Annotated in this window: 45 protein-coding genes and 1 tRNA gene (1 of these 46 running past the window's edge); 14 read left to right on the top strand and 32 right to left on the bottom strand. The window is 66.6% G+C overall.

Going from position 1 to position 56,837, the window contains the following annotated elements; all coding sequences use genetic code 11:
- Positions 1-303: 303 nt before the first annotated feature.
- Together CLI93_RS06080 and CLI93_RS06085 are read right to left on the bottom strand one after the other, a co-directional pair.
- Positions 304-1,200, bottom strand: a complete 897-nt coding sequence (locus tag CLI93_RS06080) for an SAM-dependent methyltransferase (RefSeq protein WP_095542069.1) — start codon at positions 1,198-1,200, stop codon at positions 304-306.
- The gene (locus CLI93_RS06085) at positions 1,197-1,820 is read right to left on the bottom strand and encodes a Maf family protein (RefSeq protein WP_095542167.1); all 624 of its coding nucleotides are present in this window, start codon (positions 1,818-1,820) and stop codon (positions 1,197-1,199) included. Before CLI93_RS06085 ends, CLI93_RS06080 begins: the two co-directional genes overlap by 4 nt.
- Before the next feature lie 174 nt (positions 1,821-1,994).
- Here CLI93_RS06085 and CLI93_RS06090 point away from each other — a divergent pair, with 174 nt between their 5' ends.
- A complete protein-coding gene (locus CLI93_RS06090; protein ID WP_095542070.1) occupies positions 1,995-3,620 on the top strand; it encodes a YifB family Mg chelatase-like AAA ATPase in 1,626 nt (541 codons plus the stop codon).
- Positions 3,621-3,802: 182 nt separating this feature from the next.
- Here the strand turns inward: CLI93_RS06090 and CLI93_RS14780 are convergent, their stop codons facing one another.
- The 6 genes from CLI93_RS14780 to CLI93_RS06115 form a co-directional block, all read right to left on the bottom strand.
- Complete coding sequence (locus tag CLI93_RS14780) at positions 3,803-4,231, bottom strand: hypothetical protein (protein ID WP_143326361.1); 429 nt, start codon at positions 4,229-4,231, stop codon at positions 3,803-3,805.
- A 5-nt stretch (positions 4,232-4,236) separates the two neighbouring features.
- Positions 4,237-4,974: an amino acid ABC transporter ATP-binding protein gene (locus CLI93_RS06095; protein WP_095539878.1), complete on the bottom strand. Its 738-nt coding sequence runs from the start codon at positions 4,972-4,974 to the stop codon at positions 4,237-4,239.
- Positions 4,975-5,013: 39 nt separating this feature from the next.
- Positions 5,014-5,679 carry an amino acid ABC transporter permease gene (locus tag CLI93_RS06100; protein WP_095542071.1) on the bottom strand — a complete coding sequence of 222 codons (666 nt, stop codon included), beginning with the start codon at positions 5,677-5,679 and terminating at the stop codon, positions 5,014-5,016.
- 1 nt (position 5,680) lies between these two features.
- Positions 5,681-6,436 carry an amino acid ABC transporter permease gene (locus CLI93_RS06105; RefSeq protein ID WP_095542072.1) on the bottom strand — a complete coding sequence of 252 codons (756 nt, stop codon included), beginning with the start codon at positions 6,434-6,436 and terminating at the stop codon, positions 5,681-5,683.
- A 349-nt stretch (positions 6,437-6,785) separates the two neighbouring features.
- The gene (locus CLI93_RS06110) at positions 6,786-7,679 is read right to left on the bottom strand and encodes an amino acid ABC transporter substrate-binding protein (RefSeq protein WP_095542168.1); all 894 of its coding nucleotides are present in this window, start codon (positions 7,677-7,679) and stop codon (positions 6,786-6,788) included.
- A 253-nt stretch (positions 7,680-7,932) separates the two neighbouring features.
- Positions 7,933-8,973, bottom strand: a complete 1,041-nt coding sequence (locus CLI93_RS06115) for a LysR family transcriptional regulator (RefSeq protein WP_095542073.1) — start codon at positions 8,971-8,973, stop codon at positions 7,933-7,935.
- Between the two features lie 193 nt (positions 8,974-9,166).
- On the opposite strand from CLI93_RS06115, the gene CLI93_RS06120 reads away from it, so the two are divergent.
- Complete coding sequence (locus CLI93_RS06120; protein ID WP_095542074.1) at positions 9,167-11,365, top strand: malate synthase G; 2,199 nt, start codon at positions 9,167-9,169, stop codon at positions 11,363-11,365.
- A gap of 120 nt (positions 11,366-11,485) precedes the next feature.
- On the opposite strand, the gene CLI93_RS06125 is transcribed toward CLI93_RS06120, so the two are convergent.
- Entirely contained in the window at positions 11,486-15,553 is a 4,068-nt protein-coding gene (locus CLI93_RS06125; protein WP_095542075.1) for a methyltransferase domain-containing protein, read from the bottom strand.
- A gap of 54 nt (positions 15,554-15,607) precedes the next feature.
- Here CLI93_RS06125 and CLI93_RS06130 point away from each other — a divergent pair, with 54 nt between their 5' ends.
- Both CLI93_RS06130 and CLI93_RS06135 read left to right on the top strand, forming a co-directional pair.
- Entirely contained in the window at positions 15,608-16,453 is an 846-nt protein-coding gene (locus CLI93_RS06130; protein WP_143326362.1) for a glycosyltransferase, read from the top strand.
- A 22-nt stretch (positions 16,454-16,475) separates the two neighbouring features.
- On the top strand, positions 16,476-17,615 hold the full coding sequence (locus CLI93_RS06135; protein ID WP_095542076.1) for a glycosyltransferase family 4 protein: 1,140 nt from the start codon (positions 16,476-16,478) through the stop codon (positions 17,613-17,615).
- 37 nt (positions 17,616-17,652) lie between these two features.
- Here CLI93_RS06135 and cgtA read toward each other — a convergent pair whose 3' ends face one another.
- The 8 genes from cgtA to gspL form a co-directional block, all read right to left on the bottom strand.
- Positions 17,653-18,717: an Obg family GTPase CgtA gene (gene cgtA / locus CLI93_RS06140; protein ID WP_095542077.1), complete on the bottom strand. Its 1,065-nt coding sequence runs from the start codon at positions 18,715-18,717 to the stop codon at positions 17,653-17,655.
- A gap of 111 nt (positions 18,718-18,828) precedes the next feature.
- Positions 18,829-19,089, bottom strand: coding sequence for a 50S ribosomal protein L27 (gene rpmA / locus CLI93_RS06145; protein WP_095542078.1), 261 nt, complete (start codon positions 19,087-19,089; stop codon positions 18,829-18,831).
- A 34-nt stretch (positions 19,090-19,123) separates the two neighbouring features.
- The gene (gene rplU / locus CLI93_RS06150; RefSeq protein WP_095540063.1) at positions 19,124-19,435 is read right to left on the bottom strand and encodes a 50S ribosomal protein L21; all 312 of its coding nucleotides are present in this window, start codon (positions 19,433-19,435) and stop codon (positions 19,124-19,126) included.
- Positions 19,436-19,656: 221 nt separating this feature from the next.
- Positions 19,657-21,045, bottom strand: coding sequence for a GspE/PulE family protein (locus CLI93_RS06155; RefSeq protein WP_095542170.1), 1,389 nt, complete (start codon positions 21,043-21,045; stop codon positions 19,657-19,659).
- Between the two features lie 60 nt (positions 21,046-21,105).
- A complete protein-coding gene (gene gspD / locus CLI93_RS06160; protein WP_238945773.1) occupies positions 21,106-23,520 on the bottom strand; it encodes a type II secretion system secretin GspD in 2,415 nt (804 codons plus the stop codon).
- Positions 23,521-23,529: 9 nt separating this feature from the next.
- Positions 23,530-24,420 (bottom strand): type II secretion system protein N, encoded by an 891-nt coding sequence (gene gspN / locus CLI93_RS06165; protein ID WP_338066618.1) that lies wholly within the window; start codon positions 24,418-24,420, stop codon positions 23,530-23,532.
- Positions 24,421-24,442: 22 nt separating this feature from the next.
- The gene (gspM, locus tag CLI93_RS06170; RefSeq protein WP_172424245.1) at positions 24,443-25,039 is read right to left on the bottom strand and encodes a type II secretion system protein GspM; all 597 of its coding nucleotides are present in this window, start codon (positions 25,037-25,039) and stop codon (positions 24,443-24,445) included.
- Complete coding sequence (gspL, locus tag CLI93_RS06180; protein WP_172424246.1) at positions 25,036-26,334, bottom strand: type II secretion system protein GspL; 1,299 nt, start codon at positions 26,332-26,334, stop codon at positions 25,036-25,038. The genes gspM and gspL overlap by 4 nt, the downstream gene beginning before the upstream one ends.
- Positions 26,335-26,665: 331 nt before the next feature.
- Between gspL and secA the strand changes: the two genes are divergently transcribed.
- Both secA and pyrF read left to right on the top strand, forming a co-directional pair.
- Positions 26,666-29,392 carry a preprotein translocase subunit SecA gene (gene secA / locus CLI93_RS06185; RefSeq protein ID WP_095542081.1) on the top strand — a complete coding sequence of 909 codons (2,727 nt, stop codon included), beginning with the start codon at positions 26,666-26,668 and terminating at the stop codon, positions 29,390-29,392.
- A gap of 171 nt (positions 29,393-29,563) precedes the next feature.
- A complete protein-coding gene (gene pyrF / locus CLI93_RS06190) occupies positions 29,564-30,391 on the top strand; it encodes an orotidine-5'-phosphate decarboxylase (protein ID WP_095542082.1) in 828 nt (275 codons plus the stop codon).
- 160 nt (positions 30,392-30,551) lie between these two features.
- Here the strand turns inward: pyrF and ssb are convergent, their stop codons facing one another.
- The 5 genes from ssb to CLI93_RS06215 form a co-directional block, all read right to left on the bottom strand.
- A complete protein-coding gene (gene ssb, locus CLI93_RS06195; protein ID WP_095542083.1) occupies positions 30,552-31,073 on the bottom strand; it encodes a single-stranded DNA-binding protein in 522 nt (173 codons plus the stop codon).
- Between the two features lie 146 nt (positions 31,074-31,219).
- Positions 31,220-32,071 (bottom strand): tetratricopeptide repeat protein, encoded by an 852-nt coding sequence (locus tag CLI93_RS06200; protein WP_095542084.1) that lies wholly within the window; start codon positions 32,069-32,071, stop codon positions 31,220-31,222.
- 150 nt (positions 32,072-32,221) lie between these two features.
- Positions 32,222-32,917, bottom strand: coding sequence for a DUF599 domain-containing protein (locus CLI93_RS06205; RefSeq protein ID WP_095540039.1), 696 nt, complete (start codon positions 32,915-32,917; stop codon positions 32,222-32,224).
- 131 nt (positions 32,918-33,048) lie between these two features.
- Positions 33,049-33,468 (bottom strand): guanyl-specific ribonuclease, encoded by a 420-nt coding sequence (locus CLI93_RS06210; RefSeq protein ID WP_420823114.1) that lies wholly within the window; start codon positions 33,466-33,468, stop codon positions 33,049-33,051.
- A 182-nt stretch (positions 33,469-33,650) separates the two neighbouring features.
- The gene (locus CLI93_RS06215) at positions 33,651-35,990 is read right to left on the bottom strand and encodes an NADP-dependent malic enzyme (RefSeq protein ID WP_095542174.1); all 2,340 of its coding nucleotides are present in this window, start codon (positions 35,988-35,990) and stop codon (positions 33,651-33,653) included.
- Between the two features lie 259 nt (positions 35,991-36,249).
- On the opposite strand from CLI93_RS06215, the gene ykgO reads away from it, so the two are divergent.
- Positions 36,250-36,399 (top strand): type B 50S ribosomal protein L36, encoded by a 150-nt coding sequence (ykgO, locus tag CLI93_RS06220; protein WP_095540037.1) that lies wholly within the window; start codon positions 36,250-36,252, stop codon positions 36,397-36,399.
- Between the two features lie 109 nt (positions 36,400-36,508).
- Here the strand turns inward: ykgO and CLI93_RS06225 are convergent, their stop codons facing one another.
- From CLI93_RS06225 to CLI93_RS15350, 6 genes are all read right to left on the bottom strand, one after another.
- Positions 36,509-39,082 (bottom strand): TonB-dependent siderophore receptor, encoded by a 2,574-nt coding sequence (locus CLI93_RS06225; RefSeq protein WP_172425529.1) that lies wholly within the window; start codon positions 39,080-39,082, stop codon positions 36,509-36,511.
- Between the two features lie 327 nt (positions 39,083-39,409).
- Positions 39,410-40,465: a FecR domain-containing protein gene (locus CLI93_RS06230; protein WP_095542086.1), complete on the bottom strand. Its 1,056-nt coding sequence runs from the start codon at positions 40,463-40,465 to the stop codon at positions 39,410-39,412.
- Positions 40,466-40,495: 30 nt separating this feature from the next.
- Entirely contained in the window at positions 40,496-41,074 is a 579-nt protein-coding gene (locus tag CLI93_RS06235) for a sigma-70 family RNA polymerase sigma factor (protein WP_095542087.1), read from the bottom strand.
- A gap of 85 nt (positions 41,075-41,159) precedes the next feature.
- Positions 41,160-44,066, bottom strand: coding sequence for an alanine--tRNA ligase (alaS, locus tag CLI93_RS06240; RefSeq protein ID WP_095542088.1), 2,907 nt, complete (start codon positions 44,064-44,066; stop codon positions 41,160-41,162).
- Positions 44,067-44,123: 57 nt separating this feature from the next.
- Positions 44,124-44,549, bottom strand: a complete 426-nt coding sequence (locus tag CLI93_RS06245; protein ID WP_095542089.1) for a TA system VapC family ribonuclease toxin — start codon at positions 44,547-44,549, stop codon at positions 44,124-44,126.
- Positions 44,536-44,847: a type II toxin-antitoxin system Phd/YefM family antitoxin gene (locus tag CLI93_RS15350; RefSeq protein ID WP_095542090.1), complete on the bottom strand. Its 312-nt coding sequence runs from the start codon at positions 44,845-44,847 to the stop codon at positions 44,536-44,538. Before CLI93_RS15350 ends, CLI93_RS06245 begins: the two co-directional genes overlap by 14 nt.
- A 295-nt stretch (positions 44,848-45,142) precedes the next feature.
- Here CLI93_RS15350 and CLI93_RS06255 point away from each other — a divergent pair.
- Positions 45,143-45,216, top strand: a tRNA-Gly gene (locus CLI93_RS06255).
- A 381-nt stretch (positions 45,217-45,597) separates the two neighbouring features.
- Here the strand turns inward: CLI93_RS06255 and CLI93_RS06260 are convergent.
- The gene (locus tag CLI93_RS06260) at positions 45,598-48,570 is read right to left on the bottom strand and encodes a DNA topoisomerase III (RefSeq protein WP_095995900.1); all 2,973 of its coding nucleotides are present in this window, start codon (positions 48,568-48,570) and stop codon (positions 45,598-45,600) included.
- A gap of 340 nt (positions 48,571-48,910) precedes the next feature.
- On the opposite strand from CLI93_RS06260, the gene CLI93_RS06265 reads away from it, so the two are divergent.
- The 3 genes from CLI93_RS06265 to CLI93_RS06275 are packed head-to-tail and all read left to right on the top strand — an operon-like array spanning position 48,911 to position 51,343.
- The gene (locus CLI93_RS06265; protein ID WP_095542092.1) at positions 48,911-49,540 is read left to right on the top strand and encodes an SET domain-containing protein; all 630 of its coding nucleotides are present in this window, start codon (positions 48,911-48,913) and stop codon (positions 49,538-49,540) included.
- Positions 49,537-50,535 (top strand): biotin--[acetyl-CoA-carboxylase] ligase, encoded by a 999-nt coding sequence (locus CLI93_RS06270; RefSeq protein WP_238945774.1) that lies wholly within the window; start codon positions 49,537-49,539, stop codon positions 50,533-50,535. Before CLI93_RS06265 ends, CLI93_RS06270 begins: the two co-directional genes overlap by 4 nt.
- 4 nt (positions 50,536-50,539) lie before the next feature.
- Complete coding sequence (locus CLI93_RS06275; protein WP_143326365.1) at positions 50,540-51,343, top strand: hypothetical protein; 804 nt, start codon at positions 50,540-50,542, stop codon at positions 51,341-51,343.
- Between the two features lie 136 nt (positions 51,344-51,479).
- On the opposite strand, the gene fur is transcribed toward CLI93_RS06275, so the two are convergent.
- Positions 51,480-51,905, bottom strand: a complete 426-nt coding sequence (gene fur, locus CLI93_RS06280) for a ferric iron uptake transcriptional regulator (protein WP_095540029.1) — start codon at positions 51,903-51,905, stop codon at positions 51,480-51,482.
- Positions 51,906-52,235: 330 nt separating this feature from the next.
- On the opposite strand from fur, the gene CLI93_RS06285 reads away from it, so the two are divergent.
- Entirely contained in the window at positions 52,236-52,832 is a 597-nt protein-coding gene (locus tag CLI93_RS06285; protein ID WP_172424248.1) for an outer membrane protein assembly factor BamE, read from the top strand.
- Between the two features lie 87 nt (positions 52,833-52,919).
- Positions 52,920-53,735, top strand: coding sequence for a 4-hydroxy-tetrahydrodipicolinate reductase (gene dapB / locus CLI93_RS06290; protein ID WP_095542094.1), 816 nt, complete (start codon positions 52,920-52,922; stop codon positions 53,733-53,735).
- 23 nt (positions 53,736-53,758) lie between these two features.
- Here the strand turns inward: dapB and CLI93_RS06295 are convergent, their stop codons facing one another.
- Together CLI93_RS06295 and CLI93_RS06300 are read right to left on the bottom strand one after the other, a co-directional pair.
- Positions 53,759-54,562, bottom strand: a complete 804-nt coding sequence (locus CLI93_RS06295) for an HAD family hydrolase (RefSeq protein WP_095542176.1) — start codon at positions 54,560-54,562, stop codon at positions 53,759-53,761.
- Between the two features lie 35 nt (positions 54,563-54,597).
- Positions 54,598-56,022 carry an FAD-binding oxidoreductase gene (locus CLI93_RS06300; RefSeq protein WP_095542095.1) on the bottom strand — a complete coding sequence of 475 codons (1,425 nt, stop codon included), beginning with the start codon at positions 56,020-56,022 and terminating at the stop codon, positions 54,598-54,600.
- 281 nt (positions 56,023-56,303) lie between these two features.
- Between CLI93_RS06300 and CLI93_RS06305 the strand changes: the two genes are divergently transcribed.
- A protein-coding gene (locus tag CLI93_RS06305; RefSeq protein WP_095542096.1) for a thiol:disulfide interchange protein DsbA/DsbL crosses the window boundary here: on the top strand, positions 56,304-56,837 show its 5' portion. It continues 135 nt past the right edge of the window; the window shows 534 of its 669 coding nt (coding positions 1-534); it begins with the start codon at positions 56,304-56,306; its stop codon lies off the right edge, out of view.

Consider the following 56,837-nt stretch of genomic DNA (forward strand, 5'->3'; position numbering starts at 1 on the left):
TCCTGCAATCAATCAGAAATAGCGAGCTGTTCACTTGATAAACATGGCACTGGGGCAAACCCTGTGGGGTATTGCCGCGTCTCTGGCCAGGCAATGGCTTTTGGCAGGTACCTTGAGGCGGTGTGAGCTTGCTGGGGGACGCAGGGCGCAAGGTCATGATGGCATTGAGCATCCATGCCAGTAGGGGCCTTGGTTTTTGATGGCGTGCAGGCCCGCGTCTGCATCTGAGGAGAAAGCGGCACTGACGGGGGGCAGGGTGAAGCGTCGTCAGCAGCGACTTGCATCACCGGCAACGCCAGGCTCTCAACAGCCCAGCGTGAACACCGCCGGGGTCTTGCCATCGACCGGGCAGGCGCCGCCCAGGCTGCGCCATTGCTGCACCGGACGGCTTTGGCTGATGGCGCCCGGCAGGCTCAGTCCAGCGCTGATGGACAGCCAGGTATCGGGCCGTAGCTGTTGCAGCAGCGCCTGCCACAGGCGCGCGTTGCGGTAGGGCGTTTCGATCAGGATTTGCGCCTGGCCGCTGCGGCGGGCCTGGGCTTCGAGCTGGCCGATGGCGGCAGCGCGGGCCGCGTCGTCTTGCGGCAGGTAGCCGACGAAGGCAAAGCTCTGGCCATTGAGGCCAGAGGCGGCCAGAGCCAGCAATAGCGACACCGGGCCAACCAAGGGCAACACGACCAGCCCAAGCTGGTGCGCGGCGCGCACGATGGAGGAACCTGGATCGGCCACCCCGGGCATGCCTGCCTCGCTGACCAGCCCGATGTCATGCCCGGCCAGTGCCGGTTGCAGCAGCGCGCGCGGCTCAAAGGCCGCAGCGCCGCTATCGCTGGCGCTGCGGGTGGCGTGGGCGCCGTGGCGTTCGGGCCACTGGCGGGCGGCCGCGCTACGGCTGGCCCTGGGCCGTGTGGCGCCGGCGTGGTCGCCTTGTTTGTGGATGTGGCGCGGCAGCTCGGCGATGTGCAGTTCTTGCAGGGGGGCCGCCAGTGGGTACAGCGCGTCGATGCGCTTGAGGTAGGCGCGCGCGCTCTTGGCGCTCTCGGCAATCCAATGGCGCAGCCGCGCCGCTTCGCGCAGCGTGTGCGCGGGCAGCACGTGCTCCAATGGCACTGGCTCGGCGCAGCCAAAGTCCAGCGGCGCGGGCACCAGCAGCAGGCGGCCGCGTGGCGCGGTGGCCACAGCGGTGGTGGTCGGCGCGCTCATGGGATGGCCAACCCGGCCTGGCGCAGCAGGCGGCAGGTGCGGATCAGCGGCAGGCCGATCAGGGCCGTGGGGTCGTCACTGGCGATTTCGTCCAGCAGTGCAATGCCCAGGCCCTCGCTCTTGGCGCTGCCGGCGCAGTCGTAGGGCTGCTCGGCAAGCAGGTAGCGTTCGATGGTGGCGGCGTCCAGCGGGCGAAAGCGCGTGCGCACTGGCGCCAGCTCCTGCAGCGCCAGGCCGCGCGCCTGGCAGACCACGGCCACGGCGGTGTGGAACACCACGGTGCGGCCGCTCATTTGTGTGAGCTGGGCCACGGCGCGTGCGTGCTGCAGTGGCTTGCCCAGCGCCTGGCCGTCGAGTTCGGCCACCTGGTCGGAGCCAATGACCAGCGCCTCGGGGTGGCGTGCGGCCACGCTGTGCGCCTTGGCCAGCGCCAGGCGCTGGGCCAGTGCCTGCGGGGCTTCGCCCGGCAGCGGGGTTTCGTCCACGTCCGGGGCGATGGCCTCGAAGGACAGGCCCAGGCGGGAGAGCAATTCCTGCCGGTAGCGTGAGGTTGAGGCCAGGATCAGCCGCAGGGCAGCGCCCTGATCGGCAGGGGATGGGGAGGGGGTTGGGCGGTTCATGGCGTGATTGTCGCCCGGCGCAGTGCGCCTGCCGCGCATGGCGTGCACACTGGTCGCGTGCTGCCAAGGGCAGGATAATTTTCTGCAGGGGCCATCCTGCATCCAGCGTTTTGGCGGGGGCAGGATGGAGGGCAGAGGGGCGAGCGGGGCAAGCCCCGGCAAGGAGGAGAACACATGGGACTGGCGCAACTGCAAAGCCGGGCGTTGCTGGGTCTGGAGGCCCCTGGCGTGACGGTGGAAGTGCACCTGGCCAATGGCCTGCCCAGCTTCACGTTGGTCGGGCTGGCGGACGTGGAAGTGCGCGAGGCGCGCGAGCGCGTGCGCTCGGCCATCCTCAACAGCGGGCTGGAATTTCCCAGCAACAAGCGCATCACCGTCAACCTGGCGCCGGCCGATCTGCCCAAGGATTCAGGCCGGTTCGACCTGCCCATTGCGCTGGGCATTCTGGCCGCCAGCGGCCTGCTCGATGCGCAGCGCCTGGCAGGCTTTGCTTTTGCCGGGGAGCTCTCGCTCTCGGGCGCGTTGCGGCCAGTGCGCGGCGCCCTGCCCATGGTGATGGCACGACCAGCGCCGGCCATGCCCAGCCCCGGTGCGGATGCGAGCGCAGCGGCCGCCGTGCCTCTGCAATGGGTGCTGCCGCCGGGCAGCGCCGAAGAAGCCGTGCTGGCCCCCGATTGCACCGTCTACCGCGCTGCGCATCTGCTTGATGCGGTGGCTTTCTTCCGCCAGGGCGGCTCGGGGCCGGACGCTGCCGCAGCCGATTCCGAGCCTGGCCACGGCCTGGTGCGCCTGCAACCCGGCGATGCCCGCCATCCGCCGCCGCGCTACCCGGACATGGCCGACGTCAAAGGCCAGCTGGCTGCGCGCCGGGCGCTGGAAATTGCCGCCGCTGGCGGTCATCACCTGCTCATGGTCGGGCCGCCTGGGGCGGGCAAATCCATGCTGGCGCAGCGCCTGGCCGGCCTGCTGCCGCCGCTGACGCCGGCCGATGCGCTGCAAAGCGCCGCCATGGCCAGCCTGACCGGGCCATTGCGCTGGGAGCAATGGGGCGTGCGCCCAGTGCGCAGCCCGCACCACACGGCCAGCGCCGTGGCGCTGGTGGGCGGCGGCTCGCCCCCCAAGCCTGGGGAAATCTCCTTGGCGCACCAAGGTGTGCTGTTCCTCGATGAACTGCCGGAATTCCCGCGCGCGGCATTGGAGGCGCTGCGCGAGCCGCTGGAGACTGGCACCATCCACATCGCCCGTGCCGGGCGCCACGCCCAATTCCCGGCGCGCTTTCAGCTCATCGCCGCGATGAACCCCTGCCCTTGTGGCCATTGGGGCTCCACGGTGCGCGCCTGCCGCTGCACGCCTGAACAGGTGGCCCGCTACCAGGGGCGGCTCAGCGGCCCCTTGCTGGACCGCATCGACCTGCACATCGAAGTGCAGGCCTTGCCCGTGCAGGAGCTGATGCAGGCCGGCGGAGGCGAGCCCAGCGCCACTATCCAACAGCGCGTGGTGCGCGCCGTGCAGTACGCCCAGGCCCGGCAAGGCCACACCAACCAGGCGTTGGAAGGCAAGGCCCTGCAGCAACACGCCCCACTGAGCGATGCCGCGCGCCAGCTGCTGCAGGCGGCCGCGCAGCAAATGCAATGGTCGGCCCGCGCCATGCACCGCGTACTGCGCGTGGCGCGCACCATCGCCGATCTGCAGCAGGCCAACCAGGCCGAACCCAACGCGCCCACGCCCAGCCCCATCGAGCCCGCCCACGTGGCCGAAGCCGTGCAATACCGCCGCGCGCTGCTGACGCAGAAGGATTGAGTTGTGCAACGCCTTGTGCAATTTTCAGGTATCACATCCCATACGACCATATGGCCGTTTTTTAAACAGATCAGGCCTTTCCAGATATCATGGTTAATAGGGCTGCAGACAAAATCAGCCTATTAATCATTATGGAGAATATATCGATTGTATTTTTCTTTTTGATGGGTTTTGGTTCTGTTTTATCTGCCGGGAATGATTGCAATCAATTCAAAATTCTTATTCAATACATAAATCGAGTGATTGCCCCATTCATATGGGGGATTGTTGAATCTGCATAAAACATAGTGGTGCCCGTCTTCTGCCATCGCATTGCACGAAACGGCTGCGGACTCATCATTCCAACCGTTTGATCTCAAGTGCATTTTCACGCGATTGATCGCATGATCTTGGGCGCGGCTTGCTGGTTCTTGCGAGTGAAGGGCGCAACCAGAGATCAAAATGGGCAAGGCAAATAAACAGTGTATTTGTCTGAGGATCTGCATCAATGCATTTTGGGCCTTGGTCATGGCTGTGGGCGGCAATCCTTCTTCACGGGGTAACGGTGGCATGGCTTTTACCGTTACCCGATTACCGCCCCAGCATGAGTTAGGCTGGCCCAGGCCAGCCATGACCGTCAGTGCGACAGGATTTTCTGCAGGAAGTCCTTGGTGCGGGGCTGGCGCGCTTCGGGGTTGCCGAAGAATTCCTGGGTGCTGCAGTCTTCGAGGATTTTGCCGCCCACGTCCATGAAGATCACGCGGCTGCCGACTTTGCGGGCAAAGCCCATTTCGTGGGTCACGACCATCATGGTCATGCCTTCGTTGGCCAGGCCGACCATGACGTCGAGCACTTCGCCGACCATTTCCGGATCCAGCGCCGAGGTCGGTTCGTCAAACAGCATGACGATGGGGTCCATGGACAGGGCGCGTGCAATGGCCACGCGCTGTTGCTGGCCGCCCGAGAGTTGGCCGGGAAACTTGTCCTTGTGCGCCATCAGGCCTACGCGGTCGAGGTATTTGAGGCCGTGGGCCTTGGCGTCGCTGGGGTTGCGCCCCAATACCTTGATTTGCGCCAGGGTCAGGTTGTCCTGCACGGACAGGTGCGGGAACAGCTCGAAGTGCTGGAACACCATGCCCACGCGGCTGCGCAGCTTGGGCAGGTCGGTCTTGGGGTCGTGCACGGGCACGCCGTCCACCCAGATTTCCCCTTTTTGGAAGGGTTCGAGCGCGTTGATGGTTTTGATGAGGGTGGATTTGCCCGAGCCCGAGGGCCCGGCCACGACGACGACTTCGCTTTTCTCGATGCGCGTGGTGCAGTTGTTGAGCACTTGCACCTCGCCATACCACTTGGAGACGTTTTTCAGTTCGATCATGGAAAACCTTTGCTGGGGCTGAGCCGCGCGGGGGCGGCCTCAACGGATGATGGCGATTTTCTGGTTCAGGTGTTTAACCAGCCTGGAGAGGGTGAAGCAGATGATGAAGTACACCGCAGCGGCGCCGATGTAGGCCTCGACCATGCGGCCAAAGTTGCGCCCGGCGGTCTCGAAGCCCTTGAGCATGTCGTAGGCGCCGATGGCGTAGACCAGCGAGGTGTCCTGAAAGAGGATGATGGTCTGCGTCAGCAGCACCGGTAGCATGTTGCGAAAGGCTTGCGGCAGGATCACCAGGCGCATGTTTTGCGCGTAGCTCATGCCCAGCGCCTGGCCGGCATAGACTTGCCCGCGCGGGATCGACTGGATGCCCGCGCGCATGATTTCGCTGAAGTACGCCGCCTCGAAGGCGATGAAAGTGATGATGGCCGAGAGCTCGGCCCCGACCGAGCGGCCGGTGATCAGCGGCACGAGCAGGAAGAACCAGAGGATGACCATCACCAGCGGGATGCTGCGCATGCCGTTGACGTAGATGGTGGCTGGCACTTGCAGCCATTTGCTACCCGACAGGCGCATCATGGCCAGCAGCGTGCCAAAGAAAATGCCGCCCAGTGTGGCAATCACCGTCAAGTACAGGCTGAAGTACAGCCCCTTGAGGATGTACTGGCTGACGATGTCCCAGTTGTAGAAGCTCCAGTCAAAGCCCATCTCAATGCCCCCCTGCGGCAGCGCCGGCGATGAAGCCAGGCACGCGCACGCGCTGTTCGATGAATGCCATGATGCGGTTGACGGCAAAGGCCGATAAGGCGTAGAGCGCCGTGACCGCCAGGTAGATTTCCACACCGCGGGCGGTTTCCTCTTGTGCCTGCATGGCGAACATGGTCAGTTCGGCAATGGATACGGCGAAGGCCACCGAGGTGTTTTTGAGGATGTTCATCGTCTCGCTGGTCAGCGGCGGGATGATGATGCGAAAGGCCATGGGCAGCAGCACGTAGCGGTAGCACTGCAGCGTGGTCAGGCCCAGCGCCATGCCGGCATAGCGCTGGCCGCGCGGCAGCGATTGGATGCCGGCGCGCACCTGCTCGGCAATGCGCGCCGAGGTGAAAAAGCCCAGCGCCAGCACCACCAGCACAAAGCCGGGCAGGGTGCGCATGGCGGGAAACAGGCTGGGCACGACGTGGTACCAGAGGAAGATCTGCACCAGCAGCGGGATATTGCGAAACAGCTCCACCCAGGCATTGCCCAGGCGCACCAGCCAGGGGCTGTTGGGCAAGGTGCGGATGGTGCCGATGACCGAGCCCACCAGCAGTGCCAGCAGCAGCGACGGCCCGGCCACGGCCAGGGTCCAACCCCAGGCCGAGAGCATCCAGTCCAGGTACGTGATGTCTCCGCCTTTGCCAAAGCAGCCTTGCACCACTTCGTTGCTGATGTTGTCCTGGCAAAAGACTTGCCAATCCCAGTTCATTGCGTCCTCCTGATGACCAAGCCAGGTCTGCGCCCAATGCAGCGCCGCGCGCATCTGCGGATTCGGGCGGCCTCTAGGGGCTGTTGAGATGCAGTGTTGCGGCGGTGTTTTCGGTCAAAACGCCGCATGTGCTGCGTTGAAAATGTTTGCAAGATGTGCAGCCTGGCGTGCATTTTCGCCTTGCATCTGCGGCCTTTGCTTCGAAAAACCGCTTCGCAAACCGAATCTCAAAAACCCTACCCCTACCGCAGCCAGATTCAAAAACGCTCCGTCGGCGGGAGCGGCGTCCTGCCAGCGGAGCGTTGAACGGGGCAGCAGGCCTGCTGCCCCGGGCTATTGATGCCAGGCCTTATTCCACCTGGTAGTCTTCCATCGGCTTGCTGTTGGGGTCGGCCCAGGCTTTTTTGGTGCTTTCCGACAGCTGCAGATTGACCACGGTGTTGGCTGGCGGCGTGGGCTGCAGGAACCACTTGTCCCACAGTTTCTCCAGCGTGCCGTCCTTCATTTGGCGCTCAATGCTCTTGTTGATCGCGGCCTTGAAGGCATCATCGTTCTTGCGCAGCATGCAGGCGATGGGCTCGACGCTGAGGACTTCGCCGACGATGCGATAGTTGTCCGGTGTGCGCGATTTGGAGATGTTGGCCGCCAGGATGGAGCCGTCCATCACGAACACATCGGCGCGGCCGGTCTCCAGCAGCAGGAAGCTGTCGGCGTGGTCTTTGCCCATGACTTCCTTGAAGCTCACGCCCTCGGCGCGGCGGTGCTTGCGCAGCGTTTGCACCGAAGTCGTGCCGGTGGTGACGGCAATGGTCTTGTTGTTCAGATCAGCCACGGACTGGATGCCCGAGTCCTTCTTGGTGGCCATGCGCACTTCTTCCACGTAGGTGGTGTGGGCAAAGTCCACTTCCTTCTGGCGAGCGCGGTTGTTGGTGGTCGAGCCGCATTCGAAATCGACGGTGCCGTTGGTCACCAGCGGGATGCGGTTTTGCGAGGTGATGGGCTGGTACTTGATCTTCAGCGGTTTGCCCAGGTCTTTTTCCAAATCCTTGATGATGTTTTCTGCCATCTCGGTGTGGAAGCCCACGTACACGCCATTGCCCAGCGTGTAGCCCAGGCCGGAGGACTCACGCACGCCCAGCGTCACCTCGCCGGAGTTTTTGATCTTCTCCAGCGTATCGGCTTGGGCCACGGTGGCCGTGGCAGCGGCGGCCAGAATGGCCAGGGCAAAAACTTGTTTTTTCATCACGTGCTCCTTTGATGGAATGAATGCAGAGCCGCCTTTGTACATCAGCGGCGTAAGAGCCAGTTCAAAGCCTCCGCACGCTAGGCAAGGGAAGCGGATGAGGGCGGTCTGCAGCGTTGCACAAAGCCTTGCCCTAGCCGGGGCTATGGCAGTGTTTTTGTGCCTTTTGCAGTCCATCCAAAACCGCTTTTTGCGCAGTCGCGCCGAAACTCTGAACGGGTTCTAAAGCGGGGCATTATCGCAAAATGCTGAATCAGGATTGATTGACAGTTTTGCTGGCCCTGTTGTTGGCGCTCATAGGGGTATAGAGCGCATCCTTGGGGCGCAGCCAGAAGTGCGGCTGGCCGTAGTGCTGGCGCAGGAAGTCGATCCACAGCCGCACGCGCAGCGGCACGTGGCGGCGCTCGGGCAGTACGGCGTAGATGCCGTTGGGCGGTGCGGCAAAGGCTTCCAGCAGTTGCACCAGGCGGCCTTGTGCCAAGTCGTCTTGCACCTCCCAGAGGCTGCGCCAGGCCACGCCGTGCCCGGCCAGGCACCAGTCGTGCAGCACCTGGCCGTCGCTGCAGTCCAGCCAGCCGCGCGGTTTGATGTAGACAATGTGCCGCGCTGGCTCGCGCGGCGCGCTTGAATGGCGCGACCGCCCCTTGCCACCAGATGGCTGGCCTTGGTCATCCGGTACGGAAAAGGCCCAGCCCCGGCTTTGCGAGGCCTCGCTGGACAGGCCCAGGCAGTTGTGTTGCGCCAGCTCGGTCGGGTGGCGCGGCTGGCCGTGCTGGGCGATGTAATTGGGCGCGGCCACGCACAGGCGGCGGTTGTCGGCCAGGCGGATGCTCACCAGGCTGGAGTCGGGCAGATCGCCCACGCGCACCGCGCAGTCATAGCCTTCGCCGGTCAGGTCCACCAGGCGGTCGCTGAGGTTCAGCGAGATGCGCAGCTGTGGGTGCTGGGCCTGGAACTGTGGCACCAGCGGCGCCACATGGCGGCGGCCGAAGCCGGCCGGTGCGGTGATGCGCAGCGAGCCGCTGGCGCGCACATTGCCGGCCGAGACGCTGGCCTCGGCATCGGCCCAGTCGGCCAGCAGGCGCTGGCAGTCTTCTAAAAAAGCTGCGCCTTCACGCGTCAGGGTGATGCGGCGCGTGGTGCGCACCAGCAGCTTGACGCCCAGGTGCGCCTCCAGCGCATCGAGCCGGCGGCCGACGATGGCCGGCACCACCTGCTCCGACCTGGCCGCAGCGCTGAGGCTGCCCTGGCTGGCCACGCGCACAAAGGTTTCGATGGCTTTGAACTTGTCCATGGGGTGAGGCTGCGCTGGGGCTTGGCCGCCTTTTCTGGGCGGCCTCTTTTGCTACTGCTTTGCCTTGCATGCTCGCCTTGCGCGGGCGCATTTTTTACTTTTCGTCAATGGCGATTGTATTTTTGCTTGTCTGATACGGACTGAAAGATTGCATACAGTACGCCCTCTCGATCATTTTTACCGGAGTGTTTTCATGAGTTCCACCCGCACCCCTGTGCACGGCCTGCAAGTGGCCCCGGCGCTGAAGTCCTTTGTGGACGAGCAGGTGCTGCCCGGCACCGGCATTGACAGCGAAGCGTTCTGGAAGGGCTTTGCCGCCATCGTGCACGAGTTCGCGCCCAAGAACGCCGCCTTGCTGGCTGAGCGCGAGCGGCTGCAGGCCGAGCTGGACAAGTGGCACCGTGCCCACCCCGGCCCGATTCAGGACATTGCCGCTTACCGCAGCTTTCTGGAAGGCATTGGCTACATCGTGCCCAACCCGGCCGACGCCCAGGCCACTACCGAGCAGGTGGACGATGAGCTGGCCAAGCTGGCCGGGCCGCAGCTGGTGGTGCCCATTCTGAACGCGCGCTATGCGCTCAACGCGGCCAATGCGCGCTGGGGCTCGCTGTACGACGCGCTGTACGGCACGGACGCCATCCCCAGCGATGGCGGCGCCGAGGCTGGCGCCGGCTACAACCCAGTGCGCGGCGCCAAGGTGATTGCCTATGTGCGCCAGTTCCTGGATGCGGCTGCGCCGCTGGCCAATGGCTCCTACCAGCAGGCCACGGGCCTGGCCATCGAGGGCGGCAAGCTGGTGGTCTCGTTGGGCAATGGCCTGAGCACCGGTCTGCAGGATGCGGCGCAGCTGGTGGGTTACCAGGGCCAGGCCGATGCGCCCTCGTCGGTGCTGTTGGTGCACAACGGCCTGCACATCGACATCCAGATCGACCGCAGCACCCCCATCGGGCAGGGCGATGCGGCCGGCATCAGCGACGTGGTGCTGGAGGCGGCGCTGTCCACCATCCTTGATCTGGAAGACTCCGTGGCTGCCGTCGATGCCGAGGACAAGATCGCCGGCTATGCCAACTGGCTGGGCATCCTCAAGGGCACGCTGACCGAGCAGGTCAGCAAGGGCGGGCGCAGCTTCACGCGGAGCCTGAACCCGGACCGCGAATACACCGGCGTCGATGGCCAGCCCCTGCGCCTGCATGGCCGCTCGCTGATGTTCGTGCGCAATGTTGGCCACTTGATGACCAACCCTGCCATCCTCTGGGGCGAGCAGGGCCAGGAAATCCCCGAGGGCATCATGGACGCGGCCATCACCACGGCCATTGCCATGCACGACCTGCAAGGCCACGGCCAGAACGGCATCCGCAACTCGCGCAAGGGCTCGGTCTACATCGTCAAGCCCAAGATGCATGGCCCGGCCGAAGTGGCCTTTGCCAATGCTTTGTTCGGCGCCGTGGAAAAGCTGCTGGGCCTGCCCGAGCACACCGTCAAGCTCGGCATCATGGATGAGGAGCGGCGCACTTCCGTCAACCTCAAGGCCTGCATCGCCGCTGCCCCGGCGCGTGTGGCTTTCATCAACACCGGCTTTCTGGACCGCACCGGCGATGAAATCCACAGCGTCATGCAGGCCGGTCCGGTGTTCCGCAAGGGCGACATGAAGACCAGTGCCTGGATCGCCGCCTACGAGAAGAACAACGTGTTGGTGGGCCTGTCCTGCGGGCTGCGCGGCCGCGCGCAGATCGGCAAGGGCATGTGGGCCATGCCCGATTTGATGGCGCAGATGCTGGAGCAGAAAATCGGCCACCCCAAGGCCGGCGCCAACACCGCCTGGGTGCCATCGCCCACGGCCGCTACCCTGCACGCGCTGCACTACCACCAGGTGGACGTGCCCGCCATCCAGGCCGAGCTGGGCCAGACCGACTACGAAAGCGTGCGCGATGGCCTGCTGGCCGATTTGCTGCACATCCCCGTGGTGCAGGCGCCCAAGTGGAGCGAGGAGGAAAAGCAGCAGGAGCTGGACAACAACATCCAGGGCATCCTCGGCTACGTGGTGCGCTGGATTGACCAGGGCGTGGGCTGCTCCAAGGTGCCCGACATCAACAACGTCGGCCTGATGGAAGACCGCGCCACGCTGCGCATCTCCAGCCAGCACATCGCCAACTGGCTGGCCCATGGCGTGATCAGCGAGCAGCAGGTGCGCGAGACCTTCGAGCGCATGGCCGCCGTCGTTGACGCACAAAACGCGGGCGACCCGCTCTACCAGAACATGGCCGGGCGCTTTGCCGACTCCTACGCCTACCGCGCCGCCACCGACCTGGTGTTCAAAGGGGTGCAGCAGCCCAGCGGCTACACCGAGCCCCTGCTGCACGCCTGGCGCCTGCGCCGCAAGGCGGCCGCCTGAGGCAGCGGTCTGCCGCTCTGCGCTGTGAAAAGCCCGCTTCCTGCAAAGGAGCGGGCTTTCAGCGTGTCCATCTGTGGCCTATTCGCGCCGAAATCGTGAACAGGCTTTGAGTCTCGGCTTTCAGCGCTGCAGCCAGCTCTTGACGCGGGTTTGCAGCCGGGGCGGGATGGCGCGGGCCACAGGGCGTAGCGCAGGCATGGCGCGCAGCCGCACAAGTTGCGTCAGGATGGTGCTGCGCAGGCCCTGTGCGCCGCCATGCAGGCCTGTTTGCTGGTGGGCTGGGGCCTGCAAGGCCCGCGCGAAGGCATGGGCGCCGGCCACAGCCTGGGCTGTGGCCTGGGAGCTGGCGGCGGGTGCGCCTTCGTTGTTGGCTGGGGGCAGGTAGTGCTGCGCGTAGTCCCAGCTTGGCGTGTGCTCGGCGGTGTTCTGGGCTTGGTACTGCGCCAGTGCCGTGGGCAGCTCGGGCGGCGTGGGCGCATTGCCGGTGAGGAAATGCCGCTCGCGCAGGGCCAGCAGATGTTCCAGCCATTGCGCGGGCGTGCAGTCCCAGGGCAGAACCCAGCTCCAGGGGCGGCCTGCAACGCGCTCGGCGAAGGCGCCCAGGTCGGGCACGAGCACGGGCAGACCTTGCTGCAGCGCCGCGCTGAGGGTGTAGCTGTAGGTCTCGGGCCACTGCGCGGGCAGCCAGACCAGATCGGGCGCCAGGCGCTGCAGGATGGCCGGCAGGTCTTGCTCGTCGTACTGGCCATGCACGTGCAACGCGCTGGCCGGGGCGGTTTGCAGGTGGCGGTAGGCAAAGCCGATGAGGTGGAACTCCAGCGCCGCGCCCTGCTGCTTGGCCAGGCGCGCCACGGCTTCGAGCACGTCGGCGCCTTTGATGACGCTGAGCGCGCCGATGACGGCAATGCGCAGCGGCCGCTGGGCCGGCAGGGGGCGCGGTGCGGGCTGGGGCAGGGCGCTGGCCTGCACATCGGTGTGCGGCGCCAAGCGCACCCGCGCCAGGGGCGCAAAGCGCTGGATGCGCACGGCCGCGTCCAGGCTGGGGGCCAGCACCTGGCGCGCGCCTTCGAGCAGCAGCCGGTTGCGCAGGCGCCAGCCGGCGATGTCCTGCTCGACGGCGGGGATGGGCGCCGGGTGCTGGCCGCCGCAGCATTCGCCCTGGGCATCGACTTCGTAGCGGCCGCTGCGCCCAGTCATGCTGATGTTGGTGCAGAAGCTGTAGAAGTCGTGCACGGTGAAGTCGTACTCCAGGCCCAGCAGCTGCGGCAGCTCCCAGATCAGGCGTTCATGGCCCAGCAGGTGGTGGTAGTGGATGTGGGCCACGGGCAGGGCCTTGAGCCATTGCAGCAGCTCATCGCGCTGCGTGCCCAGGTCGAACAGCAGCGACCATTGCTCGGAAAGCCGGGCCTGTGGCTGGGCGGCGGCGCTGATGTGGGTATAGGCATTGGCGTCGGCCTCAGCTTCTGCCTTTGCCTGTGCCGCCGGGGCGCATTCGATGAGCTGCAGCTGCACGCGCTGCGCGCCCGCCGGGCGCAGCAACAGGAACACGGCTTGCTCGGCCAGGCTTTGCGCCAGCTCCAGCACATGGCGCTCGGTGCCGCCGCCGCGCTGGTGCTGCACGGCCAGCACGATGGGCTTGCGCCCAGCTTCGGTGTGGCGCAGCCAGTCCACGGCCAGCCGCGCAGGCCGGGCCGGGTCGCGCGCCAGGAATTCATGCACCTGCAGCTCGTAGCTGGGGTGCAGCTGGCGCAGGGTGTGCATGGCGGCTTGCTCGCGCGGGCTTTTGCTCTCGCCAAAGCTCACGCCGCCGGTGTGCAGCACGTAGGTGTCCAGCGCGTGCAGGTTGCGCCAGCCCTTGGCAATGGCGCGTTGGCAGAAGTCGTTTTCCTCGCCATAGCCCTTGCCGAAGTGCTCCTCGTCGAACAGGCCCACGTCTTGCAGGCAGTCGCGGCGGATGTACATGCAAAAGCCCACGCCGGTGGGCACGTCCACATGGGCGCCGGCATTGGCCTGGGCAAAGAGTTGGTCCAGCGAAGCCGTGGTCTGCCCTGGCGGCAGAGGGTTGGCGGCGCAGAACACCGGGTAGCTGCAGATCGTTGCATTGCTGGAAAAGGGCGTGACCGTGCCAACGTTGGCAGCGGCGTAGGCCGTGCGGCGCAGCCGGTCCAGCCAGTCGTTGGCCACTTCGGTATCGCTGTTGAGCAGCAGCACGTCGTGGCTTTGCGAGGCCTGCATGCCCCGGTTGACGGTGCCCACGAAGCCCAGGTTCTGTTCGTTTTCCAGCAGCGTGATGCGCGGCTCGGCCGCGGCCTTCTGGCGCAGCCACTCGGTGACTTCAGGCTCGGGGCTGCAGTCGTTGATGACGATCAGCCGGTAGGGCACGCGCACCGGGCTGGCCAGCACCGATTCGACGCACAGCTGGGTGTCGGCCAGGCCGCGGTAGACCGGCACGACAATGTCCACGGTCTCGCCCAGCGGCGCGGGCACGGGGGGGCTGGCGGCTGGGTCTTGGACAGGGGCGCCTGCCGTGGCATTGGCCAGGCCAGCCGGTGGCGGGGGGGCTGCGGGGTTGGCAGCGGTCTGGCCTGGGCCTTGCAGCAGCTGGCGGCCCCAGTCGCGCATGCGCACCAGCGGCCGCGTGTAGCGGAAGGGGCGCGAATTGCGCATGTTCTGCAGGTGCTCGGCCATGCCGCGCAGTTGCTGGTGCAGGTCGGCCACTTCGGCCTGGGCTTGGGCGCGCTCGGTAAACAGTTGCCGCGCTTCCTGCTGGGTGTGCTGCCACTGGGCCTGCAGCGCCTCGTGCGCGGTGTGCAGCTGGGCGCGCTCGCCCTGTAGTTGGGCGTGGGCCTGGGTCAGTTGCTCATGGTCGCGCCAGATCTGCGCCAGACGCTCGCCCTGGGCCTGCAGTTGCTCGTGCAGCTGACGCTGCGCGCGCTCCAGAGGCTGCATCTGGCCCACCAGGCTGAGGTAGTCGGCCGACATGGGCCAGCCCAGCTCCACTTCCAGCGTCAGCGGGCTTGGGGATTCGTCCTGCTGCAGCCGGGCCAGATCCAGCGGCAGCTGCAGCCAGGGGTCGTCACCGGTCAGTATCAGCGGCATGGCCTGAGCTTGGCCCAGCAGGGCGCCGCCCCAGGCGATGTGTTGCGAGGGCGCGGCTTGCAGCAGCGGCTGGCCGTCGGCATCGGGCTGCCACTGCCACAACGGGCGCTGCTGCGCATCGAGCAGGCGCAGCGCGTGCAGGTAGAGGATGCCAGGCCGGTCGGCGGGGTCCAGCCGCAGGCCATGCAGCTGCGCCGCTGGCACGGGCAGCGCAAAGCGCAGGGTTTGCCGTGGTTGGCCGATGGCGCCGGGCTGCACCAGCTTGCGCTCTTCTGAAAAGCCCTGGCCCTCGTCCCAGTAGAGCTGGGCGGAGAAATGGGCTTGGCGCGCCAGTGTCTGGCCGGGCAGTGCCTCGGCCTGTGGCAGCAGCCAGGGCGTGTTGTCCGGCGCCTGGCCCTCATGCGCCGAGGCGCTGACGATGAATTGGTAGGTCAGCGCATCGGGCGCGGCCAAGAGGTAGCGCGCCGCGGCGGGCGGCAGGGCATCGAAGGCCTGCTTGAACTCCGACTCCTGCAGCGGCCGCTCGATGGCCTGCAATTGCTGCACCTGCCAGCCTTGCTCTTGCAGCAGGCGCAGCAGCGAGCGGCGCGTGAAGTGGCGCACGTGCGTGGCATCGAGCAGACCTTCTTCGCGGTAGCGGAACTCGCCCTCGACCAGCTCGGCGACCAGCCCCGCATAGCTGCTGTTGGGGATGGAGATCAGCAGCCGGCCGCTTGGGGTCAGCAGCTGGCGCAGGTTGGCCAGCACGGCCTGGGGCTGGCGCAGGTGCTCCAGGATGTCGGCGCAGACGATGGCGTCGTAGCGCTGCGCGCCAAACAGCGCGCTGGGCAGCGTCAGCTCCAGATTGGCGACGGCGACCTGACGATAATAGGGTCTGGCCAGTTCCGCCTCGGCATCGTTGAAGGTCACGCCATCGACGGTGCATTGCTTTTTCGTGTGCAGGTACTGGCCCAGCGCGCCGCTGCCGCAGCCCAGGTCCAGCACCTGGCTGCCCGGGGCGATTTCCTGTACCAGCACGGACAGGGAAGTGCGCTCGCCGTCGTCGATATTGCGCAGGTAGATGTGCAGTTCGTTCGTGGAAAGTGTCATCGTCTCTTGTCAACCATTGGCCTGGGCATTGCCGGGCCAGCTCTGCAACTGCCCATGCCTGATTCGAACGCGGTGTTTGCTGGTGCGCAGCGGTCTGCGGCATCGCCCAGCCCGGAGCGCGAGTGCGTGGCCGTATCCATCGTCAGCCACGGCCACGGCCAGTGGATCGAGGCGCTGGTGCGGCAACTGCAGCAGCAGGCAGAGCCCTGCCTGGGCCGCGTGATTGTGACACTGAATGTTCCGGAGCCAGCGCTGCAACAGGCCCTGCAGGCCCTGCAGGCCCAGGGCGCGCTGCCTTTCACACTGGAAATCGTTTGTAATAGCGCGCCCGCTGGCTTTGGCCGCAATCACAATGCCGCCATCGCCACTCTCGCCGCCTGTGCCGACATGCCTACGCACATTTGCATTCTCAACCCTGACGTTCAGCTGCTCGATGCCCAGCCGCTGGCGCAGCTGGTGGCGGCGTTGCGCGCGCCGGGCACTGGCCTGGCCTATCCGCGGCTGCTCGATGCCCAAGGTCAGGTGCAGGACAACGAGCGCGCCCTGCCCAGTCTGGGCAATCTGTGGCGTCGGCGCGTGCTGGGGCGTCAGGAGCAGGTGGTGGATTGGGTCAGCGGCGCCTGCATGGTGCTGCGGCTGCGCGATTGGCATCGCCTGGGCGGCTTTGATGAAGGCTTTCACATGTACTGCGAGGATGTGGACCTGAGCCTGCGTGTGCGGCGCGACATTGGCGCCTTGGTGCGCGCCCAGACCCGCATGCAGCATTTGGCGCAGCGCGCCAGCCGCCGCCAGCTGCGGCCGCTGCTGTGGCATGTGCACAGCCTGCTGCGGCTGTGGCGCCTGCCCAGCTTCCGCTGGGCCCGCCGCCACCCCAGCGCCCAGCGCCGCGCATTGCAGTGATTTTTTGTACAAGGTCTAAGCGATGCTGTTGTTGTGCGTCTGTGCGTTCTTTGTCACCGCCATCACTGCCGGACTGTTGGTGCGCAGTGCGCGCCGCCATGCCAGGCGCTATCCGGGCGATATGCCGCAGCGCTTCCATATGGGCGATGTGCCGCGCCTGGGCGGCGTGGCGCTGGCCGCAGGCATGGGCGTGGCCATTTGCGTGGGTGTGTTGCAAACCCTGCGGGGTGACGCCGCTGGCCTGCAGCTGGGGTGGTGGGTGCTGTGCTGGGGCCTGTGCATGGTGCCGGCGGTGCTGGGCGGCGTGCTCGAAGATCTGAGCCAGCGCATGGCCGTGCGCTGGCGCTTTGCGCTGACTTTGGCCAGCGCTTTGCTGGCCGTGGCCTGGCTGGGGGTGAGCGTGCCGCGGCTGGACATTGCCTGGCTGGATGCCATGCCCGGGCTGTGGCCCTGGCTGGGCGTGGCCATTGCGCTGCTGGCCATTGCGGGTTTGCCGCACGCCTTCAACATCATCGACGGCTACAACGGCTTGGCCGGCATGGTGGCCATCATCGTGGCTCTGGCGCTGGCGCACGTGAGCATCCAGGTGCAGGACCGCACGCTGGCCGTGGTGTTCTTGGTCACGGCCGCGGCCAGCGGCGGTTTTTTGATCTGGAACTACCCGCGCGGGCTGCTGTTTGCGGGCGACGGCGGCGCCTACCTGTGGGGCAGCGTGCTGTCCATCGGCAGCATTTTGCTGGTGCAGCGCCACCCAATAGTCTCGCCCTGGTTTCCGCTGCTGCTGCTGATTTACCCGGTGTGGGAGACGCTGTTTTCCATGTACCGCAAATGGGTGCGGGGTAGCTCGCCGGGCGTGGCCGATGCGCTGCACATCCACCAGCTGATTTACCGCCGCATCGTGCACCGCGTCTTCGATGACGACAACGAGGCGCGCGACATGCTGATGCGCAACAACCGCACCTCACCCTATTTGTGGGGCTTTACCGTGCTGACAGTGCTGCCGGCCATTCTGTTCTGGCACACCACCTGGGTGCTGCTGGCCTGTTGCGTGCTCTTTGCCGGCCTCTACACCTTTGCCTACATCACCATCGTGCGCTTCAAGGTGCCGGCCTATATGCGCTGGCGCGCCTCGCGCCCGCCAGGCGAAGACGCCGCGCCCTGATGAGCGCGGCTCTTTTTAGAGAGGTTGCACAGGCTTCTCAACGATCGAAGCGCGGGTCGAAGCGCTCGGCCTGCTCCTGCTCGGTGGGCGGCTTCTGAGCCTGCAGGTACTGGTGAATGTCGCGCACCAGGCGCTCGCAGCCCTCGCGCGCCAGCGCCGAGATCTCGTAGATCGGGCCCTGCCACTGCAGGCCTTGGCGCATCTTGTCGAGCATGGCGCTGCGCGCCGCAGCGTCGAGCATGTCCACCTTGTTGAGCACCAGCCAGCGCGGCTTGTCGTAGAGCTGCGGGTCGTACTTGCGCAGCTCCTGGGCAATGGCCTGCACCTGGGCCACGGGATCGACGCTGTCGTCAAACGGCGCCACGTCCACGATGTGCAGCAGCAAGCCGGTGCGCTGCAGGTGGCGCAGGAACTGGTGGCCCAGGCCTGCGCCTTCGGAAGCGCCCTCGATCAGACCGGGGATGTCGGCCACGACGAAGCTTTGCTCCGGCCCTACGCGCACCACGCCCAGGTTGGGGTGCAGCGTCGTGAACGGGTAGTCGGCCACCTTGGGCCGGGCGTTCGAGACCGCCGTGATGAAGGTGGACTTGCCCGCATTGGGCAGGCCCAGCAGCCCGACGTCGGCCAGCACCTTCAGCTCCAGCTTGATGCTTTTGCGCTCGCCTGGCCGGCCCAGGGTCTTCTGGCGCGGGGCGCGATTGGTCGAGCTCTTGTAGTGCAGGTTGCCAAAGCCGCCATCGCCGCCCTTGGCCAGGATGCGCTTTTCGCCTGGCACCAGCAGCTCCATCAGCACTTCGCCGCTGTCGGCATCGCTGACGATGGTACCCACCGGCACGCGCAGCGTCAGGTCGGCGCCGGCGGCGCCGAACATGTCCGAGCCCATGCCGTGCTGGCCGCGCTTGGCCTCGTGGCGGCGCGCGTAGCGGAAATCCACCAGCGTGTTGAGGTTGGTGTCGGCCACGATGTAGACATGGCCACCACGCCCGCCATCGCCGCCATCGGGCCCGCCGAACTCCTTGAACTTTTCGTGACGGAATGAGGCGCAGCCATTGCCGCCATCGCCTGCCGCCACATCGATATAGGCTTCGTCAACAAATTTCATGATGCGCCCTCTTGAACTGAAGTAATTCACCAACGACAAAAGCCCCGCAGGGCGGGGCTTTTGTCAAAACCACTGCTGCCGCCCGCAGCGTTTGCTACGGGCGCAGACCGATCAGGCCGCAGGGGCGATTTCCACGGTGTGCTTGTTCAGCGCACCCTTGTTGCGGAATACCACGTGCCCATCGACCAGTGCATACAGCGTGTGGTCCTTGCCCATGCCGACATTGGTGCCAGCGTGCATGCGAGTGCCACGCTGACGAACGATGATCGAGCCGGCGCTGACCAGCTCGCCACCATAGGCCTTGACACCCAGCATCTTGGGCTTGGAGTCGCGACCGTTGCGCGTAGAGCCGCCGCCTTTTTTCTGTGCCATGTCTTAATCCTTTCCTGCTGCGTGAGGTGCTGTGTTATGCAGCGATATCGCCAATCTGCAGCTCGGTGTAGCGCTGGCGATGGCCTTGATGCTTCTGGTAGTGCTTGCGACGGCGCAGCTTGAAGATGCGCACTTTGTCGTGCTTGCCCTGCGAGAGCACAGTCGCCTTGACGCTGGCACCGGAAACCAATGGCGTGCCGATTTTCAGATCAGCGCCGTTGCCGATGGCAAGCACTTGATCGAGCACGATTTCCTGGCCCACGTCCGCAGCGATCTGTTCTACCTTGATTTTGTCGCCGGCTGCAACGCGATACTGCTTGCCGCCGGTTTTTATGACTGCGTACATGTGATTCATCCAAAAAACGAGGTTCTTGCCCTGCCTGGCCGCTGCCGGCCAAGAAAGGAAAAAACGCAATGACGGGATTTGCACCTGCCCTACGCGCTGCTGCGTTGTGCTGCTGCGTTTGGCCAGCAGCACAATGGCAAAAAGCACCAGACAGCACCAAGCCGGGCAAATGAACCGCGCATTGTAGCGGCCTTGGGCCTTTCGTGCAAACCTTTGAAGCATCAATCGCGCGTGACGCGCAGCACTTCCTCGAAGCTGGTGATGCCCGCTTGCACCAGGCGCTGGCCGTCCTCGCGCATCAGTTGCATGCCGTGGGCCAGGGCGTGCTCACGGATGGCGGCTTCGGCCTGCTCGCCGTGGATGAGGGCGCGGATGGCGTCATCCACCACCAGCAGCTCGAACAGGCCGGTGCGGCCGTGGTAGCCGTTTTGGTTGCAGTGCCCGCAGCCTTTGCCGTGGCAGTGCGTGCAGTATTTGCGCACCAGGCGCTGAGCCAGCACGCCCAGCAGCGAGGAGGAAAGCAAGAACGGCTCCACGCCCATGTCGATCAGGCGCGTGACGGCGCTGGCGGCGTCGTTGGTGTGCAGCGTGGCCAGCACCAGGTGGCCGGTCAGCGAGGCCTGGATGGCGATTTGCGCGGTTTCGAAGTCGCGGATCTCGCCGATCATGATGACGTCCGGGTCCTGGCGCAGGATGGCGCGCAGCGCGGTGGCGAAGGTGAGATCGATCTTGCTGTTGACCTGGGTCTGGCCCACGCCGGGCAGCTCGTATTCGATGGGGTCTTCCACCGTCATGATGTTTTGCGCGCGCGCGTCCAGCCGGTGCAGCGCGGCGTAAAGCGTGGTGGTCTTGCCCGAGCCGGTGGGGCCGGTGACGAGCAGGATGCCGTGCGGCTGGTGGATGAGGCGCTCGAACTGCGCCAGGGTCTGGCCCTGCATGCCCACGGCTTCCAGGCTCAGGCGGCCTTCGCTTTTGTCCAGCAGGCGCAGCACGGCGCGCTCGCCATGCGCGCTGGGCAGGGTGGAGACGCGCACGTCAATGGCGCGCGTGCCCAGGCGCAGGGCGATGCGGCCGTCCTGCGGCAGGCGTTTTTCGGCGATGTCCAGATCGGCCATGATCTTCAGGCGCGAGATCAGTGCGCCGTGCAGCGCGCGGTTGGGCTGCACGATTTCGCGCAGGCTGCCATCGACGCGCAGCCGCACGCTGGAGTGGCGCTCATAAGGCTCGATGTGGATGTCGCTGGCGCCATCGCGCGCGGCCTGGGTCAGCAGGGCGTTGAGCATGCGGATGATGGGCGCGTCGTCGGCGGCTTCGAGCAGGTCTTCCACGGCGGGCAGCTCCTGCATCATGCGGGTCAGGTCGGCCACGCCTTCGACTTCGCTGACCACCAGCGCGGCGTCGGAGTCACCGCCGGAATAGGCGGCGCTGATGCGCTGCGCCAGGGCGGCGGCGTCCAGCGGCTGGGGCTCGAATTGCGGGTAGTTGCGCAGCACTTCGCCCAGCGCGCTGGCATTGGGGCTGGGCCCGTGCCACAGCGTCAGGCGGGTGCCATCGTCCTCCAGCAGCAGCTGGGCGCTGCGGGCAAAGGCATAGGGCAGGGGGTAGTGCAAGGCGGCCATGGGGCGACTGAATGGGCGGCGCAGCAGCAATAAGGTTGGGCGTTGGCCGCGTCAATCGGCCCAGCCGTCGGATTCGCCGCTGCGCAGCTGGCGCGCATCGACCTGGCGGCCGCCAGCGGGCGGCGCATACAGGGAGTCGCGCGTCAGGCTGGAGAGCGGCGGCGTGCGCCGCGCCTGACGGGCTTGACGCTCCTTGTCCGACTCCTGCGCCGGGGGCGGGGGCAGTTGCGGCAACTGCGGCAGTTGCGGCGCGGCGTTGATGCTGTCCAGAATCAGATGGCGGCCTGGCTGCACGATGCTTTGGTCGCCCCGGATCATGTCGTAGCGTTCCATGGCCATGGCGTCGCTGCCGGCGCTGTCGTAGATCACGGTGGGGCGCAGGAACACCATCAGGTTGACCTTGTCGCGGGTGCGGCGCTCGCTGCGAAAGGCATTGCCCAGCACGGGGATGTCGCCCAGCAGCGGCACTTTTTCCTGGCGCTGGCCGTAGCGGTCTTCCAGCAGGCCGCCGAGCACGATGATGCCGCCGTCCTCGACCAGGATGTTGGTTTCGATCAGGCGCTTGCTGGTGCTGGGGCCGCTGGCGTTGTTGATGGTGCTGGCCAGCACGTCGGAGATCTCCTGCACCACGGCCAGCTTCACGGTGCCGTTCTCGTTGATCTGCGGCTTGACGCGCAGCGACAGGCCCACGTCCTGGCGCTCGATGGTCTGGAAGGGGTTGACCGAGCCGCTGCCAATGCTGTTGTTGTTGGTGTAGCGGCCGGTGACGAAGGGCACGTTCGAGCCGATCATGATGCGCGCCTCCTCGTTGTCCAGCGTCAGGATGTTGGGCGTGGACAGCACGTTGGCATCGCCCGTGTCTTCCAGAAAGCGCGCCAGCAGGCCCAGCACGTAGGTGCCGCCGTAGTTGTGCGCCAAGCCCAGGTTGATGCCGTTGCCCAGCATGTCCGATGACAAGCTGCCCAGGCCGCCGCGGCCGCGCCGCGCCGCCTCTGCGGCCACGGCCAGGTCGATGATGTTGCCCGTTCCTCGGAAGTTGGTGCCGATGGCGCCCACGTTGGAGTCGCCCTGGCGGCCGATGCCGCCTTGCCACTGGATGCCGAACTCGGCCGCCTTGTCGGCGCGCACCTCCACCACCATGCTCTCGATCAGCACCTGGGCGCGGCGGCTGTCGAGCTTGTCGATCACGGCGCGCAGTTGGCGGTACAGCGGATCGGGCGCGGTGATGATCAACGAATTGGTAGCCGGATCGGCCTGGATGATGCCGCCGGTGGAGACGGCCTGGCTCTGGCCAAAGTGGGCGCTGCCGCCCTCGCCCAGGGCTGCGCTGCTGCTCAGGCCTGCGCCCGTGGCGCCGGCGGCGGCGCCCTCGCTGCGGCCTGTGCCGGCGCTGCTGCTGCGGCCCTCGTCGGCGCTGCCCTGGCTGCCGCCCAGCCGCCCGGCAGCCAGCGCGGCGCGCAGGGTTTGCGCCAGCTGCTTGGCCTCGGCGTTCTTCAGGAACACCACGTGGATGTTGCCGTGCTCGGCCGAGCTGCCGGGCGCGGGCGGCTGGTCCAGGTGCTGCACCAGCTTGCGGATTTGCGCCAGCCGCGCCGGGTTGGCCGCGCGCACGATGATGCTGTTGCTGCGCATGTCCGAGAGGATGGTGGCGCGAAAGCCCTGCCCGCCGCCCGGCACGGCCGCTGCCGCCTGGCCGCCGCCGTTGGCCACCACGGCCGCGCCCCCATCGCTGCCCAGCAGGCGCGTGAGCAGCGGCACCATCTCACTGGCCACTGCGTGCTTGAGGGGGATGACCTCCAGATCCGTGCCCTCGGCCACGTCCAGCGCGGCAATGATCTTGGCGATGCGCGCCAGGTTGTCGGCGTAATCGGTGATCACCAGCGCATTCGTGCCGGGGTTAACGTTGATGGTGTTGTTGGGGCTGATCAGCGGGCGCAGCGTCGGCACCAGATTGGCCGCGCTTTCATAGTTGAGGCGGAAGATCTGCGTGACGATCTGCCCGCCGCGCGGCCCGCGCGCCGGGAAGGCCCCTTGCGAGACGTGCACGCCGCCGCTTTGCAGCTTGGCATCGGCTTCGGGCACCACCTTGTACAGGCCGGCGGCCTCCACCACCGTAAAACCCTGCAGGCGCAGCGCCACCAGGAACTGGTCGAAGGCCGCCTGCGCCGACACCGGGTGCTCGGTGACCAGGTTCAGCGTGCCGCGCACGCGCGGATCGACCACCACGTTGCGGCCGGTGATGGTGGCCATGGTGCGCGCCACGGCCTCGATCTCGGCGCTCTCGAAATTCAGCGTCACCGGCTCGCCGCGGCGCACGCTGGGCTGGCCGGCCTGGGCCCAGGCCATGCCCTGGCCAGCCAGCGCCAGCGCCAGCGCCAGCGCGCCGCTGGCCAGTGCGGCCTTGGCCTTGGGGAAGGGTGCGGCGCCAGTGCGGTCAGCCGCCTGGGCGGTGTGTAGGAAATCCATGCGGACCATCTAGAAATTCAAAATGGCGCGATCGCCATCGCGGCGACCGAGCAAACTCAGCAGATTGGACAAGGCGGGCAGATGCTCCGGCGTGGCGCTGGCCTGGCCGGCAAAGCGCAGCCGCTGGCCTTGCCAGTGCCCCTGGCCGCTGAGCTGCAGCGGCCCGGCATCGGTCAACAGCTGCAGGCCCAGGGCCTCGCCGCCGTGCATGATAAGGCGATAGCTGCCCAGGGGCCGGATGGTGCTCAGCCGCGACGTGGCGTTTTTCAGCGAGGCCTCCAGCGTGCCTTGCACCAGGCTGCGGCCAGCTGCCCATTGCAGGCGCAAATCCTCTATGTGCAGGCCCAGCTGGCCGTCAAGTTGCAAGGTGTTCCACGGCGCGCCCAGGCCCTGCAGCAGGCTCGACGGCCATTGGCTCTGGTGCGTGGCTATGTGCAGCTCGGCGCGCTGCCAGCCCAGGCGCAGCCGCAGCTGGGCAGGTTCGGCGGCGCAGCAATCGGGCAGCAGCTGCAGCCGGGCGCCCAGCCAGGCCGGGCGCAGCGCCCAGGTCAGGCGGCCGGGCAGGCGCATGCGGTCTTGGCTGCCCGCGCCGCCGGTGAGCACCAGCACGGCCGAGCCATTCCAGAGTGTGCCGAGCGCCTGTTGCAGCTGCACCTGCCCCTGGCTGGCATGCTCCAGCGCCTGGGCCATCCAGCGCGCCGGTGCATACAGGGCCAGCGCCCACAGCATGCCCAGCAGCGCGCCCAGCAGCGCCCAGCGCCCCATGCGGGCCGGTGCAGGCGCTGTACGTGGGTTGCGCTGGCGCTGGCTCATCGCGGTCTGCTCCCGGCCGTGGCGCGGCGCAGCCAGGGCCAGGCCGCAGCGGGTGGCCTGGTGGCGATCATCGGCTGACTGTGGCAATGCATGACCATGGCCGTGCTGCTCAAGGCTGGGCGCCGCTGGGCAGCGCCAGGACGATGTGCCCGCTCCAGCGTGGCGTGCCATTGCCCGCGTCGCGGCTGAGCTGCACTTGCACGGGCTGGCTGCGCGTGGTCTCGCGCACTTCGCGCAGCCATTGCAGCAGCTGGGCTGCGGGCACGGCGCGCAGGCGCACGGTGGCGCGGTCGCCGGCCACGGTCAGCTGCGGCGCGGCATCGGCGCTCTGGCCGGGCGCGGCCAGCAGGCGTTTGGCGCTGGCCTCCACGGCGGCGGCCAGCGCCGCTGGCGTGCTGCTGGCCGTGGCGCTGCTGGCCAGCTGCTGCTGCAATTGCTGCGCTTGCTGGCGCATGGCCTGCATGTGTTGCAGCTGTTGCTCCAACGCCAGGCGCCGGGGCTCGTAGCTTTGCCAGGTGCGCCAAGCCGGTTGCAGCGCCAGTGCCCACAGCAGCCCGCCAGCCACCACGGCCGCGGCCAGCGCCAGCATGCTGCGCTCGCGCGCCTGCAGGTTGTGCCAGCGTTGGCGCAGCGGCGCCAGCGTCGCGCCGACGCGGCTCGACCCATGGCCGGAGGCTTTGGCGGGGGGCTGTGCGGGGCGGTTCATGGCTGGCCCCTTGTTGGGGTGGTCGGCGCCGGCTCGATCTGCAGGCGGCCTTCGTGCCACTGCGCCAGCAGGCCTTGTGCGGCCAGGCCGTCCTCCCATTGCTGCAGTAATTCGCTGCCGTGCGGCAGGCCGCCCAGACGCAACTGGGCGTTTTCATAGTGCAGCTCCTGCGGGCGCATGTCCTCGGGCAGGCCCAGGCCGGCCGCGCCGGCCAACACCTCGAAGGAGCCGGGCGTCAGCGCGCCGCTTTGCTGTTGCAGGCGCTGCAGCTCCTGGCGCATTTGCCGTGGCGCATCGACCACCACCGCCACTTTGGGGAAGGTGCTGCGAAACACCGTATCGACCTGGGCGTGCAGCTGCTGTAAATCGCGGCGCGCCTGCCAGGCCCAGAGTTGGACGCCGGCCAGCTGCACCAGCACCAGCAGGGCTGCGCCCCAGCGTGCCCAGCGCCAGGCCGGGGCGCGCAGAAAATTCTGCAGCCCTTTGTTCAGGTTTTGCCCCAGGCGGTCGCGCCCGCTGTTGGCAAACTGGAACTGCGCCAGATTCCACGGCGACTGGGCCGCCTGCAGCAGGCGCTGGGGTGGCTCCAGCAACTGCACCGGGCGGCCCAGGCGCTGCTGGGCCAGCTGGTACAGGGCCGGCTCGGCCTGCACGGCTGCGCTGGGTTGGGCCACGCAGTCCAGCGCGGCGGCGCTGGCCGTCAGCGGCAGGGCCAGTACGCCGGCCTGTGGCGTTGGCGCGCTGCCGCCCTGGCCGGCGCCTACGGCCACCAGCCAGGGATCGTCCTCGGTGCCGATGGCATACAGGCTGGCGGTCGCCGGCGCGGCGTCGCTGGCATCGGCTGCAGCGGTGGGCTCGTGCGGCGGCGGGGCAAAGGCCGGCACGATGCGTTGTACCTGCAGGCCCTGCTGGGCCAGGGCGGTCACATGGGCTTGCAGGCGCCCGGTCTGGCACACCGCCACCCAGCAAGGTGCGCCAGCGCGCGCCTGTGGCGCCAGCGCAAAGTGCAGCTGCTCGGGCTCGTCGAGCAGCTGGTCTTCCAGCAGGCCCTGCAGCACGGCGCGCAGCCGGGCGCGATCCTTGAGGGCGATCTGCGGCAGCCGCACCCAGTGCCAGGACACATCCTGCACCGGCAGCACCAGCACCACCTCCGTGCCTTTGCCTGGCACAGGCAGCAGGCCCACGGGGCTGTGCCCACTGTCGCTGATGGTCTGGCCATCGGCGCTGCGCACGAAGGCCCACGGGCTTTGCGCGGGCATCAGGTGCGAGGGGGCTTCGAGAATCAGGGCGGGCATGTCACTTCCAATCGGCGGGCTATTGTAGTGAGCCCACAGACCACCCCAAGAGCGCATCCGTGGCGGCGGCGCAACCGTTGCGGATCGCGCTGCGTGGGCAGGAGCGGGCTTGAAAAGGCCGCCGACAGCCCCAGATGCCTGCATGGCCAGCGGGCATGGCGCTGGCTGGTCGCGCGGTAGGTAGAATGCGCGGCGGTTTTCACCGCGAGTTCGGCATTGGCTGGCTTGGCTTTTTGGGCTCAGGCGCGTGGCGGACTTTTGATTTGCAATTGATATTTGAAGGCCCCTCGGCCTGGGCTGCGCCCCGGGTGTTGCGAGGTGGTGATTTTTCATGGCCACCAATTTCCTCACCAAGCTGTTTGGCAGCCGCAACGACCGCCTGCTCAAGCAATACCGCAAGACGGTCAACCGCATCAACGCGATGGAGCCCGAGCTGGAAAAGCTCAGCGATGAGGAGTTGGCAGGCAAGACTGCGCAGTTCAAGCAGCGCCTGGCTGCGGGCGAGGGCCTGGATGCGCTGCTGCCCGAGGCCTTTGCCGTGGTGCGCGAGGCCTCCAAGCGCGTGATGAAGATGCGCCACTTTGATGTGCAGCTCATCGGCGGCATGGCCTTGCACTACGGCAAGATCGCCGAGATGCGCACCGGCGAGGGCAAGACGCTGACCTCGACGCTGCCGGTGTACCTCAATGCACTGCAGGGCAAGGGCGTGCACGTGGTCACGGTCAACGACTACCTGGCGCGCCGCGATGCGGAGTGGATGGGGCGGCTGTACCGCTTCCTGGGCCTGACGGTGGGCATCAACCTGGCCATGCTGCCCAAGGAGGCCAAGCAGGCCGCCTACAACGCCGACATTACCTACGGCACGAACAACGAATACGGCTTCGACTACCTGCGCGACAACATGGTCTACGAGGCCGGCGAGCGGGTGCAGCGCAGCCTGCACTTTGCCATCGTCGATGAGGTGGACTCCATCCTGATCGACGAGGCGCGCACGCCGCTGATCATCAGCGGCCCGGCCGAGGACAACACCAAGGTCTACCAGGTGATGAACACCATCGCGCCGCAGCTGGTGCGCCAGGAGGGCGAGGCCGACCCGCGCACCGGCGAGGGCGTGATCACCCCGGGCGATTACACGGTGGACGAGAAATCGCGCCAGGTGCACCTGACCGACCAGGGCTATGAGAGCGCCGAGCGCATCCTGGCCGAGCAGGGCCTGCTGGCCGAGGGCGGCTCGCTCTACGACCCCAGCAACATCATGCTGGTGCATCACCTGTACGCGGCGCTGCGCGCACACACGCTCTTCAACCGCGACGAGCATTACGTGGTGCAGAACGACGAGGTCATCATCGTCGATGAGTTCACCGGCCGCCTGATGGCTGGGCGCCGCTGGAGCGATGGCCTGCACCAGGCCGTCGAGGCCAAGGAAGGCGTGCGCGTGCAGGCCGAAAACACCACCATGGCCTCGATCACCTTCCAGAACTACTTCCGCATGTACGAGAAGCTGGCGGGCATGACGGGCACGGCCGACACCGAGGCCTATGAGTTCCAGGAAATCTACGGGTTGGAGACGGTCATCATCCCGCCCAACCGCAAGAGCCAGCGCGAGGACCAGCTCGACCGCGTCTACAAGACCACCAAGGAAAAATACCAAGCGGCCATTGCCGACATCCGCGAGTGCCACGAGCGCGGCCAGCCGGTGCTGGTGGGCACCAGCTCGATCGAGAACTCCGAAATCATCTCCGGCCTGCTGGAGCAGGCCGGCCTGCCGCACCAGGTGCTCAACGCCAAGCAGCACGAGCGCGAGGCCGACATCATTGCCCAGGCCGGGCGCGAGGGCATGATCACCATCGCCACCAACATGGCCGGGCGCGGCACTGACATCGTGCTGGGCGGCAACATCGAAAAGCAACTGGCCGCGCTGGAGGCTGACGAGGCATTGGACGAGGCCGCGCGTCAGCAGCAAATCGAGGCCCTGCGCGAGCAATGGAAGGCCGACAACGCCAAGATCAAGGGCCTGGGCGGGCTGCGCATCATCGCCACCGAGCGCCACGAATCGCGCCGCATCGACAACCAGCTGCGCGGCCGCTCGGGCCGCCAGGGCGATCCGGGCTCCTCGCGCTTCTACCTGGGGCTGGACGACCCGTTGATGCGCATCTTCGCCGGTGACCGCGTGCGCGCCATCATGGAGCGCCTGAAGATGCCCGAGGGCGAAGCCATCGAGGCGGGCATGGTCACGCGCAGCATCGAATCGGCCCAGCGCAAGGTCGAGGCGCGCAACTTCGACATCCGCAAGCAATTGCTGGACTACGACGACGTCTCCAACGAGCAGCGCAAGGTCATCTACGCGCAGCGCAACGAAATCCTCGACGCCGAGCATGTGGGCGAGCTCATCGCCAACATGCGCCAGGACACTTTCACCGAGCTGGTGCAACGCCATGTGCCGCCCGATTCGATGGAGGAGCAGTGGGATCTGCCCGCGCTGCAGGCCGAGCTGGCCCAGGAATGGGATCTGCACCTGAACCTGGTTGAAAAGGCCCAGGCGGCCGACACCATTGCCGCCGAGGACATCCTGGAGCAAGTGCTGCAGGCGGCCGATGCGGCCTATGCCGAGAAGGTCGAGCGCGTGGGCGCGGCCCAGTTCGGGCACTTCGAGCGTGTGGTGTTGCTGCAAACTTTCGACACCGCCTGGCGCGACCACCTCAGCGCGCTGGACTACCTGCGCCAGGGCATTCACCTGCGCGGCTTTGCGCAAAAGCAGCCCAAGCAGGAATACAAGCGCGAGGCCTTCGAGCTGTTCCGCCTGATGCTGAGCAACTCCAGCGCCGAAGTCACGCGCATCATCATGCGTGTGCGCATCCAGGATCCGGAGCAGGTCGAGCAGGCCGCCGAGAACATGGAGCAGGCCGCCGAAGACATCGCCCAGCGCGCCATCGACCAGACCAACGCCCAGGCCGCTTTTGCCGAGGATGGTCAGCCGCTGCCGCGCGTGGGCCGCAACGACCCCTGCCCCTGCGGCAGCGGCAAGAAGTACAAGCACTGCCACGGCCAGCTCAGTTGACTTGAATGGCGCAGCGGCGGCGTTGATGAGTGCCGTCGCAGTGCCAGTGCTTAACGCTCAAAGCTCAAAGCTCAACGCTCAACGCTCAACGCTCAACGCTCAACGCTCAACGCTCCCCGGGCCGCTGGCGCTGGATTGGGCCCGGTAGGCGCTGTGCCACAATCTCGCGCCATGCGTTTTACCGATCAACTGACGGCTGCATCGCGCAGCCAGCACACCATGCTGTGCGTCGGGCTGGATCCCGAGCCGGCCCGCTTCCCCTCCCAGCTGCCCCAGGGCGCGGCAGGCATTTACGATTTTTGCGCGGCCATCGTCGATGCCACGGCCGACTTGGCCTGCGCCTTCAAGCCGCAGATTGCCTACTTTGCCGCGCAAGGCGCGGAGGCGCAGCTCGAGCGCCTGATCGCCCACATCCGCAAAGCCGCGCCCGGCGTGCCGGTCATCCTCGACGCCAAGCGCGGCGACATTGGCGCCACCGCCGTGCAGTACGCGCGCGAAGCCTTTGAGCGCTATGGGGCCGATGCCGTCACGGTTTCGCCCTTCATGGGGCAAGACACGGTGCAGCCCTATCTGCAATACCCGGACAAGGGCGTGTTCCTGCTGTGCCGTACATCTAACCCTGGCGGCAATGACTTTCAGGCCCAGCGCCTGGCCGACGTGCCGGGCCAGCCGCGTCTGTTCGAGCACCTGGCCGCCCAGGCCCAGGGGGGCTGGAACAGCAATGGCCAGCTGGGCCTGGTGGTGGGCGCGACCTACCCCGAGGACGTGGCGGCCGTGCGCCGCTGCGCCCCCAGCCTGCCGCTGCTGATCCCGGGCGTGGGCGCGCAGGGCGGCGATGCCGTGACCACGGTGCGCGCCGCTTATACCGGCCCAGGCAGCGTGGCCATCAACTCCTCGCGCGCCATCCTCTACGCCAGCCAGGGGGCCGATTTTGCCCAGGCCGCGCGCGCCCAGGCATTGCGCACGCGCGACGAGCTCAACGCGGCAGTGCCGGCGTAAGAGCGTTCAAAGCCTCTGCACGGCTGCTGAGAAAGTGGATTTTGGTGGCCTGCGGCGTTGTGAAGCCTCGTCATAGCACCAGCTATGGCTGCGTTTTGTGCCTTGCAGCCATCCCAAACCGCTTCTTGCCCATTCGCACAGAGATTCCGAACCAATTCTCTTAGAACGGAATGTCATCGTCCTCGAACTGGTCGAAGCTCTGTGCCGGCGGCGGCGGGGCAGCGGGGCGCTGGGCTGCGGGGGCGGCTTGGGGCGGGCGCTCGGGCTGTTGGCGGGCCGGGGCGCCGCCGCCATAACCGCCGCTGCTGTAGCCGCCACCGTCGTAGCTGCCGTCCGCACCGCCGCTGTTGCGGCCGCCAAGCATTTGCATGACGTCGGCGCGGATTTCGGTGGTGTAGCGATCCTGGCCGGATTGGTCTTGCCATTTGCGCGTGCGGATGCGCCCTTCGATGTAGACGGACGAGCCTTTGCGCAGGTACTGTGCGGCGATTTCGGCCAGGCGGTCGTTGAAGACCACGTTGTGCCATTCGGTCAGCTCGCGCCGCTCACCGGTTTGCTTGTCGCGCCATTGTTCGGTCGTGGCCACGCTGACGTTGGCCACCTGGCCGCCGCTGGGGAACATGCGCAACTCGGGGTCGCGTCCGAGGTTGCCGACGAGGATGACTTTGTTGACTGAGGCCATGGTGCGTTTTCTTTCAAGACGGGACAAATGGCTGGCAGCGGTTGTCGGCGCTGGCCCTGTCCGCGTCGTTCGTGGCGGCCCGCGCAAAGCGCGCCTGAGGGTGTGCGGATAAGGCCCGGGCAGCCGTTGGTGCCAGCAAGGGCAGGCTATTGTGCCGCAGCTTGCGCGTTGCCAGTGGCGTTGCCCATGCCGTGATCGGGCGCGCTGGCTGTGGCGCCGCCGCTGATGGTGAACCCAGCATCTGGCAGGGGGCGTTGCAGGGCCTGCTGGCGCAGCAGTTGCAACGCGGCGCGCCGGGGATCGTTTGAAGCAAGGCGCGCCAACATGCGGTCGAAATGCCCCAGGGCTTCCTGCTGGCGGCCCAGGCGCAGCAGGATGTGCGCGGCGCGGATGTCGGCTTTTTCATGATGGCGGCGATCGGCCACATATTGCAGATCGACCAGCGCGGCCTCCAGCTTGCGGCGGTCCAGGCCCACGCCCAGGGCGTCGGTGTGCAGCTGAGCGTCTTGCGGCAGCTGCTCGGGGTCTTCGCTTTGCGCGATCAGCAAGTCGGCGCGGCGCAGCCGCGCTTTGAACAGATCTGGGGACAGGGCAATGCTTTGGTCGAGCAGCTGCAGGGCTTCACGCTGGTGCTCGGGGCCGCGCTGCAGCAGCGTATCGGCCAGCCAGTACATGGCGCGGGCGCGCTCGGGCTCGAGCAGCAAAATGCGCCGCAGCAGCGGCTCGACGTCGAAGTCCTCCGCATCGTCGCGTGCGAGCTTGACGCGGATCATCAGCGCTGGCACGAAGTTGGGCCGCGCGCGCAGCACGGCCGTCAGCGCAATGCGGGCCTTGTCGCGCTGCCCCAGCCGAACCAGGCAGCGGCTGCGGTACCAATGTAAGGCCACGACGTTGGGGTGCCTGGGCAGCAGGAACTCCAGGATGGCCAACGCCGCCTGGTAATCGCCTGCGCGCATCAGTTGCTCCGCCCGCGCCAGCACTTGCCGGTACTCTTGCATGCTGTGGTTGTTGCATTTGTTGAGACAGCCCTGCCGAGGCTGCTAAGCCTGCCGGGGGATTTTCAACCGCCGGCCGTTTGAGCAGGCGGTAAGCGTGTCATTCTGCAACACATTGCAGGCCAATGTGTCGGCTTTTGCGCAGGAGCTGGGCTACTCGGCCAGGATCTTGAGCACGTCGGAGTGGAATTCGCGCGAGTACAGGATGAACACCACCAGCGCCGTGGCGGCCATCAGCGCCAGGGGCGAGAAGAACCAGGCCAGGGCGGCAAAGGAGAAGTAGTAGGCGCGCAGCCCGTCGTTGAATGCCTCGGCGGCGCGGCCCACCAGCTTGCCGGCGCGCTCGGCATAGTAATTGGGGTCAAAGCGCCCAGCCTTGAACTCATCGACGGGGGGCATGCCGCCAATGGCCAGCGCCACGAAGGTGTACTGCCGCATGGACCACGAGAAGCGGAAGAACGCGTACACAAAGATGGAGATCAGCAGCAGGATCTTCAGCTCGAACACCTCAGGCGGTGCGGGCTGTGCGAAGGGGAAGGCGCGCATCAGCTCGGCGGCCTTGTCCGTGGTGCCCAGCAGCGCAAACAGACCGCCGATGACGATGATGGTGGTCGAGCTGAAGAAGGTGGGCGTGCTGGAGAGGTTTTGCGTAATCAGACCATCGAGCATGCGCGGGTCGCGCATCGTGGCCTGCTTCATCCAGTAGCGGCGGTAGCGGTTGGTGGTGGCCAGCAGCGAGCGGTGGCGCATCCGGCTGTATTTGGTCATGCCCATGTAGCCCCACCATACGCCCAGAAAGCAGGCCAGGGCCAACCAGTCGTAGCCTGACAGCATCGAAAGAGTCTTCATGGCGCGCAATGGTAGCGGCACGCCGCCAGCCTGGCGGGCGCCTGTGCATCTGTTGGGGTTTGGGGCGGCAAGGTGTGCAATGCCTTGGCAATGCCAGGGGCCGCCTGGGGTTGCGCCAGTGTGGCCTGCAACTACGGCAACAGCATGCGACGGAAGCTGGCGTAGTGGTCGGCCGTGTAATAGCAATGCTCGGGCGCAGTGGCTTGCCGGCCGCCACAAACGATGCGTCGCGCCCCCCGGTGGCGCACGCCGGGCGTGGGCACGGTGTATTCGCGGTAATAGCCGCGCGCCTGCACGGGCAGCAGGCGCTCGCGGTTGCCGAAAACGCTGCCGTCCTTGTCGTAGGGGAAGGGGCCGCCCTGCAAGATCAGCGCATAGGTGTCGCGCGCTTTCTGCGGCAGTTGACGCCAGCCGATGGTGGCCATGCGTGGCGCATCGGCGTCGGCTTTGGCCTGGCGATCGGCGCGGGATGGTGGCTGGGCCGCTTGCGTTGGCTCGGTGGGGGTGGCGTGCGTCGGGGCCGTGTCGGCGGGCGAGAGCATCACGCCCATGGCCATGGCGCAGCCTGCCCAGGCCGTCAGCAAAGCAGCGCTGGTGGCGCGCACCACTGGCCGGGCATGGTGGCGCAGCCGCTGCATTGTGGCTGCGCCCGATGCCATGGTTGTTGCTGGGGCCGCCGCCAGGGCGCTTGGGGCCTGGCGTGTCTGCTGGTGGCCCGGGCCAGGCGCTGGCCTCATGGCTGCGCGGCCTCGCCGTGCCGGGAGTTGGCATCGACCACGGCCAGCGCCGTCATGTTGACGATGCGGCGCACCGTGGTGCTGGGCGTGAGCACGTGCACCGCTTTGGCCGCGCCCAGCAGCATGGGGCCGATGGCGATGTTGTGGCCGGCGGCGGTCTTGAGCAGGTTGTAGGCGATGTTGGCCGCGTCGATATTGGGCAGCACCAGCAGGTTGGCGTCGCCCTGCAGCGTGGTGCTGGGCATCAGCGCGCGGCGCGCCTGTTCGTCGAGCGCCACGTCGCCGTGCATTTCGCCGTCCACGTCCAGCCAGGGCGCTTGCTCGCGCAGCAGCGCCAGGGTCTGGCGCATCTTCACGGCGCTGGGCGTGTCGCTGCTGCCAAAGCTCGAATGCGACAGCAGCGCCACCCTGGGCTGGATGCCAAAGCGCTGCATCTCGGCGGCGGCGGCGATGGTGATTTCGGCCAGCTGCTCGGCGCTGGGGTCGTAGTTCACGTGCGTGTCCACCAGAAAAACCTGCCGCCCAGGCAGAATCAGCGCGTTCATGGCCGCATAGGTGCGCGCCTGGGGCTGCTTGCCGATGACCTGGTCGATGTAGTGCAGGTGGTTGTGGTAGCCGCCCCAGGTGCCGCAGATCAGCCCCTCGACGTGGCCCTTGTGCAGCAGCATGCTGCCGATCAGCGACAGGCGCCGGCGCATCTCGATCTTGGCCACGGGGGCGGTGACGCCCTTGCGCTCGGTCATGCGGTGGTAGCTGGTCCAGAAATCCTGGTAGCGCTCGTCCTGCTCGACGTTGACCACGTCGTAGTCGCGCCCCTGCTGCAGGCGCAGGCCGAACTTCTCGATGCGCTGGGCGATCACGGCCGGGCGACCGATCAGCGTCGGGCGGGCGATGCGCTCGTCCACCACGATCTGCGCTGCGCGCAGCACACGCTCTTCCTCGCCCTCGCTGTAGGCGATGCGCTTTTTCTGCGCCGCCTTGGCCGCCAGGATGATGGGCTTCATCATCGTGCCCGAGGTGTAGACGAAGTTCTGCAGCCGATGCACGTAGGCGTCCATGTCCTCGATCGGGCGCGAGGCCACGCCGCTGGCCTGGGCCGCGCGCGCCACGGCCGGCGCGATCTTGATCATCAGGCGGGGGTCGAACGGCTTGGGGATGACGTACTCTGGCCCGAACATCAGCTTTTCGCCCACATAGGCGCGCGCCACCTCCTCGCTTTGCTCGGCCTGGGCCAGCTCGGCAATGGCATGTACGGCGGCCACCTCCATCTCATCGGTGATGGCCGTGGCGCCGCAGTCCAGCGCGCCACGGAACAGGTACGGGAAGCACAGCACGTTGTTGACCTGGTTGGGGTAATCGCTGCGCCCCGTGGCAATCACTGCATCGCTGCGCACGGCCTTGACCTCATCGGGCAGGATTTCCGGCGTCGGGTTGGCCAGCGCCAGCACCAGCGGCTTGTCGGCCATGCGCGCCACCATCTCGGGCTTGAGCACGCCGCCGGCCGACAGCCCCAGGAACACGTCCGCGCCCTCGATCGCTTCGGCCAGCGTGCGCTTGTCTGTCTGCTGCGCGTACTGGGCCTTGATCTCGTCCATCAGCACCGTTCTGCCTTCATAGACCAGGCCTTCAATATCGGTGACCCAGACGTTTTCTTTCTTCAGCCCCAGCTTGAGCAATAGCCCCAGGCAAGCCAGCGCCGCCGCGCCCGCGCCCGAAGTGACCAGCTTGACCTCCTCAATGCGCTTGCCCAGCACCTTCAGCCCGCCGATCACGGCCGCGCCCACCACGATGGCCGTGCCGTGCTGGTCGTCATGGAACACCGGGATCTTCATGCGCTTGCGCAGCTCGCGCTCGACGAAGAAGCACTCGGGCGCCTTGATGTCCTCCAGATTGATGCCGCCAAAGGTCGGCTCCAGCGCGGCGATGATGTCCACCAGCTTTTGCGGGTCCTTCTCGTCGATCTCGATGTCGAACACGTCGATGCCCGAGAACTTCTTGAACAGCACCCCCTTGCCTTCCATCACCGGCTTGGAGGCCAGCGCGCCAATATCGCCCAGGCCCAGCACCGCCGTGCCATTGCTGATGACGCCCACCAAATTGGCGCGGCTGGTGTAGCGCGCAGCGGCGGCCGGGTCTTTCTGGATTTCCTCGCAGGGCGCGGCCACGCCGGGCGAATAGGCCAGCGACAGCTCGTACTGGTTCATCAGCTGCTTGGTCGGCGTGACGGAAATCTTGCCCGGCACGGGCTTCTCGTGGTATTCGAGCGCCGCCTCGCGCAGCAGCGCGCGCTTGTCGGCAGGGGCCCCAGCGGGCGGGGCAACAGGGTGGTCAGGCATCAAAGCTCCAGAAATCCAGCAATCCAACAATTGCGCCGCAGGCAAGCCGCATGGCAGCCAGCGCCTGCGGCGCAGAAACAACGGCCAAGCATTGTAGGTGCAGCCCAGATGCATTGCTGCTGGCCCCAGGCGCAGCAGGCCGCAGTCTTTTCAATAAACAAATATCATCTAGAATGATTCTCGTCTCGGTTTTGGGCGCGGTATGCAGCCCGCCTTTGCCGCTGCCCCGAGCCGCTTTTTCACACCACCAGGAAACACCATGCAAGTACTGTCATCGCTCAAGGAAGCCAAAAAGCGCAGCCGCGACTGTCAGGTCGTGCGCCGCCGTGGCCGCATCTACGTCATCTGCAAGAGCAATCCGCGCTTCAAGGCCCGCCAAGGCGGCGCCAAGAACCGCCGCAAGGGTTGAGCCCAAGCCCCGCGGGCGGCTTGAAAACCAACACAGCCCATGGCCTGCAAGGGATGCAGGCCATGGGCTGTTTTTGTGAAGGGGCCGTGGCGCGCACGGCCCTGGGGCTTTACCAGCGGTAATCCACCGTCAGCAGCACGCTGCGCGGCGCGCCGTAGGTCATGCGGTCGAAAAAGCCCACGTTGGCCCAGTACTTCTTGTCCAGCACGTTGTTCACGGCCAGGCGCGCGGCCAGTTGCGGGGTGAACTGGTAGCGCGCGCTCAGGTTCAGCAGTGCGTAGGCGTTCTGGCGCAATTGCTCGGGCGCGCCGGTGGCGGGGTTTTGCACGTCCTTGTAGATGCGGCCCTGCCAGTGCAGGCCGCCGCCGAGCGTGAGCTTGCTCCACGCGCCGTCCAGGCGGTATTGCGTGTGCAGCTTGAGCATGCGGCCGGGGCGGGTGGTGCCTACGCGCTCGCCGCTCGCGTCCTTGCTGCTGAACTGCGTCCAGCCCAGGCCCACGTCCCAGCCGGGGGCCAGGCGGCCGGCCAGCTCCAGCTCGTAGCCGCGCGTTTTCACGCCCTTGGCGGCGCGCCAGGCTTGCTCGCCGGCGCTGCCGGGCACGCGCAGGTTGCCGTCTTCCACGCCGAAGTTGTCTTGCGTGGTCTGAAACACGGCCAGGCTGCCGTTGAGCTGGCCGTCCAGCCATTCGGCCTTCAGGCCCGCTTCCAGGTTCTGGCCCTTGAGCGGGTCGAGGTAGCCGCCGTGGCGGTCGCGCTTTTTCTGCGGGTTGAAGATGCGCGTGGCGCTGGCGTAGGCCGAGTAGCTGTCATTGATGTCGTACACCGCGCCGATGTAGGGCGTCATCACCGCGCTGTGGCGCTGGTGGAAGGCGGGCTCGAAGGTGGTGTCCTCGCCCTGGCGCTCCCAGCTCGTCAGGCGAGCGCCGACGATGAGTTTGAGTGGCTCGGCCAGGTGCAGGCGCGTGGCGGCGTGGATGGCCCGCTGGCGCGTGGTTTCATCGCGCAGCGGCTCGGTGCCCTTGGTTGGATCGGGCGCGGGGTGCTGGCCATCGAAGCCCCAGATGTTGCCCAGCGGCAGGGGCTCGCCCGGCGTGGTGCGCGCGCCGGTGAGCTTTTGCCGGGCGCTGGAGATACCCGCCGTGATCTCATGCTGCCGCCCCCAGGCGTCAAAGCCGCCGTGAGCGCGCAGGCTCAGGTCGCTCTGGCGGCGCTTGGCGTCGTACTGGTTGCGCTCGGTCTCCAGCCCCAGACCGGTGGCGCGCTCGGGCAGGCCATCGGCCCACAGCAGCTTGGCGTTGGCCGTGTGGCGGCTGCCTTGCACGTCGGCCTCCAGCGTCCAGCGGCTATTGAGCTGGTGGCTGAGCTTGGCGAACACCGTGTTTTGCGAGGAATGCCACTGCGACCAGTTGGGCGCCAGACTGTAGCCGCGTGGCCAGTCGATGCGGCTGCCGTCGCTGTACCACGGGATCAGCCCGCCCCAGGAAATGCGCTGCGGGCGGTTGCGTTGCCAATCCGCGCCCACGGTCAGGCGGGTGGCGTCGGAAAGATCGGCCTCCACCGTGCCATAGAACAGGCTGCTGCTGAAATGCTCGCGGTCAATGAAGGTGTCGCGGCCGGTGGCCTGCGCCACCACGCGGGCGCGCAGGCTGCGGCTGGCATTGAGCGGGGCGGACACATCCACCATGCCGCTGCGGTGTTGCCAAGAGCCCAGCTCGCCGCGTACCTGGCCGGTGAACACGTCCGAATCGGCACGCTTGCGCACCAGGTTGATGCTGGCCGCTGGCTCGCCCGCGCCTGTCAGCAGGCCCGCCGCGCCGCGCACCACTTCCACCCGGTCGTACATGGCCAGGGCGCTGCGGGTTTCGCCCGAATCCCAGCCTTCCTCCCACGGCATGGAAATGCCGTCCAGCTGGATGTTGCGGATGACGAAACCGCGCGCGCTGAACTCCTCGCCGCGTCCGTCATACGGCGCGGTATAGACGCCTGGCGTGGCCGCCACGGCGTCGCTCAGGCTGCTCATGCCCTGCGCCTCGATGCGCTCGCGCGTGATGACGCTGACCGACTGCGGCGTCTGGCGCGGCGACAGCGCCAGGCCGGTGGCGCTGGCCATGGCGCGGGTGGTGAAGGAGCGCGTGCCCTCGGTGGTGCCGCTCAAGTCGGGCGCGGCGGTGACGGTGACGGCCGGTAGGGTTTGGGCGCTGGCGGGGGCGGCTGGCCGAGCCGGTGCTGCCGGCGCTTGGGCCTGCGCCGATGCGGGCGCAATGGCGTAGCTGCCATCGGCGCGGCGCACGGCATGCAGGCCAGTGCCACGCAACAGCTCGGCCAGGCCGCTGGCGGCATCAAAGCGGCCGTTCAGGCCAGGGCTTTGCCTACCTTGCACGAGTTGGCCGTCAGCGGCCAGGATCAGCCCGGCCTCGGCCCCGAAGCGCGCCAGCGCCGCGCCCAGCGGCCCGGCCGGTATTTGGTAGCTGCGCGCTGCACTTTGGGCCGTGCCAGGATGGGCTTGCGCCCAGCCCGTTTGCGGCCCGGCGGCCAGCAGCAGGCCGCTGGCCAGTGCAGCGGCCCAGGCCAGTGCATGCACGCGCGGCAGCACGGCGGGTAAAGCGCCAGCGGACAGGTAGCAAGGCGCCAGGGCAGTGGCCCGCGCACTGCGGGCTTGGAGGGGGCAGGGGTGTCGGTTCATAGGAAAAAGCCTCTTGTTTCGACCAATCAGAACACCGGGCATGCGCATTCGGCATCTGCCCGGACGAAGGGACGAGAGACCGGGTCCTGCCCTTGCGCCACGAGGGCGGCGGACTGGCTGGCTTGGCGGCTGGCTGGGGGAGGCGCGGAACGTGAGCGGCGCGTGTGCATCGCACCGCTGTCGTTGATCTGTCTCTCATTCGGTCAACCACGCCAGAGGGGGCAAACCGGAAGCCTGGGCCACACTTTGTTTGTAATTTTTTGCAACAAGGCGACCATGCATTGCCCAAGAGCGGTAGCGGTTGCTCAGCGCGGTGCGCGTAAATGCTCAGCGCGGCTGGATGCGAATCCACCACGGCAGCGGCTGGCTGACGCGCACGGGCAGGGCTGCCTGCAGCGCGTGCAGCGAGCGTGGCACATCACGCACATCGAAGCTGCCGAAAACGGTGCGCTGGGCCACGGCCTCATGCACGCTGATGTGGCCGCTCCAGTAGCGGCCCAGCTCATCGGCCAGGGCTTGCAAGGCCATGCCTTGCGCTTGCAGCGTGCCGCTGGCCCAGCTTTGCGCCAGCGGGTCGGCTGTGGCGATGTGCTGCACGCCCTGTGGCCCCAGGCGGGCCTGCTGCCCGGCGCGCAGGATGGGGGCGGGCGCAACGGCGGTGGCATCCGCTGGCGTTGCGCCAGGGGCCAGCAGCTGCACCGCGCCTTCGCTGACGCTGGCCAAAGTCTGAGCGTCGTCATCCAGCAAGCGGGCGGCAAAGCGCGTGCCCAGCGCGTGCAGGCGGCCGTGGGGGGTGTCGAGCACAAATGGCCGCGCGCGGGCTGAGGCCTGTGCCGGGGCGGCATCGGGCGCGGTGGCGATCAGCACTTCGCCGCGCAGCAGTTCGACGCGGCGCTCGGCCGGGCCGTAGCGCAGGTTGACGGCGCTGGCGGTGTTGAGCCACAGGCGGGAGCCATCGGGCAAGGTCAGGGCGCGGATTTGGCCGGTGGCCGTGCGTTCGTCGGCCTGCCAGGCCAGTACGGTTTGCGGCAGGCTGGTGTGGCGCCACAGCGCCCAGCCCAGGCTGCCGCTGCCAGCCATCAGGGCTAGGCCCAGCAGAGTGCGGCGGCGCGCCAGGCGGCGTTGGGCGCTCAGCAGGTGCTCGGCCAGCGTGGGCGGGTGGGCGCTGGCGCGCAGCTGGGCCAAGTCTTGCCCCACGGCCTCGGCATAGGCCCAGGCGCGGCGGTGCTCGGCGTTGGCGGCCAGCCAGTCCTGCCAGCGTTGGCGATCCGCTGCGCTGGCCTGGCCCGATTGCAACAGGGCAAACCATTGGGCGGCCTGCTCCATCGCCGCCGGGCAGGGCGGCGCGGCGGCATTGGCAGGGGGCAGGTCGCGGGCGTTCATGGGCTGTGCCAGCGGCGGCGGTGTGGGCGCTCAAACGCCCGGCCACAGCCCCTGGGCGTGGTAGCGGGCTTTGAGTTGCATGCAGGCGAGCACGCCGCGCGCGACGTGCTTGCGCACGGTGCGGGTGGACAGGCCCAGCGCCTGGGCGGCCTCCTGCTCGCTCATGCCGTGCACGCAGGCCAGGATGAAGGCGGGCGCGCCCCGGCCCGGCAGGCTGAGGATGGCGCTGCCGATTTCACGCAAGGTTTCGAGCACGATGGCCTGTTGCTCGGGTGAGGGCGCCAGCGCGGGCGGCTGGGCGGCCAGGGCGTCGAGCCAGGCCTGCTCCAGCGCGCGGCGGCGCCAGAGATTGGCGCACAGGTCGCTGGCAATCTTGCCCAGGTAGGCGCGGGCCTGGGCCGGGCCTTCGAGGGCGGGCGGCTCGCTCTTGCGCAGCAGGCGAACGAACACGTCTTGCGCCAGGTCGGCGGCGTCGCCGTCATGGCCCAGCCGCAGGCGCAGCCAGTTTTGCAGCCAGCGCTGGTGCTGCTGGTAGAGCAGGGCCACGGCCTGGCCGCCGCAGCCGGGCGGCAGGGGGCAGGCTGCGGCGGTGGCGGGCACAGCAGTCATGCGTGGGCGGGGCTGGAAGTGGGCAGTGCGAACAGCGCTGCCAAGCCATGGGGTGCACGGCTTGGCCGCTTCAAGCCGTGCAGGCTCAGGCCAACTTCTCCGCCACCCAGCCCTGCACGCTGTGCAGCGCAGCGGGCAGGGCGGTGGCGTCGGTGCCGCCGGCCATGGCCATGTCGGGCTTGCCGCCGCCTTTGCCGCCCACTTGTTGGGCGACGAAGTTGACGAGCTCGCCGGCCTTGAGCTGGCCCACGCTGTCCTTGGTCACGCCTGCAGCCAGTTGCACCTTGCCGCCGTCCACAGCGGCGAGCACGATGGCGGCGCTCTTGAGTTTGTCCTTGAGCTTGTCCAGCGTGTCGCGCAGGGTTTTGGCGTCAGCACCGTCGAGCTGGGCGGCCAGCACTTTCAAGCCGCCCACGTCGATGGCCTGGGCGGCCAGCTCGTCGCCTTGGGATGAGGCAAGCTTGCCCTTGAGGGCGGCGATTTCCTTTTCCAGCGCCTTGGCATGTTCGAGCTGCTGCTCCAGCTTGGCTTGCAGCTCGTGCACGGGGGCCTTGAGGGTGCGGGCGGCCTGGGCCACGGTGGTTTCGAGCTGCTGCACATAGGCCAGCGCCTTGGCGCCAGTGATGGCTTCCACGCGGCGCACGCCAGCGGCCACGCCGCCTTCCATGACGAGCTTGAACAGGCCGATTTCCCCGGCGCGCTGCACGTGCGTGCCGCCGCAGAGTTCGCGGCTCTCGCCAATATCGACCACGCGCACCACGTCGCCGTATTTCTCGCCAAACAGCATCATGGCGCCGCTGGCTTTGGCATCTTCAATGCCCATTTCGCGGATGACGGTGGGCGCATCGGCCACGATTTCGGCGTTGACCAATTGCTCGATGCGGTGCAATTGCTCTTGCGTGACGGGGGCGTTTTGCACGAAATCGAAGCGGGTTTTGTCCTCATCGACCAGCGAGCCTTTTTGCTGCACGTGCTCGCCCAGGGTTTCGCGCAAGGCCTTGTGCATCAGGTGCGTCACGCTGTGGTTGCGTGTGGTGGCGGCGCGCAGCTCGGCATTGACCGCGGCCTGCACCGCATCGCCCACCTTGAGGTTGCCGCTTTGCAGCACGCCGTGCTGGCCGAACACGTCGGCCTTGATTTTTTGCGTGTCCTGCACATCAAACACCGCGCCGCTGGCGGTGGTGATTTGGCCGCGATCGCCCACCTGGCCGCCGCTTTCGGCGTAGAAGGGCGTGGTGTCGAGCACGACCACGCCGTGCTGCCCGGCTTGCAGTTGCTGCACGGGCGCGCCGTCGGCATAGAGCGCGAGCACGGTGGCGCTTTCATTCATGCTGGTATAGCCGGTGAAGCGGCTGGGCACGCCGTCGTAGGCGAGCTGCTTGTCCATCTTGAACTTGCCGGCGGCGCGGGCCGTGTCTTTCTGGTGCTGCATGGCGGCGTCGAAGCCGGCCACGTCCACCGTCACGCCGCGCTCGCGGCACACGTCCTGCGTGAGGTCGAGCGGAAAGCCGTAGGCATCATGTAATTTAAAAACATCTTTACCTGGAAGGATAAGTGATTTCTGTTCGTTGAATTTAATGATTGAGATAAGCTCATGTAAAGGGAAGTTTTTATTGAAAATACCCTCTATTTTTTGGCGATGTGAGAGATATTCTAAATGATTTGCATAAATTTTTGCAATCAATGGCAAGAAACCCTCTTTAACTCCCTTTTCCGTTAGTGCAACAATAATAAATTCCTCTCCATCTACTATGATTTTTCCAATTCTCTGCTCATCAAAAAAATCTGAGGAGTTTTTTTCTTTTAGGCGTTTTTTGAACAATTCAAAGTCAATAATTTCCTCGAAGAATCGCAACCCAGTTCCCAGTGTCTCCAAGAATCGGATTTCTTCAACCTTGAGCGCTTCGGTGATGCGTGCTTCCTGCTCGGCCAGGCGCGGGTAGGCCGCGCCCATTTGCTGCACCAGGTCGCGCACCAGCTTGTGGAAGAAGGGCTTTTTCTGCCCCAGCTTGTAGCCGTGGCGGATGGCGCGGCGGATGATGCGGCGCTGCACATAGCCGCGGCCTTCGTTGCTTGGAATCACGCCGTCGCTGACCAGAAACGCGGTGGCGCGGATGTGGTCGGCAATCACCTTGAGCGAAGGGTTGTCCAGATCGGTGCAGCCGGTTTCACGCGCGGCCGCCTTGATGAGCGCCTGGAACAAATCAATCTCGTAATTGCTGTGCACGCCTTGCAGGATGGCGGCCAGGCGCTCCAGGCCCATGCCGGTATCGACGCAAGGCGCGGGCAGGCGGGTGACGCTGCCATCCTCGTGCATCTCGAACTGCATGAACACATGGTTCCAGATTTCGATGAAGCGGTCGCCGTCTTCATCGGGGCTGCCTGGAGGGCCGCCGGGGATGTGCGGGCCGTGGTCGTAAAAGATTTCCGAGCAGGGGCCGCAGGGGCCGGTATCGGCCATCATCCAGAAGTTGTCGCTCTTGTATTTGCCGCCCTTGTTGTCGCCGATGCGGATCACGCGCTCGGGCGGCAGGCCGATGACTTGCGTCCAGATGTCGTAGGCCTCGTCGTCCTCGTGATAGACGGTGGCCAAGAGCTTTTCGGGCGGCAGACCATAGACCTTGGTCAACAGCTCCCAGCCCCAGAGGATGGATTCCTTCTTGAAGTAGTCGCCAAAGCTCCAGTTGCCCAACATCTCGAAGAAGGTGTGGTGGCGCGCGGTGTAGCCCACGTTTTCCAGATCGTTGTGTTTGCCGCCGGCGCGCAGGCTGGCCTGCACGCTGGTGGCGCGCACGTAGGGGCGCTTGTCAGTGCCCAGGAACACGTCCTTGAACTGCACCATGCCGCTGTTGGTGAACATCAGCGTGGGGTCATTGGCAGGCACGAGCGAGGACGAGGGCACGATGGTGTGGCCCTTGGCGGCGAAGAAGTCCAGAAAGCTCTGGCGGATTTCGGCGACGGAGGTGGGGGTGGAGGGTTTGTCGGTGGTCATGGTGTGAAAAGCAAGCGCGGCCCCAGGGCCGGCGCGGTCGGTGTCATGCAAGCCGTTTCATGCAAGCAGTTGATAGCGCAGCCCGCTGAAGCGGGCGAAATCCTTGTCGAAAGTCAGCACCTCGGCCTGGTGCTCGATGGCCAGTGCGGCGATGTGGGCTTCGCTCGCGAGGTTGCCCGCCGTGCCGGCCGAGAGCAGCAGGCGGCCAAAGATGCCCGCGTGCAGCGGCCCAGGCTCCAGCACGCGGGTGCGCGGATGGGCCAGCCATTCATCGACCACGCCCAGCGCATCGGCCACGTCCAGCGGCGCAGGCAGGATGCCGCGCTTGGTGGACAGGCGCACAAAGCCGATCAGCACCACCCAGACCAGCGCCATGCCGCGCGTGTCCAGCATCGCGGCCTCCAGCGCCTGCTTGGCCTGTGCGTGCTGGGGGCTGTCGGCATGAACGGCGTTGAGCAGCACATTGGTGTCAGGAAGCAGCATGGCGCTCCTGGTATGCCTGCTCGATGCGGCGCATTTTTTCGATCAGCTCCTCGTCCTCCAGCTCGCCAGCGAGCTGGTTGGCCTTGGTCAGATCCACCAGCGGCACGCCGGTGTGGAAGGTGCGCTGCACGAAGGGCGGCGCCTCGGGCGCGGCAGCCTGCGCCGGGGCGTGCAGCGGCACCAGCTTGGCCACGGGCTTGTTGTGGCGGGTGATGATGACTTCCTCGCCCCGCTCGGCGCGGGCGACGTATTCGCTCAGGTGGGTCTTGGCCTCGAACAGGCCAACGGCGGCGGTCATGGCAAAGCTCCTGAAGACTGGTTGAATCGACCAGATTTTAGCCTGTGGCGCCCAGGGCATGCCTGTACGAGTCCGGTTACCCCAGGCCCACAGTGTGCGTTGCGCGGCCCCAGCAGCCAGCCCCAGCTTGTGCGCAGCGCCTGTGGGCAGGTGCAAGATTGGCCTGCTTTGCCGCGCACTCTATCTATAATGCGCGCCGTGCTGGCCGCTGCCACGGCGGCCAGATCGCTTTGGGCCCAAGCCGGGCCGTAAACCACAAAGCGCAATTCTTTGCCGCCCGCGCAGGGCGGCTCATGCGGGCGTCGTTCAATGGTAGGACCTGAGCTTCCCAAGCTCAAGACGTGGGTTCGATTCCCATCGCCCGCTCCATTTCCCCACATTTCTCATCTTCCCCCAGGACATTTAGAAGGGGGCATGGGCTTGATCGGCGCAAGGCATGCTTCCAGCAGCAGTGTTGCGCCGATCAACAGGCTGCTGGCCATGAATATCCCCAGCCCTTGAAGAAGGTGACCGCCCAGAGCCGTCAATGCCGCCACCGCCAGTGCGGCCAAATACACGGGGATCACAAGAGTTGCTGCAGTAGTTCAAAAGCCGTGCTGTGGGTGATGCTCACAGAGCTCCGGCAGTGTCCGCACACGAAGGGCCGGTGGCGGCTGTGCAGCAAGATGTGCTTTAGCGGGATCCCTGGGTGTTGGCAAGCACGGGCAGCGGCGTTGCATGGCGGGTTGATGGCTGCGGTGTCAGCGCGCTTCAACCCAAATGCGGCCCCAGCTTGCCGGTGAGCTCGAACATGCCGATGCGGTCCTGGCCGAGCACGGCGCGCAGTTTGTCGTCGGCGACGATGGTGCGCTTGTCCTGCGGGTCTTGCAGGTTGTGGGCCTTGATGTAGTCCCAGAGTTTTTTCAGCGCCTCGGGGCGGGAGACGGGCTCGGGGCCGATGAGGGCGGCCAGGGCAGGGCTGGGGGGCTTGCCTGCGGCGGTTTTGCGCGGGGTTTTGGTTGCCGCTTTTTTGGCCGTGGTTTTTGCAGCGGCGGCCTTGGTCGCGGTTTTTGCGGCGGCTCTTAAGCCCGTTTTGGCCGCTGCGCCGCCGCCCTTGCCGCCTTCGCGCGGCTCGAAGGCGAAGCCGACTTTGCCGGCGGCGGCGTCCCACACCAGGCGGGCTTTGAAGGGGCGGCGCGTGCGGTTGGAGATGAATTTGTCCAGCACGTCGGTTTGGCCCTCATGCAGCAGCTTGCGCATTTGTTCGGGCTCGATGGGCTGTTGCAGGATGATCTTGCCGACTTTGAAGCGGCTGCTGGGCTTGGGGTTTTGCGCCGTGGGCACGGCCAGTTCGCTGACGTATTGGTTGCCCCATTCATAGACCTGGCCTGCGTCGGCAGGCGAGGGGCCCAGGGGCTGCTGGCCGCTGAAGTCGGCCAGTTCGCCGTCGGCTTCGTCCTGGGCGTCGTTGCCGAAGTCGAATTCCAGCTTGAGGGTGTTGCGCTCGGTGTCGGGCACCAGGGCCAGTTCGGCGGTGAAGGGCCAGCCCGCCTTGGAGCGAAAGCCCTCCAGCGGGCCGATGCGGCGCTCGCGCAGCAGTTGCTCGGCTTCGGCCAGCTCGAAGGTGCGCCCGCCGGGTGATTTGCCAAAGGAGAAGCCGCAGCCTTCGCCCTGGCCGCCTGCGCCATTGCCTTTGCCGGTGCAGGCGAAGCGGCGGTAGTTTTCCTTGACCACGCCGCCGCAGTGCGGGCAGGGCGCGGCGAGGGTGGCGTAGTCGCCGGGGATGGTGTCGCGGTCGTATTCCTTGGCTTTTTTGACGATGCGCTCGGTCATGGCGGCGATGTCGGCCATGAATTGGGCGCGCGAGAGTTCGCCTTTTTCGATCTGGCTGAGTTTGTATTCCCAATCGCCGGTGAGTTCGGCGCGCGAGAGTTCCTGCACTTGCAGGCCGCGCAGCAGGGTCATGAGCTGGAAGGCTTTGGCGGTGGGGATGAGTTCGCGCCCTTCGCGCAGCATGTATTTCTCGGTCAGCAGGCCTTCGATGATGGCCGCGCGCGTGGCGGGCGTGCCCAGGCCTTTTTCCTGCATGGCGGCGCGCAGTTCTTCGTCCTCGACCTGCTTGCCCGCACTTTCCATGGCCGAGAGCAGCGTGGCTTCGCTGTAGCGCGCGGGGGGCTTGGTTTTGAGGGCTTTGATGTCGGCTTCGTCGACGCGCACGGTCTCGCCCGGTTGCACGGGCACGAGGGATTTGCTCTCGCCGCCTTTGCCTTCGTCCTTGCCGTCTTTTTTGCCTTCTGCGCCCAGCTCGCTGTCGGCCTCTTTGCCGTAGATGGCCAGCCAGCCGGGGTTGACCAGCACGCGGCCTTCGGATTTGAAGTGCTGCGCAGGCTCGGGCAGCGCGGGGGTGGCCACTGTGCTGATGCGGGTGGTCACCAGGTATTCGGCGCTGGGGTAGAACACGGCCATGAAGCGGCGCGCCACCAGATCGTAGATTTTCTGCTCGGCTTCGGACAGGCCCGAGGGCGGCTGCGTGGTGGGGATGATGGCGAAGTGGTCGCTGACCTTGCTGTCGTCAAAGATGCGGCGGCTGGGCTTGACGTAGCCTTGCTCCAGCGCATGCGCGGCGTGCGGCGCCAGGTGCGAGAGGCGACTGCCGGCCAGCGCCTGGAAGGTGTCGCGCGCCACGTTCAGGTAGTCCTGCGGCAGGTAGCGCGAGTCGGTACGCGGGTAGGTCAGCGCCTTGTGGCGCTCGTACAGGGCCTGGGCCAGCGCCAGCGTGGTCTTGGCCGAGAAGCCGAACTTGCCGTTGGCCTCGCGTTGCAGGCTGGTGAGGTCAAACAGCAGCGGGCTGGCCTGGGTGGTGGGCTTGCTTTGCTCCTGCACCGTGGCGCTTTGGCCGCGCACGGCATCGGCGATGGCGCGTGCGCGGGCTTCGTCCCACAGGCGGTCGGCGCGGGCGTGCTCGTCGGCGCTTTTCTTGAATTGCGGGTCGAACCATTTGCCCAGGTAGTGCCCGGCCTGAGCGGCGAAGTCGCCGTGGATTTCCCAATAGTCGCGGCTGATGAATTTGCGGATTTGCTCCTCGCGCTCGACCACCAGCGACAGCGTGGGCGTTTGCACCCGGCCCACGGTGGTGAGGAAGAAGCCGCCATCGCGCGAGTTGAAGGCCGTCATGGCGCGCGTGCCGTTGATGCCCACCAGCCAATCGGCCTCGGAGCGGCTGCGCGCCGCATCGGCCAGGCCGCGCATTTGCGCGTCGCTGCGCAGGTTCTGAAAGCCCTCGCGGATCGCCTGCGGCGTCATCGATTGCAGCCACAGGCGCTGCACCGGCTTGCCCAGGCTTTGGCGCTGCCCGCCCTTGACGGGGCCGGCGTATTGCTCGATGAGGCGAAAGATCAGCTCGCCCTCGCGGCCCGCGTCGCAGGCGTTGATCAGCTCGGTGACGTCGGCGCGCTTGGCCAGGCGGGTGACGGCGTTCAGGCGCGCCTTGGTCTTTTCCACCGGCTTGAGGTCAAAGTGCGGCGGAATCACCGGCAGGTGGGCAAAGCTCCACTTGCCGCGCTTGACGTCGTACTCCTCGGGCGCCTGGATTTCCACCAGATGGCCCACGGCGCTGGTGACGATGTAGCGATCGTTCTCGAAATAGTCCTCGTGCTTGGCAAAAGCGCCCGCCACCGGGGTGAGGGCGCGCACGATGTCTTGGGCGACGGAAGGTTTCTCGGCAATGACCAGGGACTTGGACATCTGGGGCTTTGGTATCGGTGGGCAGGCAGTGCGGGTCAGAGGGCGACGGCGCGCATGAGAGGCGAGCGCGGCATGCAGCATAAGTATGGCGGCATGGAGCTTAGGCGGGTGTTGAGATGGGGTCTGCGAAGCGGCTTTTGACCGAAAACACCGCCACGACACTCAATGTCAACAACCCCTAGGATCTGTGCCTTGGCTGGCACCAGCCCAGCCCCTCTACAATCGCGCGTCGGAGTCGGCGGGCAATGGCTGCGGCGTAGCGCCCATGGCGGGCAGCCAAGCCGGCAATGCTGCTGCATCGCCCGATCTTTTTTATACGGTAACAGAGTTTTTACGCACCATGGCCCAATCCGCGCCAGGCCCGGCGCCCCATGCCCCACAGGCGCGCGCGCCGCGCCGCGCCCGTGCTGACGTTGCAGCCGCTGCCAGTGCTGCGGCCGCCGCTGGCGCGCCCCGCCACAGCGGGCGCAAAACTCAGGTGCGCCGCTCGGGCATTCATGGCAAGGGCGTGTACGCGCTGCGCGATCTGGAGCCGGGCGAGCGCATCCTCGAATACAAGGGCGAGCGCATCAGCTGGCGCGAAGCCCAGCGCCGCCATGCGCGCAAGGATGGCGACCCCTGCCACACTTTTTACTTCCAGACCGAGCAAGGCCCGGTCATCGACGGCGGCGTGCAGGGCAACTCGGCGCGCTGGATCAACCACTCCTGCGAGCCCAACTGCGAGACCGAGGAGGACGAGCAGGGTCGGGTGTTCATCGTCGCCATCGTGCCCATCGAGGCCGGGCAGGAACTGTTCTACGACTACGCGTTGGAGATCGACGAGCCGCTCACGGCCGAGCTGAAGAAAGACTACGCCTGCCTGTGCGGCAGCGCCCAGTGCCGGGGCACGCTGCTCAAGACGCGCCGCCCGCGCGCAAAGGCAAAGCCCAAGCCGCAGCCGCAGCGCCGCAGCACGGAGGCCAGCGCATGAGCCAGAGCAGCCCCGCCTCTGCCGCGGCCACGCCAGCTGTTGCATTGCGCGACTGGGATGCCCGCAGCTTGGCCCATGCCCGCAACGTGGCCCAGGCCGCTTGGCCGGGTCTGCAGCTGCAGTGGTTGCCCAGCATCGATTCCACCAATTCCGAACTGATGCGCCGCGCTGCGCAAGGCCAACACACACCTTGCGTGCTGGTGGCCGGGCAGCAAACTGCTGGGCGCGGTCGCATGGGCAAGCGCTGGCACACCCCGCAGGATGGGGCGCAGGCCGGCGCTGCGCTGACCTTCAGCCTGGGCCTGCCGTTGGCGCCGCGCGATTGGTCGGGCCTGTCGCTGGCCGTGGGCATTGCCGTGGTCTCGGCCTTGAGCGATTGGGCGCGCCAAAACGGCGCGCCGCCAGCGCCACAACTGCGCCTGGGCTTGAAGTGGCCCAACGACGTCTGGCTGCTCGATGCCGCTGGCCAGGGTAGCAAGATGGCAGGCATTCTGATTGAAACCGCCGCCCAGGCTGGCGGCGCTGCGTCTGGCGCGACGACTGTGCCTGGCGCGCGCTACGCCGTGATCGGCATCGGCCTGAATCTGCAGGCGCCGCCCGTGCCAGAGGCCGCCGTGCCCCCCGTGGGCGTGGCGCAATGGCTGCCTGGGCTGGGCCCGATTGCGCATGGCCCGGCGCTGCTGTGCCAGCTGCTGCCGGCGCTGCTGGCGGCGGTGCAGCAATTCAACCAGCAGGGCTTTGGCGCTTTCTGGCAGGCCTTTGCCGCCTGGGACTTGCTGGCCGGGCGGCAGGTGGCGCTCAGCGATGGCCGCAGCGGCACTTGCTTGGGTGTGAGCGCCACCGGCGAACTGCTGCTCGATTGCCAGGGCCAGGTGCTCGAAGTGGGCAGCGGCGAAGTCAGCGTGCGCCCCGTGCCGGCACAGGCTCAAGGCCTGTCTGCGCCCCCCGTTTCCAATCCCACTGACACCCCGGGCCGGCCCTGTGCTGGCCGCTGAGACCATGTTGCGCGCATTGATCGTTTTTTTGCTTGTGGCCAACCTGACCTACTTTGGCTGGGCGCAACTCCATCGGCCCAAGCCTGTGGCAGAGGATGGCGTCGCCGGGCCCGCCGCCACAGTCCGGGCCGATGCGGTGGCGTTGCTGCAGGCGCCGCCGCCGAAGAAGCCTGCCGTTGAACCTCAACCGGCGCCGGCCCTGACCGTGGCCCAGGCTGAGCCGCAGCCCGCCGCTGCCGAGCCTGCAGCGCAGGCAGATGCTCCTGCGCAGACCCCTGAGCCGCCCGCCGAGCCCGCCCAGGAAAAGCCGCCAGAAAAACCACCAGAGCGGCCTCAGGACAAACCAGCCGAGCCCCCGCCGCCCAAGCAATGCATGGCGCTGGGGCCGTTCAGCAGTGAGCAGCTTGAGCCTGTGCGCGGCGTGCTGGCGCGCTGGCCGCAAAGTTATTGGCGGCTGACGCAAAGCACGCAAAGCGGGCGCTGGATGGTGTTCTGGGGCGGCGTCAATGATGAGCTGGTGCTCAGCGCGCGCCGCAGTGAGCTGCAGAACAAGGGTGTCTCTTACGAGCGACTGCGCAGCACCTCTGCCGGGCCTGGCTTCTCGCTGGGGCGTTTTTCCACCGAGGGCGCCGCCGAGCAGCAAAAGCGCAATCTGGAGCAGCGCGGCATCGGCGGCACGCAGGTGCTGGTCGAGCGCCAGCCGGCCACGGTCTACACCATCGAGTTCCCGGACTACAACGCCATCCGGGAAGTTGTGCGCCGCGACATGGGACGTCACATGGGCGGCCGCAGCCTGCAGCCCTGCTGATGGCCGGCGCAGCTGCCGCAGCTGATGACGCGGACGAAAAAAACGGCTGGTGGAGTCACATCCACCAGCCGTTGGCATATGGGCAATTGTGGGCCGATTGCGCTGCCGGGCGACGGGCCGCCGCGAGCGCTGGGCCTTATTTGTGGCCTTGGCCTGCGGCGGGGCTGAGGCCATAGACCGTGATGGCATGGTCGTGGATGGTCCAGCCACGTTCGGCGGCGATTTTCTTCAGACGCTTTTCGATCTCGGCATCGTAGAACTCTTCCACCTTGCCGGTGGCGGTGCAGACCATGTGGTCGTGCGGCTGGCCTTCATTGAGCTCATAGACGGCCTTGCCACTCTCGAAATTGCGGCGATCGAGAATGCCGGCCTGCTCGAACTGGGTCAGCACGCGGTACACCGTGGCCAGGCCAATGTCCGAGCGTTCGTCCAACAAGACCCGATATACATCCTCAGCGGTCATGTGACGCTCTTTGGCCTTTTGAAAGATCTCCAAAATCTTCAGGCGTGGCAGGGTGGCCTTGAGGCCTGTGCTTTTGAGTTCTTCGATGTTGTTGGTCATGGTTTGTCCATCCTCAAGAGGGCAGCGGTTGTTGAGCCCGGGTTTGCGAAGCGGTTTTTTCGAGGCAAAAGCCGCAGATGCAAGGCGAAAATGTGCGCAAGGTCGTATGCCCTGCAAGGCATTTTCAACGCAGCTGTTGCTGCAGTTTTGACCGAAAACACCGCCGCAACACTAATCTCAACAACCCCTGGGCAAGGTCTGTATGAATCCACAGAGACATACGGCGCTGCGATTCGTGCAGAGCCTTCCCAGGCGGCCCAATCTGGCTGCATGCACTGCCGCTATACAATGCGCCGATCATAACTTTTTATCGCGGCGATGACCCGAGCAATGTACCAAAGTCCCCCCCTCCCGCTGCCGCTGCGCGCCCTGCTGCTGGGTGTGCTGATGGCCGTGGCATTGGGCGGCTGCGGCAGCATCAACCGCACCAGCCACCGCATGGTGGAGGCGATCACACCCTACCGCATCGAGGTGGTTCAGGGCAACTTCGTCTCACGCGAGCAGGTGCAGGCGCTGCGCCCGGGCATGTCGCGCGAGCAGGTGCGCGACATTCTGGGCTCGCCATTGCTGGCCAGTGTGTTCCACGCCGACCGCTGGGATTACGTGTTCAGCATCAAGCGCCGGGGCCTGGCGTTTGAGGAAAAAAAGCTGACGGTGTTCTTCAGCGGTTTTGTGCTCGAGCGCGTCGAGGGCGATGAGATGCCCAGTGAGAACGAGTTTGTTGCCATGCTGGCCCAGGGCAACCGCAAGCCGCGCGTGCCCAAGCTGGAGGCAACGCCCGAGCAACTCGAACGCTATGCCCCCAAGCGCCCGGCAGCCGCTGAGCAGGCCGATGCGGCGCAAAGCGCCGACGATGGAGCACAAGGCGCTGGCGATGCGAAGCCGCAACCCCGGCCGCGCGGCAGCTACCCCGCCCTGGAGCAATAAACAGAGAACAGAGGCAAAAGGCGCCTGCTGACCCTGGCCTGCCTTTGGCAGGCCGCTTTCATTCCTCTTTGCTGTCCCGACTTTTCAATGTTTGCTGAACAAGCTCTTCACATTGCCGTTGCCGGCGCCGGTGGGCGCATGGGCCAGATGCTGATTGATGCCATCGTGCGCGATGGGCGGCACCGCCTCAGCGGCGCATTCGATCGCCCGGGCAGCGCTGGCATCGGCCAAGATGCAGGCGCCTTTGCAGGCCATGCCACCGGCGTGCGCATCACCGACAGCGTGGCCGAGGGCCTGCAGGGCGCTGATGTGCTGATCGATTTCACCCGTCCAGAGGGCACGCTGACGCACCTGGCCGAATGCGATGCCCGTGGTGTCAAAACGGTGATCGGCACCACGGGCTTCGATGCGGCGCAGAAGGCCCAGCTGGCGCAGTACGCCAGCCGCCATGCGATGGTGTTCTCGCCCAACATGAGCGTGGGCGTGAACGTGACCTTCAAGCTGCTGGAGATGGCCGCCAGGGCGCTGGCCACGGGCTACGACATCGAGATCATTGAGGCGCACCACCGCCACAAGGTCGATGCTCCCAGCGGCACGGCGCTGAAGATGGGCGAGGTCGTGGCCCAGGCGCTGGGGCGCGAGCTGGCCGATTGCGCCGTCTATGCGCGCGAGGGCCACACCGGCGAGCGCGATCCGTCCAGCATCGGCTTTGCCACGGTGCGCGGCGGCGACATCGTGGGCGAGCACACGGTGCTGTTTGCCGGCACGGGCGAGCGCATCGAGATCAGCCACCGCGCCACCAGCCGCGCCGGCTATGCACAAGGCAGCCTGCGGGCGGCCGAGTTCCTGGCCACACGGCAGACGGGCTTGTTCGACATGTTCGACGTGCTAGGTCTGCGCTGAGCGCAGGCGATCAGCGCAGATCATCAGACGCGCTGCGGCGCTGCATCCAGCAGGGCCTGCGCCATTTCCGCAAAGCCGGCGCCGCGCTCGCGCTCGGCCACGTACTGCGGCAAATGCTTGAGCTGCGGGGCAAAGCGGGCGATGTTGGCCACGCCCACGGAGTGCTTGAAGTGCTCGAACATGCGCTCATCATTGGTGGAGTCGCCCACGTAGACCCATTGATCGAGTTCGTCTTGCAGGCTGCGCTGCAGCAGCGTGTGCACGATCCAGTTGGCCCCTTGCCACTTGTTGTGCTCGCCATACCAGCCATTGATGTGGATGGAGCTGACCGTGGCCTGCATGCCGGCCTGGCGCATGCAGGCCACGACTTGGGCGATTTCGGCCGCATCAAGCTGGTGATGCTCGCTGTGGTCGATGGCGATGTCGCACTCGCGCCCGGCTGAGTCGCTGGCCAGCCGCGCGCGCGGCACCTGCTGCAGGATGTGCTGGGCCACGGTCTGCATCTTCTGGTAGTTGGCCTCGCGCTGTGCCTGTGGCTGCTGGTAAAGGCGCGCGGGCGGGGCATCGCCGGCCTGACGCACGAAGGCCATGGCGCCGTTCTCGGCCACGATGGCATCCACTGGCCAGTGCGCCGCGTAAGGCTCGCACCAGCCGGCGGGCCGGCCGGTGATCGCGATGAGGCGGTAGCCGTGGGCGTGCAGCGCATGCAGGGCGTGCAGCGCGGCGGGCACGATGTGGCCATCGGCGGTGAGCGTGTCGTCGATGTCGGTCATGACGCCGCGAATGCCGTGGCGCGCCGGTTGCGGCCAATCGGCCAGCGGGCGCATGGCGGCTGCGCCAGCCGTTGTTGGGTCGCCTTGCATCACGCTTGCCATGGGAAGATCTTGCCGGGGTTGAGGATGTTCTTCGGATCCAGTGCCTGCTTGATGCTGCGCATCACGGCCACGGCGCCGGCGCCAGTCTCCTCGCTCAGAAAGTCCATCTTGTGGATGCCAATGCCGTGCTCGCCGGTGCAGGTGCCATCCATGGACAGGGCGCGCGCCACCAGCTTGTGGTTCAGGGCTTCGCCACGGGCGCGCTCCTCGGGGTCGTTGGGGTCGATCAGGTAGCCGAAGTGGAAGTTGCCATCGCCCACGTGGCCGACCAGGAAGTAGCGCATGCCCGATTCCTGGGCCTCTTGCACGGAGGCCAGCAGGCAATCGGCCAGGCGACTGATGGGCACGCAGGCATCGGTGGTGATGACGCGGCAGCCAGGGCGCGATTGCACGCCTGCGAAATAGGCGTTGTGCCGCGCAGTCCACAGCCGGGTGCGTTCTTCGGGCGTGTTGGCCCATTCGAAGGCCTGGCCGCCATATTCCTGAGCGATCTCCTGCACCGTCTGCGCCTGCTCCTGCACGCTGCCGGGCGAGCCGTGGAATTCCATCAACAGCATGGGCTCTTCGCGCAATGTCAGCTTGCTGTGCTGGTTGACCAGGGCCACGGTAGGGCCGTCGAGCAGCTCCACGCGCGCGATCGGCACGCCCAGCTGGATGGTGCTGATGACGGTGCGCACGGCCTGCTCGATGCCCGGGAAGGAGCAGATGGCGGCGGAGACCGCCTCGGGCAGTGGGTAGAGCTTGAGCGTGACCTCGGTGAAGATGCCCAGCGTGCCTTCGCTGCCGACGAACAGCCGCGTGAGGTCGTATCCGGCGCTGGACTTCTTGGCGCGCGTGCCGGTGCGGATGATCTCGCCGTTGGCCAGCACCACCTCCAGCGCCAGCACGTTTTCGCGCAGCGTGCCGTAACGCACCGCATTCGTGCCCGAGGCGCGCGTGGCGGCCATGCCGCCGATGCTGGCGTCGGCGCCGGGGTCGATCGGGAAGAACAGCCCGGTGTGCTTGATGGCCTCGTTGAGCTGCTTGCGTGTGATGCCTGGCTGCACGGTGACGGTCAGGTCCTCGGCGTCGATCGAGACGATCTGGTTCATGCGGCTCACATCGATACTGATGCCGCCCTGCACGGCCAGCAAATGGCCTTCCAGCGAAGAGCCTGCGCCATAGGCGATCACGGGCGTGTCGTGCGCATGGGCCAGACGCACGGCATCGGCCACGTCCTGGCGGCTTTGTGCGAACACCACCGCATCGGGCGGCGGCGCCTGGATCGAGCCTTCGTCACGGCCGTGCTGTTCGCGCACGGCGCTGGCCGTGCTCAATTGCTCGCCAAAGCGCTGGCGCAGGGCATCGAGCAAAGCGGCGCTGACATTGCGCGCGGCCGGGGTGTCGTGATGGGGTGTCAGGTTGCTGTTCATGGGCGTAGGGGCATGCGCTGGCGGGGGAACGTCGTCTTGTGGACAGTGCGGCCGCTCTGGGTCGCGAGGGCGCGATGGTAAATCAGCCTTCGCCCGTTGCCAGGGCGATGATGGCATTTGGTGGGACAATGGCGCGCCGCTTGGGACGCCTGTGGGAACTTTCGCTGCGCGGTCTGATTCACAGGCATCGCTGATTGATGCATCCCCATGCCGCCCTATCAAGGGCGGTCGATCCCACCCCGTTTTGATTTGTCCATTGAATGAGGAGCCACAAGGTGTCCATGAATCGCCGTGATTTTTCCCTGACCACCGCACTGCTGGGCACAGCCGGCGCGCTGGGCAGCCTGCCTGCCTGGGCGCAGCAGGCCAAGACGCCGCCCCAGGAGGGCAAGGACTACGTGAAGCTGGGCACGCCGGTGAATCTGGACACCCCCCCGGGCAAGGTGGAAGTGCTGGAGTTCTTCTGGTATTCCTGCCCGCACTGCTTCACCTTCGAGCCCATGTTCGCCAACTGGGTCAAGGCCCAGCCCGAGCACGTATTGGTGCGCCGCGTACCCATTGCCTTCCAGCAAAACGGTAACTTCGTGCCGCAGCAAAAGCTGTTCTACGCCCTGGAGGGCATGAAGCTGCTGGACAAGCTGCACGTGGCGGTGTTTGGCGCCATCCAGAACGAACGCCGCCGCCTGACTTCCGATGAGGCCGTGTTTGAATGGGTCAAAGCGCAATCGGGCGTCGATCTGGAGGAGTTCAAGAAGCTCTACGGCTCCTTCTCGGTGGCCAGCGCCGTGCGCCGCGCCACGCAGCTGCAAAACGAC

Source organism: Vandammella animalimorsus (assembly GCF_002288875.1).
GTDB classification, from domain to species: domain Bacteria; phylum Pseudomonadota; class Gammaproteobacteria; order Burkholderiales; family Burkholderiaceae_C; genus Lampropedia; species Lampropedia animalimorsus.

Bases quoted from the DNA above. Each gene is read 5' to 3' on its own strand.
- CLI93_RS06120 (WP_095542074.1), top strand. From the start codon at position 9,167: ATGAGTTCCACCCGCACCCCTGTGCACGGCCTGCAAGTGGCCCCGGCG.
- CLI93_RS06135 (WP_095542076.1), top strand. From the start codon at position 16,476: ATGCTGTTGTTGTGCGTCTGTGCGTTCTTTGTCACCGCCATCACTGCC.
- CLI93_RS06265 (WP_095542092.1), top strand. From the start codon at position 48,911: ATGGCCCAATCCGCGCCAGGCCCGGCGCCCCATGCCCCACAGGCGCGC.
- CLI93_RS06230 (WP_095542086.1), bottom strand. From the start codon at position 40,465: ATGAACGCCCGCGACCTGCCCCCTGCCAATGCCGCCGCGCCGCCCTGC.
- ssb (WP_095542083.1), bottom strand. From the start codon at position 31,073: ATGGCCTCAGTCAACAAAGTCATCCTCGTCGGCAACCTCGGACGCGAC.
- dapB (WP_095542094.1), top strand. From the start codon at position 52,920: ATGTTTGCTGAACAAGCTCTTCACATTGCCGTTGCCGGCGCCGGTGGG.
- CLI93_RS06225 (WP_172425529.1), bottom strand. From the start codon at position 39,082: ATGAACCGACACCCCTGCCCCCTCCAAGCCCGCAGTGCGCGGGCCACT.
- rplU (WP_095540063.1), bottom strand. From the start codon at position 19,435: ATGTACGCAGTCATAAAAACCGGCGGCAAGCAGTATCGCGTTGCAGCC.
- CLI93_RS06245 (WP_095542089.1), bottom strand. From the start codon at position 44,549: ATGCTGCTTCCTGACACCAATGTGCTGCTCAACGCCGTTCATGCCGAC.
- alaS (WP_095542088.1), bottom strand. From the start codon at position 44,066: ATGACCACCGACAAACCCTCCACCCCCACCTCCGTCGCCGAAATCCGC.
- CLI93_RS06210 (WP_420823114.1), bottom strand. From the start codon at position 33,468: ATGGGCGTGATGCTCTCGCCCGCCGACACGGCCCCGACGCACGCCACC.
- secA (WP_095542081.1), top strand. From the start codon at position 26,666: ATGGCCACCAATTTCCTCACCAAGCTGTTTGGCAGCCGCAACGACCGC.
- CLI93_RS06300 (WP_095542095.1), bottom strand. From the start codon at position 56,022: ATGAACAGCAACCTGACACCCCATCACGACACCCCGGCCGCGCGCAAT.
- CLI93_RS15350 (WP_095542090.1), bottom strand. From the start codon at position 44,847: ATGACCGCCGCCGTTGGCCTGTTCGAGGCCAAGACCCACCTGAGCGAA.
- CLI93_RS06275 (WP_143326365.1), top strand. From the start codon at position 50,540: ATGTTGCGCGCATTGATCGTTTTTTTGCTTGTGGCCAACCTGACCTAC.
- CLI93_RS06215 (WP_095542174.1), bottom strand. From the start codon at position 35,990: ATGCCTGACCACCCTGTTGCCCCGCCCGCTGGGGCCCCTGCCGACAAG.
- CLI93_RS06100 (WP_095542071.1), bottom strand. From the start codon at position 5,679: ATGGGCTTTGACTGGAGCTTCTACAACTGGGACATCGTCAGCCAGTAC.
- CLI93_RS06130 (WP_143326362.1), top strand. From the start codon at position 15,608: ATGCCTGATTCGAACGCGGTGTTTGCTGGTGCGCAGCGGTCTGCGGCA.
- CLI93_RS06205 (WP_095540039.1), bottom strand. From the start codon at position 32,917: ATGAAGACTCTTTCGATGCTGTCAGGCTACGACTGGTTGGCCCTGGCC.
- rpmA (WP_095542078.1), bottom strand. From the start codon at position 19,089: ATGGCACAGAAAAAAGGCGGCGGCTCTACGCGCAACGGTCGCGACTCC.
- cgtA (WP_095542077.1), bottom strand. From the start codon at position 18,717: ATGAAATTTGTTGACGAAGCCTATATCGATGTGGCGGCAGGCGATGGC.
- CLI93_RS06115 (WP_095542073.1), bottom strand. From the start codon at position 8,973: ATGGACAAGTTCAAAGCCATCGAAACCTTTGTGCGCGTGGCCAGCCAG.
- CLI93_RS14780 (WP_143326361.1), bottom strand. From the start codon at position 4,231: ATGGCTGGCCTGGGCCAGCCTAACTCATGCTGGGGCGGTAATCGGGTA.
- pyrF (WP_095542082.1), top strand. From the start codon at position 29,564: ATGCGTTTTACCGATCAACTGACGGCTGCATCGCGCAGCCAGCACACC.
- CLI93_RS06090 (WP_095542070.1), top strand. From the start codon at position 1,995: ATGGGACTGGCGCAACTGCAAAGCCGGGCGTTGCTGGGTCTGGAGGCC.
- CLI93_RS06095 (WP_095539878.1), bottom strand. From the start codon at position 4,974: ATGATCGAACTGAAAAACGTCTCCAAGTGGTATGGCGAGGTGCAAGTG.
- CLI93_RS06285 (WP_172424248.1), top strand. From the start codon at position 52,236: ATGTACCAAAGTCCCCCCCTCCCGCTGCCGCTGCGCGCCCTGCTGCTG.
- gspD (WP_238945773.1), bottom strand. From the start codon at position 23,520: ATGGATTTCCTACACACCGCCCAGGCGGCTGACCGCACTGGCGCCGCA.
- gspL (WP_172424246.1), bottom strand. From the start codon at position 26,334: ATGCCCGCCCTGATTCTCGAAGCCCCCTCGCACCTGATGCCCGCGCAA.
- CLI93_RS06125 (WP_095542075.1), bottom strand. From the start codon at position 15,553: ATGACACTTTCCACGAACGAACTGCACATCTACCTGCGCAATATCGAC.
- CLI93_RS06085 (WP_095542167.1), bottom strand. From the start codon at position 1,820: ATGAACCGCCCAACCCCCTCCCCATCCCCTGCCGATCAGGGCGCTGCC.
- CLI93_RS06260 (WP_095995900.1), bottom strand. From the start codon at position 48,570: ATGTCCAAGTCCCTGGTCATTGCCGAGAAACCTTCCGTCGCCCAAGAC.
- CLI93_RS06080 (WP_095542069.1), bottom strand. From the start codon at position 1,200: ATGAGCGCGCCGACCACCACCGCTGTGGCCACCGCGCCACGCGGCCGC.
- CLI93_RS06235 (WP_095542087.1), bottom strand. From the start codon at position 41,074: ATGACTGCTGTGCCCGCCACCGCCGCAGCCTGCCCCCTGCCGCCCGGC.
- ykgO (WP_095540037.1), top strand. From the start codon at position 36,250: ATGCAAGTACTGTCATCGCTCAAGGAAGCCAAAAAGCGCAGCCGCGAC.
- CLI93_RS06200 (WP_095542084.1), bottom strand. From the start codon at position 32,071: ATGCAAGAGTACCGGCAAGTGCTGGCGCGGGCGGAGCAACTGATGCGC.
- CLI93_RS06110 (WP_095542168.1), bottom strand. From the start codon at position 7,679: ATGAAAAAACAAGTTTTTGCCCTGGCCATTCTGGCCGCCGCTGCCACG.
- CLI93_RS06270 (WP_238945774.1), top strand. From the start codon at position 49,537: ATGAGCCAGAGCAGCCCCGCCTCTGCCGCGGCCACGCCAGCTGTTGCA.
- fur (WP_095540029.1), bottom strand. From the start codon at position 51,905: ATGACCAACAACATCGAAGAACTCAAAAGCACAGGCCTCAAGGCCACC.
- CLI93_RS06105 (WP_095542072.1), bottom strand. From the start codon at position 6,436: ATGAACTGGGATTGGCAAGTCTTTTGCCAGGACAACATCAGCAACGAA.
- gspM (WP_172424245.1), bottom strand. From the start codon at position 25,039: ATGAACCGCCCCGCACAGCCCCCCGCCAAAGCCTCCGGCCATGGGTCG.
- CLI93_RS06295 (WP_095542176.1), bottom strand. From the start codon at position 54,562: ATGCGCCCGCTGGCCGATTGGCCGCAACCGGCGCGCCACGGCATTCGC.